At 61.1% G+C, this 57,671-nt stretch carries 49 protein-coding genes (2 of these 49 only partly in view); 24 read left to right on the forward strand and 25 right to left on the reverse strand.

The genetic code is table 11. The features are described 5' to 3' along the window. The 3 genes from ACBR42_RS07420 to ACBR42_RS07430 all read left to right on the forward strand — a co-directional run. Positions 1-176 carry the final stretch of a creatininase family protein gene (locus ACBR42_RS07420; protein WP_371207664.1) on the forward strand. It extends 613 nt beyond the left edge of the window, so 176 of the gene's 789 nt are visible here — the last part of the coding sequence; the start codon falls outside the window, past its left edge; the stop codon is at positions 174-176. A gap of 52 nt (positions 177-228) precedes the next feature. Beyond that, positions 229-1,383 carry a YncE family protein gene (locus tag ACBR42_RS07425; protein ID WP_102323743.1) on the forward strand — a complete coding sequence of 385 codons (1,155 nt, stop codon included), beginning with the start codon at positions 229-231 and terminating at the stop codon, positions 1,381-1,383. A 67-nt stretch (positions 1,384-1,450) separates the two neighbouring features. Further along, a complete protein-coding gene (locus ACBR42_RS07430; RefSeq protein ID WP_371207625.1) occupies positions 1,451-2,008 on the forward strand; it encodes a methylated-DNA--[protein]-cysteine S-methyltransferase in 558 nt (185 codons plus the stop codon). A gap of 22 nt (positions 2,009-2,030) precedes the next feature. Here the strand turns inward: ACBR42_RS07430 and ACBR42_RS07435 are convergent, their stop codons facing one another. The 3 genes from ACBR42_RS07435 to ACBR42_RS07445 all read right to left on the reverse strand — a co-directional run bounded on the left by ACBR42_RS07435 (position 2,031) and on the right by ACBR42_RS07445 (position 4,897). Further along, positions 2,031-2,651, reverse strand: coding sequence for an acetate uptake transporter (locus ACBR42_RS07435; RefSeq protein WP_118963314.1), 621 nt, complete (start codon positions 2,649-2,651; stop codon positions 2,031-2,033). Then, the gene (locus ACBR42_RS07440) at positions 2,641-3,252 is read right to left on the reverse strand and encodes a transposase (RefSeq protein WP_371207665.1); all 612 of its coding nucleotides are present in this window, start codon (positions 3,250-3,252) and stop codon (positions 2,641-2,643) included. Before ACBR42_RS07440 ends, ACBR42_RS07435 begins: the two co-directional genes overlap by 11 nt. A gap of 1,186 nt (positions 3,253-4,438) precedes the next feature. Next, entirely contained in the window at positions 4,439-4,897 is a 459-nt protein-coding gene (locus ACBR42_RS07445) for a cytochrome c (protein WP_102323737.1), read from the reverse strand. Between the two features lie 344 nt (positions 4,898-5,241). Between ACBR42_RS07445 and ACBR42_RS07450 the strand changes: the two genes are divergently transcribed. Further along, positions 5,242-5,517, forward strand: coding sequence for a hypothetical protein (locus ACBR42_RS07450; RefSeq protein WP_371207626.1), 276 nt, complete (start codon positions 5,242-5,244; stop codon positions 5,515-5,517). Positions 5,518-5,854: 337 nt separating this feature from the next. Here the strand turns inward: ACBR42_RS07450 and ACBR42_RS07455 are convergent, their stop codons facing one another. The 4 genes from ACBR42_RS07455 to ACBR42_RS07470 form a co-directional block, all read right to left on the reverse strand. Next, positions 5,855-6,130, reverse strand: coding sequence for a hypothetical protein (locus ACBR42_RS07455; RefSeq protein WP_102323736.1), 276 nt, complete (start codon positions 6,128-6,130; stop codon positions 5,855-5,857). A 116-nt stretch (positions 6,131-6,246) separates the two neighbouring features. Beyond that, a complete protein-coding gene (locus tag ACBR42_RS07460; RefSeq protein WP_102323735.1) occupies positions 6,247-6,612 on the reverse strand; it encodes a hypothetical protein in 366 nt (121 codons plus the stop codon). 108 nt (positions 6,613-6,720) lie between these two features. Beyond that, positions 6,721-8,274: a carbohydrate porin gene (locus ACBR42_RS07465; RefSeq protein WP_371207666.1), complete on the reverse strand. Its 1,554-nt coding sequence runs from the start codon at positions 8,272-8,274 to the stop codon at positions 6,721-6,723. Positions 8,275-8,517: 243 nt separating this feature from the next. Further along, positions 8,518-9,036, reverse strand: a complete 519-nt coding sequence (locus ACBR42_RS07470) for a hypothetical protein (protein ID WP_102323734.1) — start codon at positions 9,034-9,036, stop codon at positions 8,518-8,520. Positions 9,037-9,200: 164 nt separating this feature from the next. Between ACBR42_RS07470 and ACBR42_RS07475 the strand changes: the two genes are divergently transcribed. From ACBR42_RS07475 to ACBR42_RS07495, 5 genes are all read left to right on the forward strand, one after another. Continuing rightward, a complete protein-coding gene (locus ACBR42_RS07475; RefSeq protein ID WP_102323733.1) occupies positions 9,201-9,743 on the forward strand; it encodes an iron transporter in 543 nt (180 codons plus the stop codon). 17 nt (positions 9,744-9,760) lie between these two features. Continuing rightward, entirely contained in the window at positions 9,761-10,897 is a 1,137-nt protein-coding gene (locus ACBR42_RS07480; protein ID WP_371207627.1) for an ABC transporter substrate-binding protein, read from the forward strand. Beyond that, entirely contained in the window at positions 10,884-11,990 is a 1,107-nt protein-coding gene (locus ACBR42_RS07485; RefSeq protein ID WP_110547590.1) for an iron ABC transporter permease, read from the forward strand. The genes ACBR42_RS07480 and ACBR42_RS07485 overlap by 14 nt, the downstream gene beginning before the upstream one ends. Continuing rightward, positions 11,987-12,769 (forward strand): ABC transporter ATP-binding protein, encoded by a 783-nt coding sequence (locus ACBR42_RS07490; RefSeq protein WP_132303966.1) that lies wholly within the window; start codon positions 11,987-11,989, stop codon positions 12,767-12,769. The genes ACBR42_RS07485 and ACBR42_RS07490 overlap by 4 nt, the downstream gene beginning before the upstream one ends. 1,312 nt (positions 12,770-14,081) lie before the next feature. After that, a complete protein-coding gene (locus tag ACBR42_RS07495; RefSeq protein ID WP_102323729.1) occupies positions 14,082-14,582 on the forward strand; it encodes a MucR family transcriptional regulator in 501 nt (166 codons plus the stop codon). A 178-nt stretch (positions 14,583-14,760) separates the two neighbouring features. Here ACBR42_RS07495 and ACBR42_RS07500 read toward each other — a convergent pair whose 3' ends face one another. The 5 genes from ACBR42_RS07500 to ACBR42_RS07520 form a co-directional block, all read right to left on the reverse strand. Beyond that, positions 14,761-14,988: a hypothetical protein gene (locus ACBR42_RS07500; protein WP_371207628.1), complete on the reverse strand. Its 228-nt coding sequence runs from the start codon at positions 14,986-14,988 to the stop codon at positions 14,761-14,763. 945 nt (positions 14,989-15,933) lie between these two features. Beyond that, positions 15,934-17,931 carry a M1 family metallopeptidase gene (locus tag ACBR42_RS07505; protein WP_371207629.1) on the reverse strand — a complete coding sequence of 666 codons (1,998 nt, stop codon included), beginning with the start codon at positions 17,929-17,931 and terminating at the stop codon, positions 15,934-15,936. A gap of 75 nt (positions 17,932-18,006) precedes the next feature. Next, positions 18,007-18,792, reverse strand: a complete 786-nt coding sequence (locus tag ACBR42_RS07510; protein WP_243705269.1) for a sulfite exporter TauE/SafE family protein — start codon at positions 18,790-18,792, stop codon at positions 18,007-18,009. Between the two features lie 251 nt (positions 18,793-19,043). Further along, a complete protein-coding gene (locus tag ACBR42_RS07515; RefSeq protein ID WP_132303973.1) occupies positions 19,044-19,286 on the reverse strand; it encodes a hypothetical protein in 243 nt (80 codons plus the stop codon). Positions 19,287-19,363: 77 nt separating this feature from the next. After that, entirely contained in the window at positions 19,364-20,020 is a 657-nt protein-coding gene (locus ACBR42_RS07520; RefSeq protein WP_371207630.1) for a pyridoxamine 5'-phosphate oxidase family protein, read from the reverse strand. An 86-nt stretch (positions 20,021-20,106) separates the two neighbouring features. Here ACBR42_RS07520 and ACBR42_RS07525 point away from each other — a divergent pair, with 86 nt between their 5' ends. Then, entirely contained in the window at positions 20,107-21,525 is a 1,419-nt protein-coding gene (locus tag ACBR42_RS07525) for a PLP-dependent aminotransferase family protein (protein ID WP_371207631.1), read from the forward strand. A gap of 104 nt (positions 21,526-21,629) precedes the next feature. Here the strand turns inward: ACBR42_RS07525 and ACBR42_RS07530 are convergent, their stop codons facing one another. Continuing rightward, positions 21,630-21,782, reverse strand: a complete 153-nt coding sequence (locus ACBR42_RS07530) for a hypothetical protein (protein ID WP_282759753.1) — start codon at positions 21,780-21,782, stop codon at positions 21,630-21,632. Between the two features lie 80 nt (positions 21,783-21,862). Between ACBR42_RS07530 and ACBR42_RS07535 the strand changes: the two genes are divergently transcribed. Both ACBR42_RS07535 and ACBR42_RS07540 read left to right on the forward strand, forming a co-directional pair. Then, positions 21,863-22,618, forward strand: a complete 756-nt coding sequence (locus tag ACBR42_RS07535; protein ID WP_102323722.1) for a CDP-diacylglycerol diphosphatase — start codon at positions 21,863-21,865, stop codon at positions 22,616-22,618. 190 nt (positions 22,619-22,808) lie between these two features. Further along, complete coding sequence (locus ACBR42_RS07540; protein WP_371207632.1) at positions 22,809-23,609, forward strand: SDR family NAD(P)-dependent oxidoreductase; 801 nt, start codon at positions 22,809-22,811, stop codon at positions 23,607-23,609. A 16-nt stretch (positions 23,610-23,625) separates the two neighbouring features. Here the strand turns inward: ACBR42_RS07540 and ACBR42_RS07545 are convergent, their stop codons facing one another. Together ACBR42_RS07545 and ACBR42_RS07550 are read right to left on the reverse strand one after the other, a co-directional pair. Further along, positions 23,626-24,099, reverse strand: a complete 474-nt coding sequence (locus ACBR42_RS07545; RefSeq protein ID WP_371207633.1) for a DUF3574 domain-containing protein — start codon at positions 24,097-24,099, stop codon at positions 23,626-23,628. A gap of 47 nt (positions 24,100-24,146) precedes the next feature. Continuing rightward, positions 24,147-24,530, reverse strand: coding sequence for a VOC family protein (locus ACBR42_RS07550; protein ID WP_102323719.1), 384 nt, complete (start codon positions 24,528-24,530; stop codon positions 24,147-24,149). 194 nt (positions 24,531-24,724) lie between these two features. Between ACBR42_RS07550 and ACBR42_RS07555 the strand changes: the two genes are divergently transcribed. From ACBR42_RS07555 to treY, 8 genes are all read left to right on the forward strand, one after another. Next, a complete protein-coding gene (locus ACBR42_RS07555; RefSeq protein WP_102323718.1) occupies positions 24,725-25,420 on the forward strand; it encodes a YfdX family protein in 696 nt (231 codons plus the stop codon). Between the two features lie 360 nt (positions 25,421-25,780). Further along, positions 25,781-28,294 (forward strand): alpha-glucan family phosphorylase, encoded by a 2,514-nt coding sequence (gene glgP, locus ACBR42_RS07560; RefSeq protein ID WP_371207634.1) that lies wholly within the window; start codon positions 25,781-25,783, stop codon positions 28,292-28,294. Between the two features lie 225 nt (positions 28,295-28,519). After that, positions 28,520-30,160: a glycogen synthase GlgA gene (gene glgA / locus ACBR42_RS07565; RefSeq protein ID WP_371207635.1), complete on the forward strand. Its 1,641-nt coding sequence runs from the start codon at positions 28,520-28,522 to the stop codon at positions 30,158-30,160. Positions 30,161-30,217: 57 nt separating this feature from the next. Beyond that, on the forward strand, positions 30,218-32,437 hold the full coding sequence (glgB, locus tag ACBR42_RS07570) for a 1,4-alpha-glucan branching protein GlgB (RefSeq protein ID WP_371207636.1): 2,220 nt from the start codon (positions 30,218-30,220) through the stop codon (positions 32,435-32,437). After that, positions 32,434-34,563 carry a glycogen debranching protein GlgX gene (glgX, locus tag ACBR42_RS07575; protein WP_371207637.1) on the forward strand — a complete coding sequence of 710 codons (2,130 nt, stop codon included), beginning with the start codon at positions 32,434-32,436 and terminating at the stop codon, positions 34,561-34,563. The genes glgB and glgX overlap by 4 nt, the downstream gene beginning before the upstream one ends. Further along, positions 34,560-36,344 (forward strand): malto-oligosyltrehalose trehalohydrolase, encoded by a 1,785-nt coding sequence (gene treZ / locus ACBR42_RS07580; RefSeq protein WP_371207638.1) that lies wholly within the window; start codon positions 34,560-34,562, stop codon positions 36,342-36,344. Before glgX ends, treZ begins: the two co-directional genes overlap by 4 nt. Continuing rightward, positions 36,337-38,406 carry a 4-alpha-glucanotransferase gene (gene malQ, locus ACBR42_RS07585; RefSeq protein WP_371207639.1) on the forward strand — a complete coding sequence of 690 codons (2,070 nt, stop codon included), beginning with the start codon at positions 36,337-36,339 and terminating at the stop codon, positions 38,404-38,406. Before treZ ends, malQ begins: the two co-directional genes overlap by 8 nt. Continuing rightward, positions 38,399-41,158, forward strand: a complete 2,760-nt coding sequence (treY, locus tag ACBR42_RS07590) for a malto-oligosyltrehalose synthase (RefSeq protein ID WP_371207640.1) — start codon at positions 38,399-38,401, stop codon at positions 41,156-41,158. Before malQ ends, treY begins: the two co-directional genes overlap by 8 nt. A 61-nt stretch (positions 41,159-41,219) precedes the next feature. On the opposite strand, the gene ACBR42_RS07595 is transcribed toward treY, so the two are convergent. From ACBR42_RS07595 to ACBR42_RS07605, 3 genes are all read right to left on the reverse strand, one after another. After that, a complete protein-coding gene (locus ACBR42_RS07595) occupies positions 41,220-41,552 on the reverse strand; it encodes a hypothetical protein (RefSeq protein WP_371207641.1) in 333 nt (110 codons plus the stop codon). Between the two features lie 132 nt (positions 41,553-41,684). Beyond that, positions 41,685-41,915, reverse strand: a complete 231-nt coding sequence (locus ACBR42_RS07600; protein WP_371207642.1) for a hypothetical protein — start codon at positions 41,913-41,915, stop codon at positions 41,685-41,687. Next, complete coding sequence (locus tag ACBR42_RS07605) at positions 41,916-42,398, reverse strand: hypothetical protein (protein WP_371207643.1); 483 nt, start codon at positions 42,396-42,398, stop codon at positions 41,916-41,918. Between the two features lie 269 nt (positions 42,399-42,667). Between ACBR42_RS07605 and ACBR42_RS07610 the strand changes: the two genes are divergently transcribed. The 3 genes from ACBR42_RS07610 to ACBR42_RS07620 all read left to right on the forward strand — a co-directional run bounded on the left by ACBR42_RS07610 (position 42,668) and on the right by ACBR42_RS07620 (position 46,588). Beyond that, positions 42,668-42,898 carry a hypothetical protein gene (locus tag ACBR42_RS07610; RefSeq protein ID WP_243705270.1) on the forward strand — a complete coding sequence of 77 codons (231 nt, stop codon included), beginning with the start codon at positions 42,668-42,670 and terminating at the stop codon, positions 42,896-42,898. Between the two features lie 429 nt (positions 42,899-43,327). Next, positions 43,328-43,816, forward strand: coding sequence for a hypothetical protein (locus ACBR42_RS07615; protein WP_102323708.1), 489 nt, complete (start codon positions 43,328-43,330; stop codon positions 43,814-43,816). 366 nt (positions 43,817-44,182) lie between these two features. Beyond that, a complete protein-coding gene (locus ACBR42_RS07620) occupies positions 44,183-46,588 on the forward strand; it encodes a mechanosensitive ion channel family protein (RefSeq protein WP_371207667.1) in 2,406 nt (801 codons plus the stop codon). A gap of 354 nt (positions 46,589-46,942) precedes the next feature. On the opposite strand, the gene ACBR42_RS07625 is transcribed toward ACBR42_RS07620, so the two are convergent. From ACBR42_RS07625 to ACBR42_RS07650, 6 genes are all read right to left on the reverse strand, one after another. After that, positions 46,943-48,307 (reverse strand): Nramp family divalent metal transporter, encoded by a 1,365-nt coding sequence (locus ACBR42_RS07625; protein WP_371207644.1) that lies wholly within the window; start codon positions 48,305-48,307, stop codon positions 46,943-46,945. A gap of 541 nt (positions 48,308-48,848) precedes the next feature. Continuing rightward, complete coding sequence (locus ACBR42_RS07630; protein ID WP_110547602.1) at positions 48,849-49,289, reverse strand: RcnB family protein; 441 nt, start codon at positions 49,287-49,289, stop codon at positions 48,849-48,851. Between the two features lie 288 nt (positions 49,290-49,577). Next, a complete protein-coding gene (locus tag ACBR42_RS07635; RefSeq protein WP_371207646.1) occupies positions 49,578-50,261 on the reverse strand; it encodes a Fe2+-dependent dioxygenase in 684 nt (227 codons plus the stop codon). A 31-nt stretch (positions 50,262-50,292) separates the two neighbouring features. Further along, entirely contained in the window at positions 50,293-50,808 is a 516-nt protein-coding gene (locus ACBR42_RS07640) for a hypothetical protein (RefSeq protein WP_371207647.1), read from the reverse strand. Positions 50,809-50,832: 24 nt separating this feature from the next. Then, on the reverse strand, positions 50,833-51,543 hold the full coding sequence (locus tag ACBR42_RS07645; protein WP_371207648.1) for a tetratricopeptide repeat protein: 711 nt from the start codon (positions 51,541-51,543) through the stop codon (positions 50,833-50,835). Between the two features lie 75 nt (positions 51,544-51,618). After that, complete coding sequence (locus ACBR42_RS07650) at positions 51,619-53,919, reverse strand: TonB-dependent receptor (RefSeq protein ID WP_371207649.1); 2,301 nt, start codon at positions 53,917-53,919, stop codon at positions 51,619-51,621. Positions 53,920-54,741: 822 nt separating this feature from the next. On the opposite strand from ACBR42_RS07650, the gene ACBR42_RS07655 reads away from it, so the two are divergent. Then, the gene (locus tag ACBR42_RS07655) at positions 54,742-56,295 is read left to right on the forward strand and encodes a glucoamylase family protein (RefSeq protein WP_371207650.1); all 1,554 of its coding nucleotides are present in this window, start codon (positions 54,742-54,744) and stop codon (positions 56,293-56,295) included. Positions 56,296-56,341: 46 nt separating this feature from the next. On the opposite strand, the gene ahpF is transcribed toward ACBR42_RS07655, so the two are convergent. Continuing rightward, on the reverse strand, positions 56,342-57,671 hold the 3' portion of the coding sequence (gene ahpF / locus ACBR42_RS07660) for an alkyl hydroperoxide reductase subunit F (protein ID WP_371207651.1). 251 nt of this gene lie beyond the right edge of the window; only the last 1,330 of its 1,581 coding nucleotides appear in the window; its start codon lies off the right edge, out of view; the stop codon is at positions 56,342-56,344.

Genomic DNA, 57,671 nt, shown 5'->3' on the forward strand with positions numbered 1-57,671 from the left:
CCATGGTGCGCACGCAGGCGCTGCGTACCGCCCCCCTGCCAACGGCGGCGCAGGGCGTGTATGGCGGCGATCCCCGCCGGGCCGATGCGGCATTGGGGGAAGTGGGCGCGGACATGCAGGTCAACGCCGCAGTGGCCGCCATGCAACACGACCTAACAGGACAGAAAGCGAACTGATTGCGCCGGGTTCACGGCGTGCTATAGGGGCCGCGAGGAACAGGATCACACTATGACACAAAAGAAAAAACTGCCGATTCTGGGGCTGGCCGCGTCGCTGCTGATGGGTGGCACGGCACTGGCCCAGACCGTGGACACCATCCCCGGAATGCCGCCGGTCGTGGACCCGCACAACATCTATTCAGAGACGACGGCAGGCCACCTGAACCCGGAAGTGGCCAGGGACCCGGCGCGCGTTTACGTGCCCAACCTGCGTTCGAACAACGTGTACGTAATCGACCCGCAGACATACAAGGTCGTCTCGCGCTTCAAGGTGGGCAAAAGCCCGCAGCACGTCGTCCCGGCATGGGACCTGCGCACGCTGTGGGTAACCAACAATGCCGAGGGCACGACGGCGGGCACGCTGACCCCCATCGACCCGCGCACCACGCAGCCGCTGGCCGATGTGCCGGTGGATGATCCGTACAACATGTATTTCACGCCCGATGGCAAGTCAGCCATAACCGTGGCTGAAGCACGCGAACGGCTGGATTTCCGCGATCCGCACACCATGGAACTGCAGGGTTCGGTGTCCGTGCCGCAGTGCAAGGGCGTGAACCATGCCGATTTCTCGATCGACGGGCGTTACGCCATCTTCACATGTGAATTCGGTGGCTATCTGGCCAAGGTGGATACCGTCAACCGCAAGGTGATGGGCTACCTGAAACTGTCTGGTGGCGGCATGCCGCAGGATATCCTGATCGCGCCGGACGGGCACAAATTCTATGTGGCCGACATGCATGCCGATGGCGTGTTCATCATTGACGGCGACACCTTCCGCGAGACCGGGTTCATCCCCACCGGCATCGGCACGCACGGCCTGTATCCCAGCCGCGACGGGACGAAAATGTACGTGGCCAACCGCGGTTCGCACAAGATCCACGGCCCGCCCCACAGCAAGGCCGGCGGCGTGAGCGTGATCGACTTCGCCACGGACAGGGTCGTGAACCAGTGGCTTATTCCCGGCGGCGGCAGCCCCGACATGGGCAATGTCAGCGATGACGGCAAGACATTGTGGCTGTCCGGCCGGTTTGATGACGTGGTTTACGCCATCGACACGACCACGGGCGCCACGCGCAAGATCCCCGTGGGGCAGGAACCGCATGGCCTGACCGTCTGGCCGCAGCCGGGTCGGTATTCCATTGGGCATACCGGCATCCTGCGCTAGGATCACCACACCCCGCGCATTGTAGACCATGCGCGGGGATTGGGTTCTTGCATAAGGATAGCAGGCCATGAACGCGTCACAGGTGCGATCACGCGACAGTCAGGGTGATATCCGTCTCGGCATGGGGCAATCCACACTGGGCGCAGTGCTGGTGGCGATGCGTGGCGACCGGATTGCAGCCGTCATGCTGGATGATGATGCGGACAGCCTGCGCCGTGCCGCCCATGAACGCTTTCCCGCCGCCCCCATTGTGGAAGGGGACAGCACGATGGACGGGGCGATCGCCACTGTTACGGCCTGCATTGACGCGCCAGGCACGCAGGCGGACCTGCCGCTTGAGTTAAACGGCACGGCGTTTCAGCAACAGGTATGGCAGACGCTGCGTGCCATACCCTGCGGCACGACCCTGACCTATGCCGAACTGGCCGCGCGCATCGGTAGGCCGGGCGCGGTGCGGGCCGTGGCGGGTGCATGCGCCGCGAACGAGATGGCGATCATCATACCATGCCACCGGGTCATCCGCAGCGATGGCAGCCTGTCAGGCTATCGGTGGGGGCCTGCGCGCAAGGCACAGCTACTGGCCCGGGAACGGGCATGGGTGGCCCATGGCGGCACGCCCGTCTGAACGCGCCGCCTGTCATCCACATTCAGGAAAGATGGACCACCAGATCCTCGTGCTGCTGCGCAATGGACCGCCCGGCACCGGGCAGGCCGATGGGCAGGACAGGGTGGCCGAACTGGATTTCCAGAATCTCGGCCGCGGCCAGATAGATCGCGCTGAAACCGCAGAACAGTCCTTCATATCCCGCCACGACGCCAAGGCCGGGACGGTCGAAAACTTCAGCACTGCCCAGTAGGAAAAACAGTACCAGCAGGCTGAAAAACACGACCTGATGCGCACGCGATGCAGCCAGTGACCCCAGCGCCATGATGGCGGTGAACAGCCCCCACATCCACAGGTAACTTCCCATAAGGGTAGGGGAAGACGCCGCCACCAGCCCCCATTGCGGCAGGAACAGCAGGACCACCAGCGAAATCCAGAACGCCCCGTATGCCATGAAGGCGGTCATGCCGAATGTATTGCCGTTGCCATATTCCAGCATTCCGGCGACAAACTGCGCAGCCCCGCCAAAAACCAGCCCCATGGCCAGTATCGCCGCCCCCATCGGCACGATATGGGCGTTATGCAGGTTAAGCAGCACTGTCGTCATGCCAAACCCCATAAGGCCCAGAGGCGCGGGGTTGGCTTTGGCATAGTCATGGGGCATAGGCGATTCCATTCCGTAACAGGTGAATTATGACAAAACATGTCACCTTATCGGGGCCGGACGTATTAAAATATTGCTTAGGCTCAGGACACATTCTTTGAGATGGAAGCCGAAGGTTGCCGCGATCTGGATGGCAGACATGAGTGCATGAGCGCACCGGGCGTATCTGGTCGTAATACGTCGCCAGTCTTTGAGTTCTCCGAACATATTTTCGATCATGCAGCGCTTTTATACTGGTGCCCGTTGTAAAACGGCTTTGATTTCCCGTTCTTGCCCGGCCCGAAATACAGGCTGTGATATTCTGCCCTGCAAGAGACTGTCTGACCCTGCTGCTGTTATATCTCCGGTCTGTGGTGACTTCCCCGGTCTTATCGGAAAGGTCTGCCAGCAAAACATCGCCCGCTTTGAAGTTACTGACCCGTCCAGCAGTCAGATAAAGCCGGACAGACCGACCCTCGTCGTCACATACGGCATGAAGCCTTGAGTTCAGTCCGCCCTTTGTGCGCCCGATATGGCGGGGAAAAGCTCCCTTTTCGGGCAGGGAGACATAGAAGGTCAGGTTGGGAACATGTTGGCGGCTCCGTGGGTTACGCCCTGACAGTCAACGCAGTAAATGCTATCTATATTTTACATTGTTTTCATTATATCCGATGGCGACCTGATTATATCGGGTTTTATTGATGTTGCGTCAGCAGGACCATTTCGGACCGGAGATGCTGCTGTTATTCAGCCTGTCAAAAGACATACAGATGGACATATCATATGTTCGATATGATATTTGGATATCAGATTTCAAGCAGGGAACCATATAGTCTGGACTGGCATATCGTAATGAAAAACCACGCTATAAAATGTACAGGCATCCAGAATAGATTAAAAATATTAAGCTTCTGCATTCTCATCTTTTTCAATTCCGGACACATGCCCAGAGCATAACGCCCGAGCAGGAAGTGCTGGGTTTTTATAAAAATATATGATTGCATGCGATCAATTTATTAATAAACCTAAACAAGAGGACATGGATGATTTATTTTGTGGTGTAGACATTACAAAATCATTGTTTGAAAAAATAGTTCGCTCCCATAAATCTGAACCAGAGGGTAGATCTTCTACCACCATGGAGCCCCAATTATTTGGGAGATTCAGATTATTTCCTCCACATTCAGGATTTTGATGCCCAGTGGGCATCTTCCATGTCGACCAGGATTATACATAAAAATAAAAACATGTCCGTTGTCCGTCTTTTTATGGATTTCCCAAAAGATTCCGGCGAATCACTCGCGATATGTGTCCGGCTACAACGTGACAAGGTAGGCTGAAAAATTTACCAGGTAGATCTACCTACAGATAACAACCTTCCAGACTGCAAGGGCGGATAATTTCTTTATTATTAATAAATATTGTTATTAAATAATATTGAATGTCTTTTTATTTATATGATCGATATTTTTATAATACATAACCCCTGCGAGCAACCTTACTGACAACATCCTTGATGCGGATAGGCATGTTTCTGGACTTCTGCGAGGTCTTCAGGATTATCGCAGTATCAAGACCTGTTAGTTTGTTGAATTAAGCTGTGTTCCATGATTCACAGTCATTCGGAGAAGGTTATACTGTATTTTCCTTTGACGTCTGGCATGCCGCGCGTGGATGATCGCCGCGTCCTGAACGGGTGCATGAAAAATATTCAGGCAGTGCCTTTTTTCAGGAAAGCGGCACAGTCTGAATCTTTTTGAAAAAAGCTTCACCAAAAACTTTCTTACGTTTTTTCAGAATTTCCGGGGTCAGGGCAGGGGATGAATGACATCCAGAATTTTGCGTTTTTCCGCCACCGCCGGGGGTGACAGGCGCTCCGTCCGGGCTGTAGCAATATCGGAGGGGGTAAAGAGCACCGTTTCCTCCCCGCCCGGCAGGCTGGCGACATGGTTCAGGATGGCGGCAATATCCTCATCGGGCAGCATCTTGAACGAAGGCATGAACCCGGTATAGATGTCGCCCCCCACTGTAATCCGGCCCATGATGCCATTCAACGCGACGGCAGCCATGTATTGCCGCCCTTCCGCCGTGGCGGAAATCTGCGCCGCACGCCCGACCAGCGGCGGAAACTGCCCCGGACGGCCCTGCGCGCCCGCTTCATGGCAGATACTGCAATTGGTCTGGTACAGCACCGCACCGTCCTCCGCGAACGCAACATTTCCCAGCGGCAGCAGGCCAAGCATGACGGTGGACAGTCGTTTCATCATCCCTACGTTCCCGGCAGATCCCGCACCCGTAACAGGTGCCATGGGGACCTGTTTATCGTTTCAACATCGAATTCAGTATACGTCACGAACCGGTGAAAGCATGCCACAATACCATGGCTTACATCATATTTTTCAGTATAGTGTCGTTAACGCCACAGGATATGACCCCTATCATACAATAAATATTTGAAATGATTGGTAACAATATGAATCATTTCCTGAAAATCTACATATTATGACTTACAATGCTCCCCTATGCTGATTTTATATATCGAGAGATGATACCTATGTTGTTGATATAAGGGCATTTTTTGAAATTCGATATGACAGGTGTCAGAGCACTGATGCGTAAACAGGCATCTGGATACGGACGCAGGGGCCACAAGACGAAACACGATCCTTCTGGCCCGACGAATGAGGAATGGGATCTGATCGCGCCTGCAAACCGGCGCGAGCGGAGACAGACAAGCAGCATTCCTGAAATGATCAGGGCGCAGCACTATACCGCCCGCTCAGGCTACGGCTACGGCTACGGCTACGGCTACGGCTATGTGATGGCCCCCGGCTCAGTCTGGCTCAAGGTTCGCTGGTGCAGCCCGTTCCTCTGGGGTCGTTTGTAAAAGACTACGAACAGCGGATGAATGCGGCAGGAACCACAGGTAGCCTCATGCTACACCGAAACACCCATCCCTGATTTTCCCGAATGGTCCTTGACCCCATTGCCGTCTGAATACCGCAAAGCGCGCCCCAATGGACGGGCCGCCGTCACACACGATGCACCATGCGCGTTTTCCCTGCGCACGAAAAAAAAGCGCCCCGCCGAAGCGGGACGCCGAGTTTAGGGATTGGGAGACGTTGTGGTGTCACGATATCCACATCCCTTTAACTACATTGGTGGATAATAGTTTTATCGAATTCGATTAAATGACAAAAAATACATCTACCGGGACATGCACATCACACGCCATGAATCATGACGTAATGCCGCGCGAACGGCAGCATGACCACAATGCCCAGCAGGCCAAACACCACCGTCATGCCTGCGAAGGTCACCATGTGGTGTGGATAATCTTCAGTGTAAAGCAGGCCGCAGACCCAGAATATCACGGCTTCCAGCGCCAGCGCGCCACCTAGCACCGGTCGGTGAAAGAACGGCCCCGACAGCCACCATACAAGGGCGGCCAGTATCACCACCATCGCGCTGCTGCGCGACAGGAAACGGATCGCACGCATGTCTTTCCTGAACCTTGGGGAAGGGGAGCAGGACTCACGCCTTCGTGATCATGCGTGCAGTATGCCTTTATTCATCCCCGCGGGCAACGGCGCGACCCGTGCCCGCGGGGCATGGCTCACATTTTCTGCGCGCCGTCCGCAGGTGCCTGCGTAGCAGGGGCGGGGGCGGCATCGGGGTTCATCTTGCCCGGCGTTGTCGAATGTTCGACATCATACGCCGTGGCCTTTTCCTGATACGTGCCCTTGGAACCGGGATGTTCCTTGTCATACAACGCCGCCTTGGCCCTGGCTTCCTTGCGGTATTCATGACGCTTGTACATGCCGGTCGCACACCCGGCGGCGGCCCCCAGCACGCCATGGCCCGCCACATGGCCACCCACCGCGCCGACGGCGCCGTATTTCAGGCAGCCACCGGGTTCGGCATGGGCCGTGGTTGCGCAAGTAATGGCGGCAAGCGCCGCCAGCGTGGCTATTCTGCGCATGGATTATATCCTTTTCGCGTGTATCGGTGTCACGCGCCCAGACATATCCGATGGGTCATATTTTGTCACGTTTTCCCCAATCCCGGCCGGTAGGCCGCAGGGCGGGAATCAGAAGGTCAGGCTGCTGTGCAGGCCGAAAACGGCCTCGTTGCCCACGCGGCGGTTTCCGGTCCAGTCCGCCACCCCGCCAGAGGGGTTCCAGACGTACTGGAAGTCAGGCTGCATAACCATCCACGGCGTGACCTGCGCCTGATAGGTCAGTTCCAGATGGTTTTCATTGCCCTGCACGATTGATCCGCTGTCGCGGTCGAACTGGCGCTGGCCTGAACTGGCCCGGCCGATGCCCCAGCCCAGCCCGATCGTGTCGTTGTCACGCCCCCTGAACGGCGCCTTCAGGTTCACGCCCGCATCGATGGCGAAGCTGATCAGGTTGCGGTCGCCACCATTGCCGGTCGCACGCAGGAACACGCCCACCGACCGTGCGGATTGCAGCGAAGGCCGCCAGATCATCTGGTCGATGATGCCATACACCATCCAGTTGCCCCGGTCCCAGCGCGGGGTCAGGTCGGACTCCGTGCTGTTCACGTTCAGCGTCGCCGCCCCCAGCGAACCACCGTTGCGGTTATACCGGTAATCGGCGAATTTCGCCGTGTCGTAATACCCGCCCAGCTTGTAGATGCCCGGCAGGCCGGGGTCTTTCGTCACATGGGACATGTCGGCGGGCTGCGGGTTCAGCGCGTATTGCAGTTCGGTTATCAGCAGCGCGCCGGTGCCCATGTTGAAGTTGGTGCCATTGGCGCCGTCATAGGTCTGGCTGGTGGGATCGGAATTGTAACCGCTGATGGACCCGGTAGCCTGCTGGATGGGAAGCGAGTTGTAGCGGTTGCCCGGCGGGTTGTCGTCGGCGGCGGCGAACATGAAGGTGAACTTCTCGCTGGGGCGGTAGCGGATGCGGATGGCGGGCGAGGACAGCGGCCATGACGGGCCGCCACCATACAGGTTGACCGACGGGGCCATGGGCCAGCCGAAATTGGCGTTGAGGTAAAGCGATGCGTAATCGCTGATGAGGAATTCGGTATCGAGATCCTGCTGCCCGATCTTCACGTCCAGCTTTCCGTTAAGGAAGGTCTGCTGGTACCACAGTTCGAACAGGCGGGTGGAGCGGTCGGCCTCGAACCCGCTGACGGGGTTGAAGTTGGCCAGGTGATCCTGCGAGATCGAACGCCCGCGCGTCTGCAGCGCGCTGACCTGGAACAGGCCGCCCTTCAGGCCAAACAGCTTTTCGGTATCGACGGTCAGCGTCGGCATGGTCACGCCATCATAGGACGGGCCGGTGCCCGAACCGGCTGCCCCGTCATTGCCCGAGGCCGAACCGCCGGTGCCGTTGCCCCAGAGTTCATCGACTTCCTGAATGTCGAAGGTGATGCCGTGTTTGTACAGCCATGGCCGCGCACCCCACATATTGCCCAGCAGGTTGCCGCTGGTATCGAGCCTGTCACCATCGCCCGCGGCCTTTTCCTCCGCATCGGCCTGCGCGCGTTCTGAATCGCGCACCGTCGCAGGGTCGATCTGCTGGACCAGCGGGGTGGAATTGCCAAGGCGGGCGCGGTCTTCCTCAATCTGTGTCTGGGCGAAAGCAGGGGCGGGCAGGGCCAGTCCCATGCACAGCAGCGATGATCCCGCCCGTAGCCCGTAACGCCATGCCCTGCGGCGTGGGGCAACGCCACCATGCAGGAAACGTCGGCTAGCGGGAAGGGAGTGCGCTGCGGGGGAAAGAGCCATTGGCCAACCTCAATTGAGAATCAATGTCAGTAATAATAATTCTCAATTACATTCCCGTAATGCGCCGTCAACCATATTTTGTTACATATCGCCCCCGCGCCAGCAGGGGGTGCCCCCGGCCCTTTATCGCAGGAAGACCTTGGGCACGCCTTCACTGTTAAGGCAGGACATGACCATCACACCGGTCCACAGCGCCAGCGAAAGACACGCGCCAACCCGCCCGCGCATCGTTGCCACCGGCCTGCCACACAGGACAGGCATATAGACTGTACGGTGGCACCACATGGCGTTCAGCATGGCCAGCGTGATCAGCAGCAGCTTGGGCGACAGGTAGGCCCGGCTGCCGATGCGCACGGGATCGTAAAAGAACAGTACGACACCGCTCAGCATGGCGATGGTGAAGGTAACATGCAGTGGACGGACCATAAGCTGTGCGACAGGCGCAAGTCTGTTACCCACCCGGCGGTTGAGAATACCGAGGTCAAACAGCATATCCATCCCGAAGAACATCGCCATGCTTATGATATGCACAATACGGATCAGGTAATGTTCGGGCTGTAGCCAGAAATGCAGTGTGCGGCTGTCCATGGCGACAAGCAGATCATAGGGCAGCCGCATAAAGGCTAGGGGGTGGCTGATCATGGCAGGCGGTCTCCGTTACATGAAAGGGGGCATACCACCTGTTGACAGTGATAACAATTATCATTACCAGAACTGAAGAATCAGCCGGATGGGATGCCGCAAACCACCAGGTATTGCCGCAGGAAAATCAATAATAATGTGATGCATTACCTTCCTGAAATTTGATGGAAACAGTCGTCATGAATAGAAGAAATACGGTTCTGGCCCTTATTGTCGCGGCATTTCCCGTGGGGACCACAGTTGCGCATGCACGCGAATATCCGATCGGTGGCCCCGTTCAGGCCCATGATATGGAAATTGCATCCAGCTACCTGACCGGCATCATGGTCGAACCCATGCCCGCAGGCATGGCCGACAACATGAAGGCGGATACCATCCACCTTGAAACCGATGTCCACGCCACGGCGGACAACGTGTGGGGCTACCCCGATGGCGCATGGGTGCCCTACCTGTCGATCGGCTATGTCCTGACGAAGGATGGCACGTCATGGAAGGCGTCGGGCACCATGCATTTCATGACCGCCAAGGACGGCCCGCATTACGCCGATAACGTGCAGATGGACGGTCCCGGCCGCTACACCGTGGAACTGACCTATTCCTCGCCCGAACAGAACGGCTTCCTGCATCATGTGGACAAGGAAACCGGCACGCCGGGCTTCTGGAAGCCGTTTACCGAGAAGTTCAACTTCGCCTATCCGCAGAAATAAGCGGGCGGGACAGGAACATGGGACGGATACTGGACAGGGTACGGCAACTGGCATGCGGCGCGGTTGTGACCATGGGTCTTGCACTGGCGGCTACGGGCGCCAGCGCGGAAACCGTGACCGACCTTGCAGGCAGGACAGTGGAAATACCCGCCAGTGTCCATCGCATCATACTGGGGGAAGGGCGGCTGGTTTACGCCCTCGCGCCGCTGGAAAAACAGCACCTGTTCGACCACATCGTGGGCTGGCAGGGTGAATTCCGCGGCGCGGATACCCAGAGTTACGATCAGTACGTCGCAACCTTTCCGCAGGCAGCGGGTATCGCGCTGATCGGCAAGACCACGGCGGATACAGTCAGCCCCGAACGCGTGCTGGACCTTCATCCCGATCTTGCCATCCTGACGGTATCGGGCCACGGGCCGGGCAAGTCGAGCGAACTGGTCACACAGCTTGAAAGCGCGCATATCCCGGTTGTCTTTGTCGATTTCCGCGCCGATCCGCTGCACGATACCGTAGCGTCCATGCAGATCCTTGGCCGCGTGCTGCATCGTGAGACCGAAGCGGCGGATTACCTGTCTTTCTATCAGTCGCATCTCAAGCGCATTACGGACCGCATCGCCACCGTGCCGCAGGCGCAGCGGCCACGGGTGTTCATTGAAATGCTCGCCGCCATGCGTGAAAGCTGCTGCCATACGGCGGGCAAGGGCAATATGGGGGCCTTCATCGAAGCCGCCGGTGGCCAGAATATCGCAGCCCCCCTGCTGCCCGGCTATATTGGTGACATCGATCTGGAAAAAGTGATCGCTTCCGACCCGGATTTCTATATCGCCGATGGCACCAAGGGACCAAAGGCCAGCGGTCCGGGCCTGCGCATGGGGGCGGAAGTCACGCCGGACATCGCACGCGCATCGCTGCTGAAGGTGATGGAGCGCCCCGGCATTTCCAGCCTGCGCGCCGTGACGGATGGCCATGCCTTTGGCATCTGGCATTCGTTTTATGACTCGCCTTACAACATCCTTGCCGTAGAGGTCATGGCGAAGCACTTCCACCCGGACCTGTTTGCCGATGTGGACCCCGAGGCGACGCAGAAGGAACTTTACAGCCGCTTTCTTCCCGTCAGGCAGGAAGGGACCTTCTGGATCGATGCGCGTCCCTGACCAATCCCGGCCCGCCGCATCGTCTTCTTCTCCCGTTCCAGATCTTTCGGATTATGCAAGGCAGGTGCGCCAGACCTACCGGGCGCTGCTGCGGCGGCGTATCGGCATCCTTGGCGTCATGGGTGCGCTGATAGCTGGCTCGGTCCTGCTTGATTTCTGTCTGGGGCCATCGGGCCTGTCACCTTCGGCACTGGTGCGCACGCTGCTGCACCCGCATGATGTTTCAGCCGGACAGAGCGTGATCGTATGGCAGATCCGGCTGCCTTACGCGCTGATGGCCGTATGCGTAGGTGCCGCGCTGGGTCTGGCCGGTGCGGAAATGCAGACGGTTTTGGCCAATCCGCTGGCCAGTCCCTTTACCCTTGGCGTATCCGCTGCGGCAGCGTTTGGCGCGTCACTTGCCATCATCATGGGCTGGGGCATTCCCGGCGTGTCGGATGCGTGGGTGGTCTCCGCCGATGCTTTCGTTTTCGCCATCGGTTCGGTCCTGATGCTGGACATGGTTTCGCGCAGGCGCGGGGCGGGCACCGGCACGGTGGTACTGTTCGGCATCGCGCTGGTGTTCGCGTTCCATGCACTGGTCTCGCTGCTGCAGTTTGTGGCGAATGAGGACGCATTGCAGGATCTGGTATTCTGGACAATGGGTAGCCTGACGCGCGCGACATGGCCCAAGCTGGACCTGCTGGCCGCCGCCTGCGTGGTGGTCGCCCCGCTTTCGTTCCGCGCCGCGTGGAAACTGACCGTATTGCGCATGGGGGAGGAACGGGCGGCAAGCCTTGGCGTGGATGTGCCCCGCGTGCGGCGTGGCGCGCTGCTGCGGGTCAGCATCCTGTCCGCGCTTGCCGTATCCTTTGTGGGCACGATCGGCTTTGTCGGGCTGGTTGCCCCGCATATCGCCCGCCGCCTGCTGGGCGAGGACCACCGTTTCTATCTGCCCGGCAGCATGCTGGTGGGTGCGCTGGTCATGTCGCTATCCTCGGTCGCGGCGCGTAACCTTCTGCCCGGTGTGGTCATTCCCACCGGGATCGTGACCGCGCTGGTGGGGATACCGTTCTTTCTGGCCATCGTGCTGCGCAGGCGGGGCCTGTCGTGAAAACGGGACTGCTGGCTGAACACATCTGCGTGCATTACGGCAGGCGCGTGGTTCTGGATGACCTGAATGTAGGTCCGTTCCCGGTGGGGCACGTATCCGCGCTGCTGGGGCCAAATGGCAGCGGCAAATCCACGCTCCTGCGCGCGATGGCGGGACTGGGGGAAAGCAGGGGCGCGGTCACGCTGGATGGGCAGGACCTGTCACGCCTGTCCTTTGCGCAGCGCACGCGACGGTGCATCTACCTGCCGCAGACATTGCCCGCCACCGTACATATACAGGTACTGGAATCCCTTCTGGCCGCACAGCATGCAACCGGATGGACGCCCGCGCAGCCCGAAGGCGACGCGGTGGACGGCGCGCTGCGCATGCTGGACGTGTTTGGCATTGCTGACCTGGCCATGCGGTATATGGATGAACTGTCTGGCGGGCAGCGTCAGCTTGTCGGGCTTGCGCAGGCGCTGGGCCGCCAGCCGGATGCGCTGTTGCTGGACGAACCCCTCAGCGCGCTGGACCTGCATCATCAGTTCGCCGTGATGGAAGTCCTGCGCCGTGAAACCGCGCGGCGCGGGATCGTGACGGTCATGGTACTGCATGACCTGAACATTGCGGTACGCATGACCGATTATGACGTGATCCTGCGTGATGGGCGGATCATCGCCGCAGGGCCGCCCCGCGATGTCATAACACCCGATACGCTACGCGCGACCTATGACATCACCGCCCGCGTGGAAACATGCAGCCGGGGCCTGCCACACGTTATGGTTGACGGGCTGAGCTGAAAACGCGCTGCAGGCGCGTGAACACCCACCATGACAGTCATGCAGTGGAAAGCAGGAAACGGTCATACATCCGTCCTGTCCTGCTGGAGTGATCGGGATGGACCGGATGTATGACAGGCAAACGCCATGGCCTGTGCATGGTCAGGCCACCGCTGATCTTCATTACTGTATTGCAGCCTGCCGCACTCGCCGGTCAGACGTAAAGCCTCACGATGGCTACTGCCTGCGGGGTAGGGATGATACCGGTTCCTTTTACTTTCCCTTTACCCATCTGCCGAAGCATAGTCAGCCCGGATGGATATGACGGTATTGACACCTGTGTCAGGCCCATATGGCATCGCCCATGTAGCATATAAGAATATCTTTCCCTTTTCCGTGGCTGCAACGTGCATCCTGCAAATACAGACATGCGTGAGTGGCATTATGCCATGGTTCACGGCTGGTCGGCGTTATGGTATGCCGGGACAGTAATCAGATCGCGGTTATGGAGCCAGTGTGCAGGGTAAGATCTACCTGCGCTGCCCGGTTCCGCCGCATCCGGTAAAGTATTGGTAATGAAATAACGTCGCAGGCCGCCCCGCGAAACAGGAGACCCCCATGGCGCGGCATGGCCATGGATACGACAGACAATAAGGACGCTGCCGTTATTTATCCCGTAACCGCCATAAAGTAGCCGCGCAGCCACCTGTTCGCCCATTACTGGTCTGTTTCATAAGCCGGTTAATTTACCTCACACCCTTTTTATGTGTTCCCTGTCCGCAGGATGATCACTACAGCCATAGGTTGAGAAGTGTAAAAAAGTATTCATCCTACCCTGCATCCAGCAGGAGGCAATATTGCGGTCATGTCATAACAGAACAAAATAAACCGCCTGTTCCATATATACGATACAGTCCATCCGCCCCATTGCCATCACAGGGCAGATCAACATGCCGATACTGTCAGCTAGGGGGGGCAAAACAGCGCTGTTCGTCTATGCGTCGTATCTATATAATAATGAAACATTATTAATAATGTATGGAAAAGTCGAAAGCTGCTTCCGGATTATTCATTTTTTGTAAACCAAAAATTGCATCTATTGGAAACATGGGATATTAGCCGGTGTTGATTGGCGTATACCCATGCCTGCTGCAAAAACCGGCCAGAGCGATATGTTACCCCGTGCTGTTGAAAGGTACGTCCCTGTCTGCAATGAAAATGGCATGAAATACCGATCAAAGTGATTTATTGTGGTTGCATAATAGACATATGATTATTACTGATAGGGTGAGATATGTCTCCTGACGGCAGTCTACCAAGGAAAGAAGCGACATTGGACAATAAAGATATTCCGCATACCGAACTGGTATCGATGACGACAGAAATCGTGGCCGCGCACACGAACCACAATACGGTTGCCATTGACCAGATCCCGGCCCTGATCGAGACAGTCTATGCTGGTCTCAAGGGACTTGGTGCTGAAAAGGCGGTCGAACCGACGCCGCTGCAGCCGGCCGTGCCCATCAAGAAGTCAGTATTCCCTGACTACGTGATCTGTCTGGAAGACGGCAAGAAGCTGAAAATGCTCAAGCGCCACCTCCAGACCGCCTATGGCATGACGCCGGAGCAGTATCGTGAAAAGTGGGGCCTTCCCCCCAACTATCCGATGACGGCGCCGAACTATGCGGCTCACCGTTCCTCCCTGGCGCAGAAAATCGGCCTTGGCCGCAAGGTCGTTGCCGAGCCGGTTGTCGAGGCACCCGCCGAAGCACCGGAAAAGGCGCCCCGCAAGACCCGCGCCCGCCGTACCAAGAAAGCCGACACAGCCGCGTAATAATACGCCCGCTGTTGCACGATACCCGGCCCGGAAACGGGCCGGGTATATGTGCGCGTAAAGGTCGTGATCTGCCGGTCATGAACCCAGTTGCTGGTCAGGCCGGTTAATAATCCTCGCTCCGGGGCAGGGCACACATATGCAGCGCCCGTTCTGGCAGTATGTTCAGGCGGTAGCGTTACGGGCGTAATGACATAACATCCAATACAGGCCGTTCGGGGTAGTGATGTACGACCGGATCGCCTACTACAACGGCTACTTGGGCCAGTTCGCCGGTACCTACCAGAACGTCTCGTCCTGACAGTAAGCAATCCGTAAATCCTGATACCGGCATGATAACCGGACTGGTGGCGATGCCGCGCATCTGCATTGTGCGTGAAGCTGACAGGACGGCAATACGGATCATTCATGTAACCTGTATTGCTTTGTGCATGTGCTGACGGTCAACCGTTCGGCCATTCTCAGCCACTGACCGGAACAGTGCTGTACGTTTTACTGACGTAGGCAGCATTGCCTTGATATGCGATCGCAGCAGACACAGTAGAATATGTGTTTTCATACATAGTAATAAGTGACGTATTGCGCGCAGTGCGCTTTACGGTCATTGGCAGGATGGAACCGATCCAGACATGGACGCCACCTGCAAAACAGTCCCATTGCTGTTGGCCAGTAGATCAACGACCAACTGTTTAAAGAAATTACTGTGACAATTTGTAAACAATTTTCCGGACCAATATTACCCGGACAAACGGATGCTGTTCCACCCGATCCTTATTCGTTATTACAAAACAGTATACGAAGCGTGGTCTGCACAGTAACGGTTGGCTTCCAGTTCACGCGGTCAGGCGGTCCGTAAAGAAAAGGACGGGAACCGCGCAGGTCGTATCGCACCCCCCATGCGACAGCACCTCCATTTTGGATGTCGAAGCGATACTGATCGTGGACCACTCCGGTCAGTCGCAACGGACCAATGACCGCACAGGTAAACCGTTCGGACACACGGCCACGGTCGATTACATCTACATAATGAAGCTGCTTCATCGATGCAGGTCTGATCGGTTGCTGGCAGGCAGTGTCGTCTTGATGAGGGGTTAGACTGCATCCCCGAAACTGTCTGAAAGCGTAATCCGAATGTTTCTACAGTTTCTGACTGATGGGTCAGCCGCGATACATGCGTGGCGACTTTAGCAGGGCAGGCGGTATGAAAGGCTGTCTGAAGCAGTCACCCAGAAATCATCAAGAAGTTTTTGGTGAAGCTTTTTTCAAAATCTTCGAAATACGTCGCCTTTCTGAAAAAGGCGGCAGACAGAACCGTGGGACAGCACACAGGCTGTCCCACAGAAGCATTGATTCAGCGCATCTTCCGGCTGTTGTCCGAACGGTCGGGGTCAGGCAGCACATGATCGGGGTCCAGCGTGGCGCGGACAACGCTGCGTCCACCCGGCAGGCCGATCGTGATGCGGTCGCCCATATGCCAGCTTTCTGTCGGGATGACCTGATCGGCATGGGTACCATCGGCATAGTCCAGCCGTAACGTGACGGGCAGCATCAGCCTGCCCTTGCTGCGCAGGCCGACCTGCACGCCCTGTCGTGCATCGTTATGGACATAGGACAGGCTGGTGATGGCGTAATCGGGCCACCAGTTTTCAAAATACCATCCGCGCCAGAACCAGCCCAGATCCTCCCCGGTTTCGCTTTCCATGAAGCGGAAGAAATCGGACGGGGCAGGGTGGCGGTACGCCCATGCCTGAATATAACGCCGGAAGGCGGGATCGAAACGGTCGGGGCCAAGGATCTGCTCACGCAGCAGGACCAGCCCATAAGCACTTTTGAAATAACTGACCGGGTGACGGTACTTTTCCGAAACCAGTTCCGACGGCGTCATAAGGGGCGGCGCCTGAGGATCGGTCAGCAGGGGAATGATGTCGTCAGCGGGCCGCCCGGTTTTCGGCGCGAATTCGGAATCCCGCTTGGGCGCGTATTCCCCATGATTGAAATGCTGCGATGCGTAGGCATCGATAAAGGTATTGAACCCTTCATCCATGAAGGCATTACGCCGCTCGTTCGATCCGACAATCATCGGGAACCAGTCATGGCCCAGTTCATGCGTGGTGATCCAGAACAGCTTGTCGTCACGGTCCTGCCAGCCATCAAACACGATGCCCGGATATTCCATGCCCGCGCCATGCCCACCGACATTGATGGCGTTTGGCCAGGGATAGGTGAACCACTGCTGCGAGAAGTATTCGATCGCGTGCTTTACATATTCGGTGGACCGATCCCATGCCTGCGCACCCGCCCCTTCACGCGGGTAGACCGACATGGCAAGCCGGGGCTCAGGCGCCATGCCCGGCGCGGGGCTGATCGCAGGCAGGTTGATCCGCGCGGCGTCCCACACGAATACCGGCGATGCGACAAAGGATACATCGCGCGTGTTTTCCATGCGGAAATGCCACGTCTTTTCGCCATCATGGGCCAGATGGCTGGCGGGGTTGGCGACATCATCGGCAGTGCGGATCTGGACGGTACTGTCGCTGCGCGCCGCCTGCGCCAGACGTGCGCGTTCGGTCGGGGTCAGCACGTCCGCCGGATTAAGCAGCGCGCCCGACCCGACCACCGTGAAGTTCCACGGCACCGTTACCGTGTAATCGAAATCCCCGTAATCAAGATAGAACTCCTGCCCCAGATACGGCAGCGTATCCCATCCCCGGCGGAAGTCGTACACACTCATGCGCGGATACCATTGGGCGATTTCGTAAATATCGCCATCACGCACCGGGGTTACGGATGTCCGCCCGCCCCATGGGCCAGGCACGGTATGGTGCCAGCGGATGCGCAGGCGTATTTTCTCCCCATGGCGCAGCAGCGTTCCATCGGGCAGGGCAAGCTGCATGCGGGTGTCGGAAATACGGGGCTGGATCGTAATATCCCGCCCGTCGCGCACCACACTGACAGATTCGATGACCGCGCCGTCCGTCGTATTGGCATGCCGCGAAGGATTGACGAAATCAGCCCGCGCGCCGGAGCGGTAGATGTTCTGGTCAAGCTGCACCCACAGTTCATCAAGACTGTCGGGGCTGTTGTTGGTGTAGGTCAGGATTTCCTCGCCACTCAACACATGCGTAGCGGTGTCGATGCGGGCATGGATGGTGTAGTCCGCGCGGTTCTGCCAGTAGTCGGGGCCGGGCACCCCGGAACCCGAGGCATAGCGTCCCGGCGCGTCGGGCAGCGTCAGCGCATTGAACGCCGCACGCATGGCCAGTGCGCCGGACGGGTCGGACGCGGGCGCGGCACGGGCTGTAGCGCACCCCGCGACACAAAGGATAAGGGCAATTTTTCCATAGGACATCAATGCGCTACCTGCCTGCTGCGTTATCGTTACGCAACTGTAGCAAGGTGGCAGGCCGCACGCAAAAGGCCGAGGTCAGATGACCTTAATGCCGACGGTCAGCAGGATTGCGGCCAGTATGATCCGCTGTACCCGGTCCGGTATCAGCCCGATGCACAGGCTGCCCAGCACGATACCGGGTATCGACCCGCACAGCAGCGAGAACAGCAGCCCCATGTCGATATCCCCGATCCACCAGTGGCCCATGCCCGCGATGGCGGTCAGCGGCACCGCATGGGCGATGTCGGAACCGACCAGCGTACGGACCTCCAGCCCCGGATACAGGAAAATCAGCGCCGCCATCCCGATCGCTCCCGCCCCCACGGATGACAGCGTCACCATCACCCCCAGCACGATGCCCAGCAATGTGGTCAGCCGGCCCGTCATGGCGGGGGAGATGCTGCCCGCCTTGGCGCGGGACAGCGCCTGCAGGCGCTGGCGGAACAGTACGCTGGGGGCGGTAATCAGCAGCGCGATGCCCAGCGCCACGGAAATGACATGCGTTACCTGTGGCGACGGGCTGCCCACCCAATGCAGGACGGCAATGGTCAGCAGCGTGGCCGGTATGCTGCCCGCCGCCAGACGGCCCACCACCGACCATGCCACCGACTGCCTGCGTCCGTGGACCAGCGTGCCCACCGTCTTGGTCAGGGCCGCATAGAGCAGGTCGGTCCCGACGGCGGATTGCGGATGGATGCCGAACAGCAGGATCAGCAGCGGCGTCATGAGCGACCCGCCGCCCACGCCGGTCATACCCACCAGAAACCCAACACCAAGGCCGGACAGGACATAAAGCAGGTTGATCGATTCAGTCAGGTGCATGGTGTAGGGACTCATGGCTCGACGGGCGGGGGCCGGTGCTGCATTCCATCGGGCGTGGTGCTGAATTTCCACGTCCGTACAGTCCCGACCGGGTCTAAATAACACAAAATATATGTGTTTTTCCGGTTGTGGGAACATCTCCTTATGTGGAATTACGGGCCAGCACAAGCCCGACCGTTAATACCGCGCCGCCATCGTCCGCATGGCTGGCGTGGAAAAAAGAAAACCCGGCGCGATGGCCGGGTCCCGGTTCAGTATGGATAGGGATAGACGGGTGGCGGCGGTGGTGGTGGCCGCATCCCCCACACGGGCGGCGGTGGCGGCGGACGGCCATAGCGCCACCTGCCTTCATGCCAGTATGGACGCCGCCCGTAGGGTCCGCGCCCGCCATGCGGGTACGGGTGGGCCCAGCCGGGATCGTAGGGCCGGGCCTGCGCCAGTGGCGGAACCGACAGCACAAGGACGGCAAAAACAGCCAGACAGAGTCTTTTCATGATGTCCTCCTCCTGTGCCAGCATGAAACCACCAGATTGCGGCACGATTGCGATAATGGTGCCAACGCGGCAGCGGCCTAAAGGAAGCGGTGCCGCGCCGCATCAAGTGATGGGGGGCAGGGGGTGCCTTCCACTACACGATTATCATCAACCGGACGACCCAACGCGGTCACGACCGGGATCACCCCGGCCCATATTGGCAGGTCATAATCCGCCGCATCATCAACCGGGCCGCCCGTACGGGTCTTGGCGGCGGCGGTGTCAATCCGCATGGCCAGCACACCCGTCGCCTTGCGTTCCTTCGCCAGCATGGGACGCACTTCAGCCCATCGTCCGGGCAGCAGGTGTTCGGTTATCACCTTCAGCGCATGGTCGTGCCCATCGGGGTCGGTGACGTGATGCGCCTGCCCATGCACCACCACGCTGCGGTAATTGACGGAATGGTGGAAGGCCGAACGCGCGGCCACGATCCCGTCCACCATGCTGACGGTCAGGCACAGGGGAAAGCCTTCCGCCACGTCGCGGATGATACGCGTTGTGCTCGCGCCGTGGATGTACAGCATATCGCCATCGCGGCCATAGGCCATGGGGATCACCATGGGCCGTCCGTCCATGATGAAGCCGACATGCGCCACCAGCCCGGCATCCAGAATGGCATGCACGGCGGGCGCGTCGTACCGGGCGCGTTTTGCCTGCCTTACGCGGGCATAGGGGGGCAGGTCGGTTGTCGTCATATCCTTGGCTCCTTCAGGTATGGGCCCATGGTGCGCGCGCCAGTGGCCGTGCTAAAGGTCAGGTTTTCATAATTACGGAGGGCCAGTTGCTGGCCGAACGCATAACCCTTGTGCTGCAGGGCCGCGTACCGCTGGCGGAACAGATCTACCGCCAGATCCGCGACCTTGCCCGCCACGGCAGGCTGCCATCTGGCATGGCGCTGCCGTCGTCGCGTGCGCTGGCGGGCCAGCTTGGGGTGTCGCGCAATACGGTTTCGGCGGCCTATGACCTGCTGCGCGCGGAAGACCTTGTCATCACGCGCCCCGGTGCCGTTGCGGTGCTGAACATTCCCGCCACCTTCGCCCTGACGGACCGCAGGGTGCAGACAGTCGGGCGGCCCGTCAGCCTTGCCCCGGCAGGTCATGCGCTGTCCGCCCCGCTACCCGCCACGGTGGAGGGTGCGCGCCTGCGCCCCGGCAGGCCCGACCCGCGCCTTTTCCCGCGTGACGCATGGGCGCGGGCGCTGCGCCGGGCAGGGCGGACCCTGTCGGGTGATGCGCTGCTATATGGTGATTCGCACGGGCTGGCGGCCCTGCGGCGGGTTCTGGCCCGCACGCTGGCTGAAACGCGCGGGCTGCATGTCGATCCCGAACACCTGCTGATCCTGCCCACGGTCCGCGCGGGGCTGGGGCTGCTGGCGCGCTGCCTGTGCGCGGATGGCGACAGCGTATGGCTGGAAGAACCGGGCTATCCCGGCGCGATGCAGGCTTTTGGCACGCTGCGCCGGGTTGCGCTGCCGGTGGACGGAAACGGGGCAGATGTTTCGGCCATGCCGCAGGGCGCCCCACGGCTGATATACGTCACACCTTCCCACCAGTATCCCACCGGCACGCGGATGAGCCTGTCGCGGCGGCTTGCCCTTGTGGCGCGGGCGCGCGAATGCGGCGCGCTGGTGGTTGAAGATGATTATGACAGCGAGTTCCTGTGGAGTGGACGCCCCATCCCCGCGCTTGGCGCACTGGCGGAAGCGGGAGAGGTCGCAACACTGGGCACCGTCGCCAAATCCCTGCTGCCGGGCCTGCGTCTGGCATGGCTGGCCGCCCCGCCGCATCTTGCACCCGCGCTGATCCGTGCGCAGACCAGCCTTGGGCTTATGGCCAATGTCCATGCGCAGGCGGCGCTGGCGGATTTCATGGATGGCGGGCAGTACCGCCGCCATCTGGAACGGATCAGCCGCATATACCGCAACCGGGGTGAAACCCTGCGCGGGGCACTTCTGGCCCATTGTGGCAACCATGTCGCCATACCGCCGCTGATTGGCGGGCTGCACATGGCCGTCCGCTTCGCGCCGGGGATGGATGATGTGGCCGTGTCCACAGCACTGGGACAGGCCGGGTTCGGGGTGCCCCCACTTTCACAGTTCTATCAGGGCAGGGGATCACCGGGGCTGGTTGTGGCCTTCGCGCAGGCGGATGAGGCAACCACGCGCGAATTCGCAACCCGTCTGGCGCGACTGCTGGCATGAGCCATACCAGTCCTGCGCAACAGGAGAATTGCCCCCGGACCGTCATTGCACTGGCGGTTTACAGTCCTGTCCATAAAACACGCTGTAGCGTGCGGACATTTTCTTCAATGGCCCGGATGGAGCCTGCCTGCCATGGCCATCATGGTCGTGCCGGTCTGTAAGCTGTCATGGTTCGCGCGCGCAACCTGTGCCACGATTGCACATGCGGCGCTGTGGGCCGCCGGATGGACGAAGCCATGAATGACGGCCCCGTCCATGCTGGCAGGCGGGTTCGGGCACCAGTATGGCGCGGGAAAGATGCCGGGGAGGTCATGCAGTACGCCATGGAATACAGGGCATGAAGGGACGTGTCCTGATCGCGGTCGCGCTTGCCGTAGCGGCATGCGGTACCTATGCCGTCCGTGCCGCCGTCAACCCCGATGCGTTATGGCAGATCGTGCATGAACGCTGCACCCCGGGCGCAGCCACGCCCGGACAGGCCATTCCCTGCGCGGAGGTCGATACCCGCGCAGGCTATGCCGTGCTGAAGGATCGGGTGGGGGTGGGACAGTACCTGCTTATTCCCACACAGCGGATAACCGGCATGGAAGACCCCGCCCTGCTGCGCGATGACCTGCCGGATTATTTCGATTACGCATGGCGGCAGACACGGCGGCTGAATGGCAGGCTGGCCCGTCCGCTGCCTGCGGATGACATGATGCTGGCCATCAATTCAGCCTACGGGCGCAGCCAGAACCAGTTGCATATCCATGTGGACTGCATGCGCACGGACGTAAAAGTGGCGCTGCACTGGGCCGTGCCCCATCTGGGGCCGGACTGGACGCCACTGCCGCTGCATGGCCATGCCTACCGCGCACGCCTGATCCGGGTGGCCAGCCTGTCGGGCGTGCGGCCCTTCAGCCTGCTGGCGCATGATCTGGCGGACCCCGGCCGGGAAATGGGCCAGCACACGCTGGTCGTGGCCGGCGTGGTGCAGCCCGATGGCCAGCCGGGTTTCGTGGTGCTGGACGATCATGTCGATCCCCGCACCGGCGACCGTGCAGCAGGGGAAGAACTTCAGGACCATGCCTGCCAGTTGCAGCACATGCCATAACCCGCGCCACAGGCTGGAAGCAGCCATGCAGGCATGTCCGCTGCACCCGCGCGGATACCGTGCCACCTTATGCGCACCGAACCGTGCGGACCGATACCCGTTGGGTAGCATGTCGGGGCCGTTGCCGTGTTCACCGGGGCGCGTCCCGATCCCGTATTTCAGCCGGGTGTTTTTTAACCGGGAGACAGATATGTCATCTACCGCACAACCGTTTTCACACAGGGTCGCACTTGTTACCGGGGCGGCAGGCAATATCGGCCTTGCCTGCGCCGAAAGGCTGGCCGCCATGGGGGCGGATCTGGCGCTGCTCGACCTCAATGGCGAAAAACTGGAACAGGCCCGCGCCAGCCTGAGCCAGCATGACGTACGCATCACCACCCATACCTGCGACGTATCGGACAGCGAACAGGTCAGCAGCGTGGTGGATGGGGTGGCCGCTGAAATGGGCCAGATCGATTTTCTGTTCAACAATGCGGGTTATCAGGGCGCTTTCGCCCCCGTACAGGATTATCCGGCGGATGACTTCGCCCGCGTCATGAACATCAATGTATGCGGCATGTTCAACGTGCTTCAGCACGTATCGCGGCACATGATCGCACGCCGGTTCGGGCGGATCGTGAATACCGCCAGCATGGCGGGCGTGCAGGGGCCGCCCAACATGGCGGCTTACGGCGCGTCCAAATTCGCGGTGATCGGATTGACGCAGGTGGCGGCAAAGGACCTTGCGCCATACAACATCCGCGTCAACGCCATAAGCCCTGCCTTCATGGGGCCGGGGATGATGTGGGACCGTCAGGTCACCCTTCAGGCCGAAACAGGCAGCCAGTATTTCTCCCGCGATCCGAAGGAGGTCGCACGCCAGATGATCGACAGCGTCCCCATGCGCCGTTATGGCAGCATTGAGGAAATACCCGGCGTGGTCGCTTTCCTGCTGGGCGACGATTCAAGCTACATGACCGGCGTCAACCTGCCCATTTCCGGCGGCATCTGAACCGGGGGCCGAGGCGTCAGAACGCATCGCACCCGGCGCCTGCCACCACGCCCACGGATTGCTGGCCAAAGCGGCGGCGGTATTCATCACGGATGGTGCCGATCCGCCCGGCAAGGTCGGGCAGGGCAGGGGTGACGATCCATACGACCCGTGCCGGTTCGTGCCCCACCTGACCGCTCTGCCGGTCACGCCACTGGCCATCACCATGCACAACGGTCAGGCCGTCGGGAAACTGCGGCGTGACCACATCGCGCAGGAAAATCCGCCACTGCCGCCGTGTAACCCGTGTCCCATCCGGGCGGCGCAGGCCGAACAGCAGGGTAATGTTCAGGTCCGCCCGCGCCTGCAACGCCGCGCAGGCGGCATCAGGCCCGCCGGGTGACGCAGTATTATCCCGTGCCAGCGCGGGCGCGCAGGGCAGGAGCGTCCACGCCACCAGCGATACAGCCAACCCGCCCCGATAGCAGCGGTGCGGGTGCAGTGCCGCCATCCCGTCACGGCCCGTCCGGTCAGAGCCGGTCGGGCACCGGGATGGGTTTACGCCGGAACGCGGTACAGCGCGCACAGCTTGTGCCCGGTGGGATCGCGCAGATAGGCAAGGTACAGATCGCCCGAAGCAAGATGGCGGATACCCGGCGGATTTTCACAGGTCACACCGCCATTGGCCACGCCTGCATCGTGCCATGCCCTGGCCGCTTCCGCCGAAGGGGCGACAAAGCCGAGGGTCTCGCCATTGCCCGCCGTGGCCGGTTCGCCATTGATCGGCTTTGTTATCATGAGCCGCCCGGTGGCAGTGGCGTAATTCAGCCGTCCCTTCGCATCGACGCTGGCTGGCGCAATGCCGAGGGCTGCAAACGTGCTGTCGTAAAATTTCTTCGATGCTTCAATATCGTTCGTGCCGATGGTGATGTGACTGAACATGAATCTGTCCTTTGCAAATGTGCGGCGCGATCATGACATGGGGGAAACGAATACGGCAACCGCCCCCGGATCGGGCGCAGCCGCATAACGGCGTAACAGACATGGACCTGCGAGCAATTTTTTGTAACACTCCCGAACGGGATCGGCGCGCAGGCTGATCGTGATTTTATTATATTGATATATAAAGGAAAAACATGCGTTTTATCGCTTCACTTGCCGTTGTGGCAGGTCTGGTTTCGGCACCGCTGGGCGCCCACGCGGCATCGCTGCACACCGATTGGGAAAAGTTCAAGGCCACGCGCGCCTTCAACCACCTGTCGGCTGACGGGCAGCGCGCGATTGTCGATATCCTGAATGCAAAGCAGATTCTGGACTCCGGCAAGACCGACGCCGCCATCCCGCCCCTGTATGACGCCACCCGCCGCCTGACCGCCGCAGGCAAGGCGAACAACCAGTTCGTTGCCGCCGAAAACGCGCTGCACCCCGCACCGCAGCACCCCGCCGCCCCGTCCCACGTGGCGGGCACGACCCCGGTTACGTGGGTTCCTGTTGGTGGGGAGGTGATCGGCACCGAAACACTGGCCCCGGAAAAGAAGACGGCCATCGCCACCGCCAACTCGCAGCTCAAGGCTGGCAATACCCAGCAGGCCGCGCAGACATTGCAGGTAGTGGGCGAGGACGCGGATTTCATCCTGGCCCTTGCACCGCTGGACCAGACGCAGGGCGCGATCAACCGCGCCACCGTGTTTACCGAAGCCCGCAACCCCACGGAAGCATCCGCCGCATTGCAGCAGGCGCTTGATGGCATCGTGTTCGTGTCCGAGGATTTTACGGAAACGGCCACGCCTGACCAGACCGGCAAGCACGCCCCGGCAAAAACCGGCAAGTAATCCGGCCCGGCCCGCCGTGAACCCGGCATAACCGCAGGGTTCACGGCCAGCGCGTGCCCCACCGGGCGCCGCATGCAAATTCTACGCCGCGCCATATGCTGGTCGCCCGCGTACACCAGAAAATCAGCCAGTTGATCCCCGCGCGACACCCGTTGCGTCCGTGCGTCCCTACGCATGCGGGGAGACAGTCTTCTGCACGCCAGACAGTGCCTGCAACACCATGAGCGGAGAAACTTCCGGTCATGGCGCAACCGCATGCGGGGCATGGGCGTATTGCCCGTGGGCGGGATACATACCCGCTGCCGCGCACTGATCGCGCGGCTCACTGCCGCCACGGCATAATGAAAAGACCCTGAAACGATGGTCGATCCCGCAGGTCCAGACGCGACGGCAGATGAACAGGCCCTTATGGATCTTGCGCTGGACCTGCACTGGACATGGAACCATGCGACTGACGCCCTGTGGCGTCAGCTTGCACCCGATATCTGGGACCATACGCGCAATGCATGGACGGTATTGCAGAACACGCCGCGCCACCGCATGCGCGAACTGCTGGAAACCCCGGCCTTTCACGACCTGCTGACCAGCCTGACGCAGGCCCATGCCGACAGCCAGAAGCGCCCCGCATGGTTTGAAACCGCCTGCACCATGTCCCCGGCGCCCTGCATCGCCTATTTCAGCATGGAATTCATGCTTGATGAGGCCCTGCCCATCTATTCCGGGGGACTGGGCAACGTGGCGGGGGACCAGTTGAAGGCGGCAAGTGACCTCGGCGTACCGGTCGTTGCGGTCGGGCTGCTTTATGCGCAGGGCTATTTCCGTCAGGAACTGACTCCGGACGGGCGGCAGGAAGCCCTGTATCCCATAAACGATCCCGCCCTGCTGCCCATCCGCCCGGTTCTGGACGGCGGTGGCGACCGGCTGCGCCTGCCATTCCAGATCTCGACGGGGCGGATATGGCTGCGGGCATGGCAGGTGACGGTGGGGCAGACGACGCTGTACCTGCTGGATACGAACGACCCCTATAACCCGCCGCATATACGCTGCATCACCACCCAGCTTTACGGTGGCGATGCAGAACTGCGGCTGCGGCAGGAACTGGTGCTGGGCATTGGGGGATGGCGGCTGCTGCGCGCGCTGGGGCTGCGCCCGGATGTCTGCCACCTTAATGAAGGGCATGCCGCGTTCGCCGCACTCGAACGCGCACGCGGGCTGATGGAGGATATGGGCATTCCCTTCATGCAGGCGCTGACCATCGCACGCGCGGGCACCATCTTCACCACCCATACCGCCGTGCCCGCCGGGTTCGACCGTTTTGCGCCGCTGCTGGTCATGAGCCATCTGGCCTTTTACGCCAGCAATGACCTCCATATCGACGTTGAGGACCTTCTGGCGCTGGGCCGTGGCGGGGCACCGGCGGATGATATGAATACACCCTTCAACATGGCCTATCTGGCCATGCGGGTCAGCGGCGCGGTCAATGCGGTCAGCCGCCTGCATGGACAGGTCAGCCGCGCGCTGTTCAACCCGCTTTTCCCCCGCTGGCCCCGCGTGCAGGTACCCATTGGCCATGTGACCAACGGCGTGCATGTGCCGACATGGGATTCAGCGGCGGCAGATGCGTTATGGACCCGTGCGGCGGGCAAGGAGCGCTGGCGCGGCGCGCTGGAAAGCGTGGAGCCATCGGTCCATGCCCTGCCAGCGCAGGAACTGTGGCACTGCCGCTGTCTTTCCCGCGCGGCACTGGTTGCGTTCATTGCAACCGATCACAGCGCGCGGGCCTGTTTTCATAGCGGGGAGCGCGCGCAGTGCCTGCCGCCGCCGGTTTTCGATCCCGCCGTCATGACCATCGGCTTCGCCCGCCGGTTCGCCACCTACAAACGGCCTGATCTGCTCCTGCACGACCCTGACCGGCTGGCCCGTATCCTGACCAGCGCCGAACGGCCCGTACAACTGGTGATCGCGGGCAAGGCGCATCCGCAGGATACGGCGGGGCAGGCGCTGATTGCGCAGTGGATCGGGTTCCTGCAGCGGCCCGACGTGCATGGTCGTGTCGCTTTCCTTGTCGATTATGACATGTCGATCGCACGCCAGATGGTCGAAGGCATGGACCTGTGGATCAATACCCCCCTGCGGCCGTGGGAAGCCTGCGGCACGTCGGGCATGAAGGTGCTGGTCAATGGGGGGCTGAACGTGTCGGAACGCGATGGCTGGTGGGCCGAAGCCTGGGCGCCCGATGTAGGCTGGGCCATTGGCGATGGCATGGATGAAGGGCATGACCCCCGGCGTGACGCCCATGATGCCGACAGCCTGTATACCCTGCTGGAACGCGAAATCGTGCCCCTGTTCTACCAGCGCGACGCCGATGGCATTCCCCAGCAATGGGTGGCCATGATGCGCGAAAGCATGACCCGGCTGACCGGGCGCTTTTCGGCAAACCGGACGGTACGGGACTATACCCGCGATTTCTACCTGCCTGCGGCGGCGGCATACCGTACGCGACTGGCCGATAACGGGGCGAAGGCTGCGGCCATCATGCACTGGCGCGAAAGCCTTGACCGGCTGTGGCATGCCATAAGCCTTGGCCCGGTGCAGGCGACGGCGGCGGGCGACAGGTGGCATGTCACCGTCGCCGTAACCCTTGGTCCCGTCACGCCGGACATGGTGCAGGTCCAGCTTTACGCCGACCAGCCGGAGGGAGCGCCCATCATAGTACCCATGACGGCACAGGCGGGACAGGCGAGCGGTCCCGTATCCTACAGCGCGGAGGTCAGCGCCACGCGCCCGCCCTCGGACTACACGCCCCGGGTCATTCCCCATCACCCCGATGTGGCCATCCCGCTGGAGGCTGCGCATATCATATGGCAGAAATAGCCATCACATTGCGAACAAGTAATGAATGATGGTCGCAGTTCCGTAATATCTAAATGGTTACCTGTTTTACTTTACGGTACTGTTTGCCAAGAAACGTTGTGAAGTAATGCGCCCCCACCATGCGATCACATAACCGTGTGGTTGAGACCATGCGTGCAATGGCCCGTTAATCGCAGCAGACCTGGAAAATATGACCGGTTTTTCCCATGCCAAGGAAACAGGCGGATGGCCACTGCGCTCAGCCCCTTTGTCTCACCGATCCGGCTGCTTTCGGTTACGTCGGAAATGTTTCCCTTCGTCAAGACGGGGGGGCTGGGCGATGTGGCTGGCTCCCTGCCCATGGCTCTGGCCCGCTACGGGGTGAATGTCACCACCCTTCTGCCCGGTTACCGCCCCGTGATGGCAGCGATGGAAGACCGCCGCGCGGTCGCACACCTGCCTGACCTGCTGGGCCACGCGGCAACGCTGTGGGCGGCGCGGGCGGGGGATGTGGACCTGCTGGTACTGGACACGCCCACGCTGTTCGACCGCCCCGGAAACCCCTACATGTGCCCCGATGGGCAGGACTGGCCCGATAATGGCGTGCGCTTTGCCGCGCTGTCCCGCATGGCGGCCAATATCGCGCAGGGCCAGCTTGCGTGCTACCGGCCCGACCTTGTTCACGCGCATGACTGGCAGGCGGGGCTTACGGCGGCCTATCTGCATTATGACCGCATGGCGGCGGGGGACGACGCGGCCGCCATACCCCGCATCCCGGTCGTGCAGACCATCCACAACCTTGCCTTTCAGGGGCGCTTTCCAGCGTCCAGCATGGCCGAATTCGGGCTGCCGCCAGAAGCCTTTTCGGTGGAAGGGTGCGAATGCTATGGCGCGATCAGCTTCCTCAAGGCCGGGCTGTATTTCGCGGATCGCATCACCACGGTCTCGCCCACCTACGCCCATGAAATCCAGACCCCCGAAGGCGGCATGGGCCTTGACGGGCTGCTGCGCCAGCGCCGCGACCGGCTGGAAGGCATACTGAACGGCATCAGCACCGATATATGGAACCCGGCCAGCGACCCGGCGGTGCATTTTCCCTACATGCCGGGCGACACGCTGGGGCGCGCGCCCAACAAACGCGCCCTTCAGGCGGAATTCGGGCTGGCCGCCGATCCCGATGCCTTCGTCATCGGCATTGTCAGCCGCCTGACCGAACAGAAGGGCATCGACCTGCTGCCACAGGTGACGGGCAACCTGCTGGCGGGCAATACGCAGATTATCGTGGTGGGGGAAGGCGATCGGGAGATCGAACGCAGCCTGGTGGCATTACAGCAGCGTTTCGCGGGGCGCTTTGCCTGCCGCATCGGCTATAGCGAGCGACTGGGCCACCGCGTGCCATCCGCCGTCGATGCGCTGCTGATCCCCTCGCGTTTCGAACCGTGCGGCCTGACCCAGCTCAGCGCGCTGCGCTACGGGGCGGTGCCGGTGGCGTCGCGCGTAGGGGGGCTGGCCGATACGATCGTCGATGCCAACCCCGCCGCCATGGCGCATGGGGTGGCGACGGGTTTCCTGTTTTCCCCGGTGGATGCGTCAACGCTAGTCACCGCCGTCAGCCGGGCGCGGATGCTCTACCGGCGCAATCGGCGGGCATGGCGGCAGTTACAGGTGAACGGTGCGGCGTGCGACGTATCGTGGAACGAGCATGCCGTCCATTACGTCATGCTGTTTGCCGATGTTCTGGGGCTGGACCCTTATGCGGCTGCCACATCCAACGTGATCTGCCTGCCATCGGGCCAGCAGCCACGCCGCATGCAGCGCGAAGCCCGCAGGCGGCGGATCGCGCGCAGGCCACCCCGGCTGTCATGGCCGCTGGCCGCGCCCCACTGACCACACGGCACGCACGCCATCGCGTCAGCACGTAACAAGCAATAAAGGCCGAGGTGTATGAGGATCAGACAGGATGAAGCCCATTATGCCCTTCCCGAAGGTGTCGATGACCTCATACATGGCCGCTGCGCCGACCCGTTTTCCATCCTTGGCCGCCATAACATGGGCAAGGTCGATGTCATCCGCGTGCTGTATCATGATGCGGCACGGGTGCGTCTGGTGGTTGAACGCCCGCGCGGCTCCGCGGTCGAACGCCCGATGCGGCGCATGGGCGATACCGGCCTGCATATCGGCACCATCCCCGCGGGCGCGCGCTATCACCTGAAGATTTTCTGGGCCGACGCGGCGGAGGAAACCGCCGATCCCTATTCCTTCGGCCTGCTGCTGGGCGATATGGACCTCTACCTGTTCGCCGAAGGCAGGCACCACCAGCTTGACCGCGTAATGGGCGCGCAGCCCATGACGATCGACGGGACGGCGGGCGTGCGCTTTGCCGTATGGGCGCCCAATGCGCGGCGGGTGTCGGTTATTGGCGATTTCAATTTCTGGGATGGCAAGCGCCACCCGATGCGCCTGCGCCATGCGGCGGGAATATGGGAACTGTTCATTCCGGGACTGGGGGTGGGCGAGCGGTACAAGTTCGAGATCATGACGCGTGACGGGCACATCCTGCCACAGCGCGCCGACCCGTTCGCCCGTTTTGCCGAACGTCCGCCCGCCACGGCATCCGTGGTGGCGTCGGCCGATGCGTTTACATGGCATGACGGGGAATGGATGGGCAGCCGCGCGGGATGGCAGGTGCCCGAGGCCCCGATCTCGATATACGAACTGCATGTCCCGTCATGGCGGCGACCGGGCGGCGATCCCGACCGTGATATTTCATGGCGCGAACTGGCGCAGGAACTGATCCCCTATATCCACGCCGCAGGCTTCACGCATGTCGAACTCATGCCGGTGATGGAATATCCTTTTGGCGGCTCATGGGGTTACCAGCCGCTCGGGCTGTTTGCCCCCTCCGCCCGGCATGGAACACCGGCGGATTTCGCGGGGTTTGTGGATGCGTGTCATCAGGCCCGCATCGGGGTGATACTGGACTGGGTGCCCGCCCATTTCCCCAACGACGTGCATGGGCTGATAAGTTTTGACGGCTGCGCGCTGTATGAACACCAGGACCCGCGTGAGGGCGTACACCGCGACTGGAACACCCATATCTACAATTTCGGCCGCCATGAGGTGCGCGGCTTCCTGATTGCAAGCGCGCTCATGTGGCTGGAACGGTTTCATATCGACGGCCTGCGTGTCGATGCCGTGGCGTCCATGCTGTACCGCGACTACAGCCGCAGGGAAGGGGAATGGATACCCAACATCCATGGCGGCCGCGAAAATCTGGAAGCCGTGGCCTTCCTGCGCCAGCTTAACGAAACCATCCACGCCACCATCCCCGACGCCATGACGATTGCCGAAGAATCAACCGCGTGGCCCGGCGTCACCCATCCGGTCGCGCAGGGGGGGCTTGGCTTTTCTTACAAATGGAACATGGGCTGGATGCATGACAGCCTGCATTTCATCGCGCGCGATCCGCTGTGGCGTGGCTACCACCTGTCGGAAATCCTGTTCGGGTTGTACTACGCTTTCAGCGAACGTTTCATCCTGTGCCTGTCGCATGATGAAGTCACGCACGGCAAGGGTTCGCTGCTCGCGCGCATGCCCGGCGATCAATGGCAGCGCCATGCCAGCCTGCGCGTCTATTATGCCTTCATGTGGGCGCATCCGGGCAAGAAGCTCCTGTTCATGGGCAGCGAGTTCGCGCAGGAAGGCGAATGGTCCCATGCGGGCGAACCGGAATGGCATACCCTTGAAAACCCGCTCAAGGCCGGGATGCTGGGGCTGGTTTCCGATCTGAACCGTCTTTACGCAACACTGCCCGCATTGCATGCGCGCGACTGCGAACCCTCAGGCTTCGCATGGGTTGTGGGTGATGACACGACCAATACGGTGCTGGCATGGCTGCGCCTTGCCCCCGGTCATGCGCCGGTTCTGGTGGTGCTCAACCTCACCCCCGTCATCCGCCATGATTACCGCGTGGGCGTGCCGGTGGGCGGACAGTGGCGCGAATGTCTCAATTCCGACGCCACCGCCTATGGCGGCAGCGGGGTGGGCAATGGCGGTCACGCCATGGCGACGGATCAGGCGGCCCATGGCCACCCCTATTCATGCGTGCTGACGCTGCCACCGCTGGCAGCGCTTTACCTGCAACCGGTGGGGGAAGGGGCATGATGCGCTTTCCGCCTTCGCTCTCACCGGGCAGCCCCACGCCGCTTGGTGCCCACTGGGACGGGATGGGCGTCAACTTCGCCGTGTTTTCCGCCCATGCGCAGCAGATGGATGTCTGTATATTCGACCCGCGTGACCGGCGCGAGATCGTGCGTTTCCGCCTGCCTGAATATACGGACGAGGTCTGGCACGGCTACCTGCCCGATGCCGAACCCGGCCTATTGTACGGCCTGCGTGCCTTTGGTCCGTACGACCCGGCCAATGGCCACCGTTTCAACCCGCACAAGCTGCTGATCGACCCCTATGCCCGTTGCCTGAGCGGGGCGCTGGTTCCGTCCGATACCCAGTTTGGCTACCGCCTGCATTCACCCCGCGCCGACCTGTCATTCGACCGACGCGACAGCGGCCCCACCATGCCGCGATGCGTGGTGGTGAACGATGCCTATGAATGGGGCGATGACAGCCGCCCGTGCATCCCGTGGGATGAGACGGTCATCATGGAAGCCCATGTCCGTGGCCTGACCCGGCGACGCGCGATGGCGGGACAGTGGCAGCCGGGCACCATTCAGGCCCTTGGCGCGCCAGAGATGATCGACCACCTGCGCCGCACCGGCATCACCACGCTCGAACTCATGCCGTTGCAGTATTTCATGCCCGAACGCAGCCTGCTGGAAAATGGCCTGACCAATTACTGGGGCTACAACACGCTGGCGTTTTTCGTGCCGCATGATGGCTATCTGGTCAACGGGTCCGCCCATGAACTGCGCACCGCCATCCGGCGGCTGCACCGGGCGGGGATCGAGGTGGTGATGGACGTGGTCTACAACCACACCTGCGAAGGCAGCGAGCAGGGGCCGACCCTGTGCTATCGCGGGCTGGACAACGCATCGTATTACCATCTGGTGCCGGGCAACGAACGCCACCTGATCAACGATACCGGCTGCGGCAACACCCTCAACCTGTCCCATCCGCGCGTGTTGCAGATGGTGCTGGACAGCCTGCGCTACTGGGCGGAATCCTTCCATGTGGACGGCTTCCGCTTCGACCTTGCCCCCGTGCTGGGGCGCGAACCGTACGGGTTCGATCAGGGGGCCGGGTTTTTCGATGCGATCGTCCAGGACCCGGTCCTGTCGGACCGCAAGCTGATCGCCGAACCGTGGGACCCGGGCCCTGGCGGCTACCAGCTTGGCAATTTCCCGCCCGGTTTTGCCGAATGGAACGACCGTTTCCGTGATACCACGCGCCGCTTCTGGCGCGGCGATCCGATGCAGCAGGGCGACATGGCCGCACGCATCGCGGGATCGGGCGACCTGCTGGACCGGCGCGGGCGCAGGCCGTGGAGTTCAATCAACCTCGTCACCGCGCATGACGGTTTCACGCTGGAAGATACCGTCAGCTACGCCGAACGCCATAACGGGGCGAACAGGGAAAACGGGCAGGACGGGCACGCGGAGAACTACAGCGCCAACTGGGGCGTGGAAGGTCCGACCGATGATCCCGCCATCCTTGAACTGCGCGGGCGGGTCCAGCGCGCGATGATGGCGACGCTGCTGCTGTCGCACGGCACGCCAATGCTGCTGGCGGGCGATGAGTTCGGCCAGACGCAGAATGGCAACAACAACGCCTACTGTCAGGACAACGCCACAAGCTGGCTGGACTGGAACCGCGCCCGCAGCCCGACGGGGGAAGCCATGACAACGTTTGTCAGCCGCCTTTCGGCCCTGCGCGTGGTCCATCCCTCCCTGCGCTCGGCACGCTACATGCACGGCCGCCACAGGCCGCTGCCCGACATTCCGGACATAAGCTGGTTCAGCCATGACGGGAACCTCATGGGCGTGGACCAGTGGAATGACGGCGCGTTCCATTTCCTTGGCGTGCGCCGGGCGGTCAATATCACCGATGGCATATTCGATATTACCTATACGCTGCTCAATGCCGGGGGGGAGGACATCACGGCCCGCCTGCCCACGCCCGCGGGAAAATGGACGCTGCTGCTGGACACCACCCGCCCCGAAGCGCCGGAAAGAACGCTGGCGGACGATGCGCAGGACATTGTGGTGCCCGCGCATGGGGTGCTGCTGCTGTCGGTCATGCCCGACGCATCCGCAATCGAAGGGCACACGCCATGAACACGCATTTCCACTACGAAAGGCGGGCTGGGGCGACGCTGCTGGATGCGGGGCATACGCGCTTTCGCCTGTGGGCGCCGTCATCCGCCGGCGTGGTGCTGGAAGCCGAGGGGCATCCCCCCCTCCCCATGGCGCGAAAGGGCGGGAAGGGGTGGTTTGAATGCGTGCTGGCCTGCGGGGCGGGCACGCGCTACCGCTACCGCGTAACATCCGACCTTGCGGTGCCGGACCCCGTTTCATGCTACCAGCCCGATGACGTGCATGGGCCGAGTGCCGTCGTCGATCCCGCATCCTATGACTGGCGGCATGGGGCATGGCGGGGCCGCCCGTGGCACGAGACGGTCATTTACGAAGTGCATGTGGGCGTCATGGGCGGTTATGCGGGGGTTGCGCGCGACCTGCCGCGCATCCGCGCCCTTGGCGTCACGGCCATCGAACTCATGCCGCTGTCGGAAATACCGGGGGGCCGTAACTGGGGCTATGACGGCGTGCTGCCCTATGCGCCGGAATCCGCCCATGGGTCGCCCGATGCGCTCAAGGCGCTGATCGATCAGGCGCATGGACTTGGCCTCATGGTGTTTCTTGATGTGGTGTACAATCACTTCGGCCCGGACGGGAACTACCTGCCGGTCTATGCGGCACCCTTCTTCCGCAACGACCTGCATACGCCGTGGGGGGCGGCCATCGATTTCCGGATTACGGCGGTGCAGGACTATTTCCTCGATAACGCACTGTACTGGCTTATGGAATTCCGCTTCGACGGGCTGCGGCTTGATGCGGTGCAGGCCATTACGGAACGAAGCTGGCTGGAACAGTTGCCCGCACGCATCCGCGCCCGGACCGAGCGCGGGCGGCATGTTCACCTGATACTGGAAAATGAAAATAACGACGCCGGCCTGCTCCGCGCAGGGTATCGCGCGCAGTGGAATGATGACGCCCATAACGCGCTGCATGTGCTGCTGACCCATGAGCATGAAGGCTATTACGGCAATTTCGTATCAAACCCGGCGGGGGCGCTGGCCCGCGTGCTGGGGGAAGGCTTTGCTTTTCAGGGTGATATCTCCCCCGTAACCCATAAGCCACGCGGTAGCCCCAGCATCGATCTGCCGCCCGAACGCTTCATCATCTTCCTGCAGAACCATGACCAGATCGGTAACCGGGCGCTGGGCGAACGTCTTGTTGCGCTGGCCCCGCCACAGGCGCTGCGCGCGGCGTACGGGCTGCTGCTGCTGTGTCCGCAGATACCGCTCCTGTTCATGGGGGAGGACTGGGGTTCGCGCCAGCCGTTCCTGTTTTTCACCAGTCATGCACCGGAACTGGGCCGCATCGTGCGCGAGGGACGGCGGAAGGAATTCGCCGGTTTTTCCCATTTCGCGTCGGAGGAGGCACAGCACACCATACCCGACCCCAACGCCCCGGAAACCTTTGCCGCATCCTGCCCCCCGGCGGCGGAACGCGACATGCCCGAACATAGGGCATGGAATGTGCTGATCCACGAACTGCTGACGATACGCCATGACGAAATCGTGCCCCGCCTGTCCGGCGCGCGGGCCATCGGGGCGGATGCAGTGGGGGCAGGGGCCGTATGCGCGCGGTGGCGGATGGGCGATGGCGCAGTACTGACCATAGCGCTCAACCTTGCGGACAGCCCGGTAATCCTGCCGCATGCGCCACAGGGACGGTGCCTGCATGCGCAGTTCCCCCCCGGCGCGGATCTGTCTTCCACCACCCTGCCGCCCCATGCCGTTCTGGCCTGCCTGACCGAGGCGCAAAATGACTGACCGCACCCTTATCGAGCGCGCCCGCAGGGCCGGTCTGAGCGTACGCTGGCGCGATACCGCCGGGCGGGTCCAGCAGGTGCCCGGCGAGAATCTCAGCCGCCTTCTGAATGTTGTTGAAAGCATGGGCGGCCGCGCGACCGGCACCGGCCTGCCCGCCATGATCGTGGCCATAGCCGGGCGGCCCACACCGCTCCCCCTGCCGGAAGGCATGCAGTCCAGCCCGTTCCGCATCACGCTGGAAAATGGTGAGCGGCTGGAGGGCAGCCTGCGGCAGATACGCGGCAAGCCCGCGCTGCCCGCCCTGACGGTTCACGGCTATCACCAGCTTGAAATCGGTCCTCATGCCACCCGGCTGGCGGTGGCTCCCGCGTCATGCCCCACCATAAACACCATTACGGGAACGGAGAACGCACGCATATGGGGCGTGGGGGCCCAGACATACGGGTTGCGCATGCCCGGTGATGGCGGCATTGGCCATTTTGGCGCCGTCGCAACCCTTGCACGTCTGGCGGGCGCACGCGGCGCGGATGCGCTGGCCATAAGTCCCGCCCATGCCATGTTCGCGGCACGGCCGGGACAATACAGTCCATATTCGCCTTCCACCCGGCTGTTCCTCAATGCCCTGCTGGCCGATCCGCATGCCGTGTTCGACACTGCCACCGTGCAGGCCGCAATGCAGAAAGGGGGCAGGGCCTATGTCGATGCCCTGAAAAATCTGGAAACCACCCCCCTGATCGACTGGGCGGCGGCATCCGGTTACCGTTATCAGCTTCTGCGCCGCCTGTATGAAGACCGGGTCGCATCCCAGCCGCCTGCCGAACTGGCCGCCTTCCGGGCGGCGGGCGGCACGGCGCTGGAACGCCACGCCATATTTGAAACCCTGCATGCCCATTTCGCCACCTATGGCGCGCGCGGGGGCGACTGGCGGCGGTGGCCCGTGGCCATGCGCCAGCCCGCCAGTCCGGAGGTTGCCCGTTTCGCCGCCGAATTCGCCCATGATGTGGGCTTCCACGTCTTCGTGCAGTGGCTGGCCGCACGCAGTCTGGCGCAGGCGTGCCATACCGCGCGGGCATCGGGCATGCGGGTGGGCATCATCGCGGACATGGCGGTGGGCATCGATCCCACGGGCAGCGAATGCTGGGCACGGCAGGAGGAGTTCCTGACCGGCGCATCCATCGGGGCACCGCCAGACGCCCTCAGCCCGCTGGGGCAGGACTGGGGACTGACCACGTTTTCCCCCGCCGGATTGCGCGCCACGGGCTATCGCGCCTTTATCGAAACACTACGCGCCGGTTTCGCACATGGCGGCGGGCTGCGTATCGACCATGTGATGGGGCTGGAACGGTTATGGGTCATACCGCAGGGCGGTTCGTCAGCGGAGGGGGCTTACCTGTCCTTTCCCCTGTCCGACCTGCTGCCCCTTGTCGCCCTTGAGGCCGAGCGCGCGCGCGCCGTGGTGATCGGGGAGGATCTGGGCACTGTCACCGCCAGCTTCCGCAAGGCCGCGCAGCAACGCGGCGTGATGGGCATGAACGTGCTGTTTTTTGAACGCACATCCCACGGCGCGTTCAGGCCGCCCGTTGCATGGTCCCCCGGTTCCGCCGCCTTCACCACCACGCATGACCTGCCGACCGTGGCCGGATGGTGGCAGGGGGTCGATATAGACTGGCGCGCGCAACTGAACCAGTTCGCCCCCGGCACCACCGCCGACGCCCAGCGCGCGGAGCGGGAAAACGACCGTACGGCGCTGTGGTCCGCCCTGTCCGCCGCGCGCGGCACGGCTGGTGGAAAGCGGGTGGCCGAAAAGCCCCCGGCCACCGTTGCGGGCGCACGGCAGGTGGTGGATGACGCCATCGGCTTCGTGGCCGCCACACCGTGCCCGCTGGGTATCATTGCGCTGGAAGACCTGCTGGGCCTTGCCGAACAGCCCAACCTGCCGGGCACGACCACGGGCCACCCCAACTGGCGCCGGCGGTACGCGGGCATGACCGCGACCCTGCTGAGCGGCGCCGATGCCCGCAGGCGCGTCAACCGGCTGCGGGCGGAGCGTGGTCATGCCTGAACCTGTTGTCCCGTCCCTGATCCGCACCACCGCCCGCCTGCAGTTTCGTGGGCGCATGACGCTGGATGACGCAACCGCCCTTGTGCCGCAGTTTGCCCGCCTTGGCATAAGCCACCTGTACGCATCCCCGCTGCTGGTGGCCTGTCCCGGTTCCACGCATGGTTACGATACGGTAGCCTATGACCGCATCGATCCCGCTCTGGGCGGGGAGATCGCCCTTATGAACCTGAGCAGCCGGCTGCACGCGCACGGCATGGGCCTGCTGCTTGATATTGTGCCCAACCACATGGCGACCGATGACCACAATCCATGGTGGATGGATGTGCTGACATGGGGGCGGGCGTCGCCCCATGCTGACTGGTTTGATATTGACTGGACTGTGCCCGATCCCGACCTGCGGGGACGGGTGCTGCTGCCCTTTCTGGATCGTCCCTTGGCCGAGGCGCTGGCGGCGGGCGCGCTTGCCATGCAGTATGACGTGCCCAGCGGACTGTTTTTCATCCACCACCACAGCCATCGCTTTCCCCTGTGCCCCACGGGATATGGCGGCCTTCTGGCTGCGGTCAGGGCACCGGGGCGGGTACTGGCCAATTTTACCACGCTGGCCATGCGCGGCGGGCCGGGGGCGGAAGCGCAGGCGGCCCTGAGTGCCCTGCGCCAGTGGGCGGCAACGGCTGAAGGGCGTAGCGCCATTGCCCGCGTCACCAGCCTGCATAACGCGACAGGTAACGCGGCACGCACACGTCTTGCCGCCGTGCTGGAACACCAGCCATGGCGGCTGGCATGGTGGCGCACGGCGGCCACACGGATCAACTGGCGGCGGTTTTTCGACATTACCGACCTTGTCAGCCTGAGCGTCGAACGTGAAAGCGTGTTTGACGCGGTGCATGCCTATGTCTTTTCGCTGTACCGGCGCGGGCTGATCGATGGGGTGCGGGTCGATCACATAGACGGGCTGAGCGCGCCTGCCGCCTACTGCCAGCGCCTGCGCGAGCGCCTTGGCCGCCTGTCGCGCCTGCGACCGGACAGCGCACTGCCGGGCGCCGTGATTTACGTTGAAAAGATCCTGTTGCCGGACGAGCAACTGCCCGCCGCCTGGCCGGTCGACGGAACGACAGGCTATGATTTCATGGATCAGGTGGCTGCCGTGCTGCATGACCCGGCGGGTGCGGATGCGCTGGAGCGGCTGTGGGCGGCATGCGACGGGGATGCGCAGGCTCTTGAACCGATGGTCAGGACTGCCCGGGCGCATCTGCTTGACCACAGTTTCGCCGCCGAATTTAACCGCCTTGTCAGCCTGCTGGACGCGGCCCTGCGCCACCGGGGCGACATCTGCAAAACGGATGACATGCAGGCCGCGCTGAAAACCCTGCTGATGCACTTCCGGCCCTACCGCACCTATTTCGGGGATGAGGCGGTGCAGGACCATACCGCCGACGTGACAGCCCTGAACGCCGCCCGGGCGGCGGCCGTGCCGTGTCTGGACCAGGATCAGGGTCGGGCGCTGGAAAACATGATGCGCGTACTGAGCGCCCGCCCCGAACATGCGCCCCCGGTATGCGTGCGCAGGGCACAGCAGGCGTTCGAGCACCTGACAGCGCCGCTGGCCGCCAAATCACTGGAAGATACGGCGTTCTACCGTTATGGCCGCCTGCTTTCGCGTAACGAGGTGGGGGCCGACCCCGGCACGCTGTCCATGCCGGTCGCAGGCTTTCATGCCCACTGTGCCGACCGCCTGCGCCATTATCCCGACGCATTGCTGGCCACGGCGACGCATGACCACAAACGGGGGGAAGATGCGCGCGCGCGCCTCATGGTCCTGAGCGAAATGGCGGGGGAGTGGGAAACCACGGTGCAGGGCTGGTTCGTCCGTAATGGCGCGACTGACACCGCCGGGCCGGACCGCGTGGATGAGATCATGCTGTACCAGACACTGGTCGGCGCATGGCCGCTGGAACCCTTTGCCAACGGGACGGCCCGACAGCATTTTCGTGACCGTATCCTTGGGTGGCAGACCAAGGCCCTGCGTGAAGCCAAGCGCCATACAGGCTGGATCGACCCGGACGTGGCGTATGAAGACGCCTGCGCAGCCTTTGCCACGCGGCTGCTGGACCCCGCCATATCCGGGGATTTCCTGCACCAGATGGAATCCCTTGTCGCCCGCATCGCCCCCGCCGGTGCCCTGAACGGGCTGTCACAGACCCTGCTGCGGCTGACCACGCCGGGGGTGCCGGACCTGTATCAGGGATGCGACCTGTGGGATTTCAGTCTGGTTGATCCCGATAACCGCACACCGCCCGATTTCCTCCACCGCGCCGCCCTGCTGGAACAGTCCACCCGTTTCAGCGCCGCTGCCGCCACATGGCGCACGGGCCGCGTCAAGCAGGACCTGATCCGCCGCATCCTGTCATTCCGCCAGCAATATCCCGACCTGTTCGCACGCGGCACGTATGAACCCGTCACCCTCAACGGACCGGACCGGGACCATGCCATCGCCTTCATCCGGCGGCATGGCCCGCTGCGCCTTCTTGTCGTGGCCCCCCGGCTGCCGCTGGCGATGCGGCCCGGTGCCGACACGCTGGCGCTGGGGCGGGAGATGGGGCTTTCGCTTGCCATGTCGGGAGAGGGGGCGCAGTGGCACAGTCTGCTGGGCGACGTGCCGCAGCGGATCACCCGCCCGTTCGAGCGTGGAAACGTGCCGCTTGTCTGCCTCGTCCACGATGCGGATGCATCAGGACGTCTGAAGATCTAACAGGATGGAAAGACGTTGGGGCGGGTAACGCCTTTCTGACCACCCGGCAAAGGCTATGGACCTATTGCCACGCGCCGTTACGAAGCATGCAGTCGCGGAAGTAGTTGCGATGGGAGACACGGCTGATGCCGATGGTGGTGCTGCTCATATACGTCCCCGTACCGGACAGTGCTTCGCATTTGGCTTCGATCCCGGCATAGGCCCCACTGTCCTTCGACTGGGCGATATGATGGCCTGATATGGTCCCGTATGGGGAACTGATATGCTGCTGGTTCTGCATGTGGTGCGAACCGACCAGCAGATTGATGCGATGCGTGTGCGCCTGTGCCACAAGTGGGGTACACAGGGCGGCAAGCAGCATGATGGCCCCTAAAAAAGCGGGCTTCGCGGGCATAGGGTCTTCTCCATGGGGGATACGGCACCCTTTATACGCTGCGCATGTGTCGCAACTGTGTCTGGATACAACATTTATGTATTATCCGGATTATATATTGTTCATGTTACATGATCCCCGTCCGGCAGCGGATCAATGGTGGATCAGGCCCATGCCCGCCTGCATCGCGGTATGCAGCACGTCGGACCAGATGCCCTGACCACCACCCCTGCCGCCGCCGTGCTGGCCATCGCCGGGTGGTGGCCCGTTATCCGCTTCGTCCATGGCCAGGTCATCATCGGGCTGGGACCGATGGGCCGCGCAGCCGCACAGAAGGAACAGGCAGCTCCCAACCATCAGCAGCCTGCGCATGCCGCCCGTCATCTAATCGGAATTGCCGATACGGATTTTTGAGACATCGACACTCTCATGATGGTCCACCGTGGCACTGCCCGGACCATCATGATCCGGCCCATGCCCGCGCGACGGACCCGGTGGCGGGCACCGGCTGACCATGCGTTCATGCTCCGGCGGGGCGCCCCGGCGCATATCCATGCCATCGGGCGGCCCGTACTCACCCGCCATGCCATTATCCATCATGCCCCGATTGAACAGGCCATTCCCGGCCATGCCGCCACCGGGCATCATACCCCCGCCCATCATGCCGGGACCACCACCCACGCCGAAGCCGGAAGTAACACTGCCATGTATCCCATGGTCCACATCGGCGGCTGCGGCGTCATGGGGCAGGGGGACACGACGGCACACCTCCCCACCGGGGCGGTTATGACAGGCGGCAAGCGCCATGGGCAGAACGAAACTGAACAGGGTCGCGGCACGGATATGCCCACGGGGTACGAAAATCATCTGGTGGCCTGCGCATGAAAAATACTGGCGGCACTGTAATGGGGAGAGGGTTCGATAATCCTGTCACGAAATGTTATTTTTCATTCCAGAAGTGCAGGAGGCCGCCTTCAGCATTTTTTTGTACGGTGACGGGCCATGAAAACCATCCGGTCGACCGCAACTTATGTTAGACTGCGACGTTCGATGCAGGGGCCATGCCACCACAATATCCAGATACATAACTCGTGACCGTTCCAACACCCCAATCGCGGATGCACAGGGAGATGGACATGACACCGTCAGATCATGAAGTGAACAATCAGGAACTGGAAACCCGGGCGATCAGCCTGTGGAAAAAACAGCACCCCGACCGCCCCTGGCGGCGTGTGGGCAGCATGCACCGTTACCATAAGACCGCGCACGCGCTGGAAGGCATCCCGGCCTTCCCCGAGGAGCAGGCGCAGTTCCGGTTCCTTGCGGCGCATGCACTGACAGTTTCCCACGGTCGGGAGTGCATGTAGCACTGGCAGCCTTCACCGGATCGGCGGATGCACCGATGCCCTGCGCGGGCAACGGGTCCGCGCATACTCCATCCGGTAGTGGGGGCAGGGGTCATTACCGCTTCACGCACAGAGTGTGGAGCTGATCGACGCGCATCGAAACAACCGGCCTTTTTTATACCCACGCCCCCTGCCAGATCCGGCAGGGGGCGTTTCTGTTCTGGCGTCACCGGATGGAACCGAACTATCCGATTCTTTCCATCAGTCGGGGGAGCCGTGTCGGGATTATTGCCGTGTGGAAGGGATGCCGGACCCGAATATCCGTTTCATGTCCTGTAGTCTGTAATTACATTAAGACTGCTTGTGCATAACCGTATTCCCGATCCGGCAGGTTGTCTGCACTGCATTGCCAGCCCACCATAGCCACCTGATCAGGATGGAGGAGCTGACGTGATTGATCGTGACCTGCAGGACGCGATGCTTCGCCGCATGGCCGAAAACGGGGGGGCGGCCAATCTGGCCCCGCCCGCTGGCACGGATGCGACGCAATGCGCCCGCAACCTGCTCGACCTTGAATTGCAGGGACTGTGCAAGGGCGGGGTCAGCATTTCAGGCAGCAGCTTCCAGATCACGGGCGACACCACCCTGACCGATGCGGGTCGTGCCTATCTGGAACGCAAGGATGAAATGCACCTTACACTGAACGCGCCCGATGCGATCGACAGGCTGCGCCAGCGCGTCGCCACCGATACCGGACTGAGCGATACGGAACGTCACGACCTGACAGCCACGGTGGACACGCTGCATCCACTTGCCCTGCGGGCGCTGGGGCGAGAACTGCTGGAACGTGCGCTGGAAAACAGCCCCGACGCCATACCGCTGCTGAAGAAACATGCGAACACCCCGACATCTTCGTCGGGACCATCCCGCCCTTCATGACACCAGCGGTCTCCGACTGGTGTTCTCCCGATCATTTATTCATAAAATAATGAAATAAGCATATATATAATTTATACATATATCTTATTTCAACCACCCAATACATACCAGTAAAATACAGATATTTAAAGCATATCAGAAAACGGTAGAGCATTTTATTGCATATCAGATCGGCTTCCCGCGATCTGCGCTTTTGCGGCCCTGTCTGCGATAAACTGGATGCCCCGTATGGAATGGCATGTCGGTATGCCGGATTTACATTGCATGGGGCAGATTTCAGCAGTCGGGACGGAATATCAAGGAATGCGCCATTTTACGAATACCTGCCAGACGGGGGCAGGCCGGTTGACCAGCCCGATGGTCATGATGCGCATCGCCATTTTCGGATTACTGCTGTTCTGTACCGCAACCCTGTCGGGCCACGCCATGGCGGCGGATACGCAACCGGCGCAGGGCATGACCCAAGAACAGGCCCGACAGGTGCTGGACGTCATCAATGACCCGGCAAAACGCGCGGAATTCCAGAATACCCTTGCTGCCATCGCCACACAGTTGCCGACCAACGCCCCGGTCGCGGCACCCACACCGCACGCCACGGCCCCGGCAAAGGCGGATGAAGTATCAGTCCAGCCAGACAGCCTTGGCAGCGATCTGGTGCAGGACGTGACATCGCTGCGGTCCAGACTGTTGGTGCAGGCACAGCATTTTGTGGCCCTGTTTGGCGATCTGGTGTTCGTGGCGCACTGGACCCATACGATTTTTGCCGACCCGCAGTCGCGTTCGATCCTGCTGGATGCCGTGGGGCGGGCCACGCTGATCCTGTTACTGGCGCTGGCGGCGGAACGTGGTTTTTCCATGCTGCTGCGCAGGCCGCTGCTGAAAGTGACGGAACGGGCGGTTGCGACCGAACGCCGCCTGAACCTGCCCGATGCGTCCACCCCGGCGCAGCCTGACGCACCACCGCCTGCAACCGGCCCGACGCAGGCAAGCGACGAACAGCTTGCCCAGCAGGCCCAGCAGCACGACATGCAGGCACAGCACGCGACATTGCGCCTGCTGGCCCGCATTCCCTTTTCACTGCTGCACCTGCTGATCAAACTGCTGCCCGTCGGCCTGTTCTTCGCACTGGGGTCCAGTTTCGCCTATCTGCTGACCACCACCCATCAGGCGGAAATGGTCACGATCACCCTGACCAACGCCTATGTCGTCGCGCGCGTTGTCTATCTGTTGATGGAAACGCTGTTCGTTCCCCATTCGCCCGCCATCCGGCTTTGCAGCGCAAGTAACCAGACCGCGTTCATGGTCACGCGCTGGCTGAACTTTCTGGTGGCCGCGCCATCGGTTGTGGTGTGCCTTTCCACGCTGGGCGGGGTGTTCGACATGCCCGCGCGCGGGACGGAGGCGATCATCCGCAGCGTGGTGCTGGTTGAACATGTGCTGGTGGCCCTGTTTACATGGCGTGTGCGCGCCCATGTCGCGCTAAGCCTGCAACCACCCGCACGCCTGCGCAAGCAGCCGTTCTGGATGTTTATGGGCCGGATGGTCTACCTGTGGTGGATTCCGGCAATGTTCTTCAACTTCGCGTTGTGGTTGATCTGGGCGACCCATATTCAGGGGGGGTATGCGTGGATCATCCGCACGGTCATCCTGACTACCGCCGTGGTGATCCTGTCGCGCGTGGTATCCGTCGTGCTGTATAACCTGCAGAACCGGCTGTTCCACATCTCGCCCGCGCTGGAAGCCCGCTATCCGGGGTTACAGGCGCGGGTTGACTACTATTACCCGGCATCGCGCAAACTACTGTCTTTCCTTCTGTTTTTCACGACCACGATCCTGTTTTTCCAGGCGCTTGGCCTCCCTGCCATCCATTTCTTTTTCTATGGACGGCTGGGACCGAAAATCATTGGCGCGATTCTGTCCATGATTGTCGCCTATACGGTCGCCATCCTGATATGGGAGGTCGCGAACGCCGCCCTTGAACGGCAGATCACACACTTTGAAAACTCGTCACAGGAAGGACGCGCCAGCCGCCTGCGCACGGTGCTGCCCATTATCAAGACCGTGCTGCTGGCCGTCATCATCATTATCGTGGCGGTCACGACGCTGTCCCAGATCGGCATCAATGTCGCACCACTGCTGACCGGCGCGGGGATCATGGGCGCGGCGATCGCCTTTGGCGCGCAGAGTCTGGTCAAGGACTTCATCACCGGCTTCTTCATGCTGGTGGAAAATGCGATCCAGGTGGGCGACTGGGTTACTGCCGGGGGCATATCGGGCACGGTGGAACATCTGTCCATCCGCACGCTGCGGCTGCGTTCGATCAACGGGGACCTGCATATCATCCCGTTTTCGGAGGTATCATCCATCGCCAATACCTCCCGCGATTATAATCTGGTCGTTGTCGATCTCATGATCGATCTGACGCAGGATACGAAGCAGCTTACCGACATATTTCATGAAGAGCTGGAAAAGATGCGCCAGACCCCGCGCTTTGGCCATCTTATCATGTCCGGGTTTTCATTTCTGGGCATAGAGCAGGCGGACGGCAATGGCGCGCGCTTCCTTGGCTCCGTCCGCACGGCACCGGGATCAAAATGGACCGTCTACCGGGAATATTATGCCCGCGTTGCGGTACGCATGAATGAGGAAGGCATCAGGTTCCCGGTACCCAGTTTCCTCAACCTGCTGGGGAACGGCCCCGGCGACGATGGATTGCACGTCAACATAACCCCCACGCGGCCAGACAGCGCAACACCACAGGCAAAGGCGTAGAAAGGGCGTTACCTACCTTCGTCTTTGCAGTCTTATGGCACGTATGGCTGTTCGCTCATCCCATAACGGGCGAGCAGCCAGAAGGCGCGGTCCGTACCCGCTGGTTACCCAGCAGCCACCTTGCGGCAAGGCATAGTGTGGTGGGCTGTGCTTCGCTGACAGGGAAGGGCAGGCATCGCTCACCAAAAGCTCTTTGATAACTTGCAGGTACACATGCCCGTTTCCGGTCAGCCCGTTCGGAAGGGCCAAAAGCAATCCACGATTGCGAGGCGGCAGCATCACAACCCAAAGCCATGCCAGACGCTGAATGGATTATCTTATTATACCCTGAAGAGACGCAGCATTCCCGCAGCTTCAGGCAATCGCATCAAACAGCAGTTTGCCATTCAGCAGCAGAATGATGATCGCCACCGCCCATGCCAGCACGGTCATGCGGCGGGAGATCACGAATTCCCCCATCTTGCTCCGGTCGGTCACGAACATAAGCAGCGGAATAACCGCGAATGGCAGTTGCATGGACAGGACCACCTGACTGAGCAGAAGCAGTTCCCCCACGCCCCGGTTGCCATACAGCGCCGTAACGGCCACCACCGGAATGATCGCCAGCCCGCGCGTAAGCAGTCGCCGTGCCCAGTGCGGAATGGTCAGACGCAGGAAACCTTCCATAATGATCTGACCCGCCAGCGTGCCGGTCACGGTGGAATTGGTGCCTGCCGCCAGCAGGGCGACGGCAAACAGGGTAGACGCCACGCCAAGGCCCAGAAGGGGGGAAAGCAGGCGATACGCATCCTCGATTTCCGCTATGTCCTGATGACCCGATGTATGAAAGGCGGCGGCGGCCACAATCAGGATTGCGGCATTGATGAACAGCGCCAGCATAAGGGCGATGGTGCTGTCCCATGTGGCCCAGCGGATCGCCTCCGTGCGGCCAGACGACGTACGTTCGAACGCGCGCGTCTGGACGATGGATGAATGAAGATAGAGGTTATGGGGCATGACCGTCGCCCCGATGATGCCGATTGCAATATAGAGCATCTGGCTGTTGGTCATGATTTCGGTGGAGGGAAGAAAACCCTTCAGTATGGCCGCCACCGGGGGCTGTGCCGCCACGACCTCCACCGCGAAGCATAGGGCAACAGTCGCAAGCAGGCCGATGACGAACGTTTCCAGATAACGGAAGCCCCGGTTCATGAGATATAACGCCAGAAAGGCATCCAGCGCGGAAATGATGGCCCCCGCCAGCAGCGGTATGTCAAACAGAAGGTGCAGGGCGACCGCCGTGCCGATCACTTCCGCCAGGTCGCAGGCAATAATGGCCAGTTCGCAGGCCAGCCACAGCACGATATTGACGGCAGGCGGGAAATGGTCCCGACATGCCTGTGCCAGATCGCGCCCCGTTGCAATGCCCAGACGGGCGGCAAGCGACTGCAGGATGATCGCCATGAAGTTCGACAGCAGAATGACGGTAAGCAGCGTGTAGCCAAACTGCGCCCCACCCTGCAGATCCGTCGCCCAGTTACCGGGGTCCATATACCCCACGGAAACCATGTAACCCGGCCCCACAAAGGCAAGGAACCGCCGCAGCCACGATGCACCGGCACCGGGAACCTGCACGCTGGCGAATGCGCCGGGCAGGCTGTTGGTGTCGGCCTGCGCATCACTGGCGAAACGCCATGCGGATTTTGGGGTAGGGGACAGGGCGGGTTCAGGGCGTGACATAAGGTTACTCAATCCCATCCCCCACAAATATGCAATATGCTATATTGAATGGTGTAAGGAAATTTTATCAGCCTGTTGAAAGTCGGACGTGACGGGAAGCCCAGAGGAATATTATCGAAAGCAACAGACCGCACTGTAATTTTTGATATTATGAATATTTATTGTGTATTTTATAATAATTTACTACATATGTACAGTTATGATATTATATATAAAAATACAGCACTATTATTTACATTTATAAATTCCTAGAAAGGCACATACACAACGGGCATGTGAAGTCATGTAGAAAAATTGGCTTCAGTGCACCTTTCCAAAAGGGCACACACAAAACCGGTCCGTTGGGCATCATCCATGTCCTGCAGGAATGCCCCGGTTCAGTAAGGGGGTATGAAATACCTGCCCATCCCGGAAAACAGGCCGAACGCCGGGGGATGCTGCCGTTTCACGTTCGCCCCCCAGCGCCCATTTCATTCACGATATGACCGGCAAAGCCGATGGTGTCACAGCGTATCGAAAACGTAAAAGGATGATGCTTTTGTCACCGCATCATCGGGGACGCGATCGTGGCGCTGACAACACCGGCAATCACGCCGGTCGCCACGGCCGTAAGCAGGTACTGGTTACCATAACGCATCCACTGATAACCCGGCGGCGGGGCGGAAAGACCGCGATAGGACTGCCAGTTATTGACAACCCAGCGACTGTTGCGCGGGCCATCGTAACGGTCGCCCCGATGCCATACCCGGTTCATGTCAACATTGTCGTAACCGCCACGGGATGGGGGCGCATTACGCATGGGACGGCCATGTCCACCACCACCACGCGGTCCCTGTTGCGGCCCATGCTGCTGGCCCTGCGGTCCGCCGCCACCGGGACCACCGGGGCCGCCAGGTCCATTCGGCCCCTGCTGGGCGTAGGAAGGTGATGCCATACCCAGCAGGCAGGCTGTCCCCATAGCGATGAGGGATGTGGTTTTCATGTATCGTTCCAGTCCGAATTTAATATGCGGCTTCATTGGGAAAGGCATCTACAATCCTGAAAAAACAATGATCTTACCATGCCCGGAAATAACGGCTTTTTTATGCGTGGGTCCGCGCATTACGTAACGTCGCTTCCGGTGCAGGTTATTACGTAGCAATGGAAATCCGGTATATTCCCCTGTCTGCTGGATTGCCGGACCATACGCCTGCATTGCGCGGGCGGCAGGCACGGTCCTTCTGCGCGGTAACGCACTGGCACACTTCCCGGTTGCAGGGGGTATTACGCCTTACAGCTCCGCCCACCGGCGGATCAGGTTGTGGTACGTGGCTGTCAGACCCAGTACGGCCGGATGGTCGTCGGGCAGGGACTGGCGCGTTTCGATAATCGAGCGATCAAACTGATACAGCAGCGTGCGTTGCGTATCGTCGCGCACCATGGACTGCGACCAGAAAAAGGATGCCCAGCGACTGCCCCGTGTAACCGTGCTCACGCTATGCAGGCTGCTTGCGGGATAAAGCACCATGTCCCCCGCCGGGCAGCGTATTTTCTGGGTGCCATACGTGTCCTGAATAATCAGTTCACCGCCGTCATATTCATCAAGTTCGCTCAGGAACACGGTGGATGATACATCGGTGCGGAACCGGAACCCCGTGCCGGGCAGAGGACGGATGGCATTGTCCACATGGGTATTGAAACACATGCCCGCATCATAACGGTTGAACAGCGGTGGAAAGACACGCAGCGGCAGGGCAGCGCTGTTGAACAGCGCGTTCCGTCCCAATGCCTGCAGGACCAGATCGGCCAGCTCGCGTCCCTCCGCACTGTCCTGCGGGATCTGGAGGTTGAATTTGGCCTTGGCGGACTGGTCGCCCGCCGTAACCCTGCCATCGACCCACTGCGATTTTTCCAGCAGGGCGCGACAGTAAGCCACTTCCGCCGCACTCAGCACCCCGGCAATATGGATCAGCATGATATGTTCCGCGTCTTTGGGTAAAACAGCATTATCGGTGCCTTCCACCACCACCGCCATACTGCGGCAGGATCTTCAGCAGGACATCGTTGGATTTCTGTCCGGCGGCGGAAGCGATTTCATCCAGTGTTTCGTCAGTGGAGCGCACGGCATATCCCGTATGGGTCAACCGCGCGGCCAGTTCATCCGGCGTGGCATGCAGCAGGGGCGCCAGATCGGTCAGCGGGGCATGCGTCAGGATGGGAAACAGACGCTGCGCCGGATTGCCGCCACGATGCCCGGTCGTGACCATGAAAGCCACAGCCGCCAGCACCGAAATCCCGCAGGCCACCAGCATGGTCCGGCTGCGGAAATATCCAAGGAACTGCGGCCAGTTACGCCACATATGCAGCACGAACGGCACAAGCAGCACCATGCTCAGCCAGGCATGCATGGAATGGAACAGGCCGGGCTGCCAGTGAAAGAACAGGGCCGTGCCGGAAACGGCGGAAATGACAAAGAAACCCGTAACAAACGGGGTCGCGTATTTTTTTACGAAGCGGTTCATATGTAATGCTGTCCTGTTATCGCTTTATGCTGCTGGTCTGGAATGCGTGCCGTCACATCGCCGCCTGCGCGCATCCTGTGCCACACGACGCAGCCGCGGGTCGCCAGACCCGGCCAGAAGGGTTTCGACCGCACGGAATACGTCCGTAAAACCCAGTTCAAGCGCCTTTTCCAGCCATGTCAGTGCTGCGGGCACGTCCCGCGCTGCAAGATGGACACGCCCCAGATTGAGACACCCCCAGCAGTCACCGGCCATGGCGGCGGCATGAAAAAATGTGGCGGCCGCATCCACCTGCGCATCGGGCATCACGCCGTCTTCCACCATGATGCCCAGCATGTTGAATGCTTTGGTCACCCCGTTACGCGCCGCCGCCACATACAGCGCGCAGGCCCGGTGCGGATCAGCGGCCACACCGTCGCCCGCCAGATACAGATCGGCAAGGTTGAACATGGCCCAGCCATCGCCGCACCGTGCCGCCTGTGCAAAATACATGGCGGCGGTGGCCGGGTTGCGCGATACGCTCCAGCCACGTTCAAACGCGCGGCCCAGCATGTTCAGGGCGCGCGGATCACCGCTGCGGGCCGCGACCTCGAACATGCTGAAGGCATCCGCCATGTTGCCGTTGTTCAGATGGACCTGACCCAGCATGAGCTGAACATCCACCAGCGCCACCGGCTCACACGGCGCATTGCCGGTGGTGTCGTGTGTTGTGCTGTTTTTATTTGCACGTTTCATGTCTTCGGTCATGAGGGCACGGTTGTTGTCAGGACAATGAAGGGCAGGGGACAATAAATCAAAACTTTATGGGTTTCAGAATGTTACGCCAATATTACCCATGAAGTAGCGACCGGGTGAAGGAACCGCACGCGACCCGGAGAAGGAGGAGGCGTAATTAAGACGGTTGGTAATGTTATTGGCGTTGAACGATACGCGGTAATGACGGTAATCCCACGAAACCATGCCATTGAGGTTGAAAGTATAGGGCATGCGTGCCGTATTGGTCGTATCCGGCCCGGCCCAGTAGCCCGATGAATACTGTGCGCCACCACCAACCTTCAGACTGCCCCAGTCGGGACGCAGCAGCAGGTGGGACAGGTCATACGAACTCCATACCGACATGTTGTTATGCGGCACCTGGGGGGCGACCTTGCCGTTGTCGCCGGTGTTGCTGTGCGTCACCCGGCCATCCATGTAGGAATAGGAAGCAAATACCTGCCAGTCGCGCGTGATCTTGCCATTGGCACTCAGTTCCACGCCACGAATGCGGCGGCCACTGCCGGAATCCGCAAAGCCGGTTTCCAGATCGCCATTGACATCATAATACTGCGAATTGTTTTCGCTGATCTGGAAGAACGCAACCGTGGTGCCAAGACGTTTGTGGAAGAAGTCCGTCTTGTTGCCCACTTCAAACAGGTCGCTGCGCTGTGGTGACAGGTTGACACCCTTCTGCGCCACATCGCCCGCCTGCGGCTTGATTGTGACAAGGGAGGACACATCGGTGCCAACGGGTTTGTACGACCGCGCGAAGGTGAAGTAGAAGGACGTTGTTTTCAGCGGCGAATACATGATGCTGCCCGACGGGCTCCAGCGATCAGATTTCTGTTCCGCGCGCCCCTGGCTTGCGGTCGAGCGGCTGTAATACGAACTGCTGAATGAATCCCACCGTGCGGTACCGAACAGGGAAAGCTGCCGGGTCAACTGGATGCGATCGGCCAGGAACAGCCCCAGATCACGCGCATTGGCATTACCGTAACCACTGTCGGGAAAGGTGAGGGAGGTGGACGGATAGGAATATTGCGGGTTGCGGATGGTCTGGTTGTTGGTGCGGTTGGTAAAGCTGCCCGGCCAGCGTGAATCACTGGCGTAATTGATATCCACCCCGGCCTTCAGGTCATGATGGACAAAGCCGGTACTGAACCGCGCACGTCCCATGATGACGTTCTGCACGCCCCAGCCCTGCTGCCGGTACGCGGCCCCACCACCCGCGCCGTAGGGCAGGGCGTAATTGCCACCACCCAGGATGGCCGCGGCGCACGCGCCCGAGCATGCGGCGGGCGTGGTGGCGGTATAGTCGCGCTCGTACAGGCTCAGCCGCGTATCGTTGGTCAGCGTGAACCATCGCGTGATGTCGGATTTCAGCGCGGAGGTCAGCGTATGAATGTTGGAGCGGTCAAAATCGAAGCTGCGCGTATAGCTTGTATTACGCGCCACACCGTATTCGGTAATGGGGCGGTAGATGCCATTGACCTGAATCATGCTGACACCGTAATCGGGCTTGCTGTCGCTGTTCAGCCACTGCCATGTCAGATGCCATGAGGTCCGGCTGCGCAGGCCCACGCCAAAATCCACCGCCGCACCGTAGCGGTTGGAGGACACGTTGTTGCGGTCAACCACGTCCTGCTTGTTGTACATGCCATTGACGCGAATGGCCATGTCATCATTGATCTGGTAATTGATATCCCCCGCACCCCGGTATAACGGGCCGCTGCCAAAGGTCTGGTCATAGCTGTAGCTGTTGCCCGCATGGGCGTGTTTCTGGCTCTGGTTGATGACGCCACCAACGTTACCCGCGCCAAAATATTCGCCCGACGGCCCCTTGATGACCTCGACACTGTCCGTATTGAACGTATCGCGTGTATAGGTGCCGAAATCCCTTAATCCATCAGTATAGATGTCCTGTCGCGCCTGCAGGCCGCGAATACGGAACTGGTCGCCATTCAGGCCGCCAGCCCCTTCACCGGTGGACAGGGTAATACCCGGCACATTCGCCAGCGCCTGATCCAGCGTAAAGGCGCGCTGCTGCTTTATCAGTTCCTGCGGCACGACGGTAATGGTCTGCGGCGTGTCACGCACGCTGTCCGGCATGCGCGATATATGCAGGATCTCGCTATTGGTATTGCCGGATTCATTGCCCTCATCCCCGGCTTCCACATGGCCGCCCACGCGCACGGCGGACAGTTTTATGCTGCTGTCGGGTGCTGCGGGCTGGGCAGCATCATCGGCATTCGCATCTTCCGCGCCCACACCAAGGCCAACGGACATGCCAAGGGCTACCGCCAGCCGCAACCCGCGGCCTGGCGGGGCTGATGGGGACAGTTCTGTCTCACTCATTCACCACTCTCCTGACGCGGCATGTGCTGTCGCGTCGTTTATTGCTAACAGGGGACGGCTGTTTGATATTCATTCTCAACTGCATTAGCAAATGATAATCATTCGCTATAACATGAGAAAAGGGCGAGTGTGGCATTACTGACACAGATAGACCGACCCAAGAAAAACTAGGTCAAAAATCAGAAATGATATGTAATGAAATGCCCGTTTTATATGTTTTTGTTATTATAAACAGCCGCAGGACCATGCGCTGGTCTACGCCTTCCGCAAAATGGGGAAGGGCTAAAGAACACATCCACAACCGATTATGGCATGGCGCAAAAAAGGGGTTCTCTGCTTACCGTTACGGCAGAATATTAAAAGCCATTCCCGACGCATGGAGCGTAGCCCCGCAACCGGACAGCCATCATCCCATCAAGCCGTTTGGCCCTGACCAGAATCGTTCCGGTATCCTGTCCGATGCGGAGGGGAAGCGGTGAGGGAGCAGAAAAAGTAAGAACAACGGCCCGAATGCCAGCCAGCGCACAGAAACTGGCGAATGATCGACCGATCCATCGAAAATACCGGTGCCTGCATGGCGAAGATACAGGCCGCACCGGACGGAAAATACTGATTTTATTACAAAACATCTTTTCCCGTCCGCGCCCGGCAATGATGGACAGGGGACAGGGCACCGGACCACATGATCCGGCTTTGTGGGCTGCACGGCGATCTCCGTCACAATTTGCAACGTTCATGTCGCTGCCCTGCGGGCGCGGGGATATTGCATTCTGCCCGGATCTCAAATCATAAAGGCCGGACAACCGGCAGGAGACGAAAGCTTTGTACCCTCGCAAAACGGGGAAACATGCGGCTGTATTCATTTCGGCATTGTTATATGGCGCGTCCCTTGCATCCGTCCCGGCCCACGCGGTTGACGCAAAAGCCACCACGAGCGCCAGCACCCCTTCCGCCGCACCGGCCGCCGCCAGCCGCGCCGATACCATCCTGATCGATGATCTCGAACGCCGGACCTTTCAATGGTTCTGGGATGCAGGTGATCCGAAAACGGGGCTGGTTCCCGACCGCTATCCTTCCGGCCAGACATTCAGCAGCGTCGCCTCCATCGGGTTTGGCCTGACCGCCTATGGCATAGGCGTGACCCGTGGCTACATCACCCGTGAACAGGCCATTGACCGCACGCTTGTCACCCTGCGCTATCTCATGCGCAGCCCGCAGAATGACAGCGAGGATGATGCAGCCGGATATAACGGCCTGTACTACCATTTCCTGAACCGGGAGACGGGTAAGCGCTTCAACCGCGACATCGAACTGTCCAGCATCGACACGGCGCTGCTGATGCAGGGCATCCTGTTTTCGCAGTCCTTCTATGACCACGATACCCCGCGCGAGCACGAGATACGCGATCTGGCCGACCAGTTGTACAGGCGCGTCAACTGGCAGTGGATCACCCGCCCCGATAACCGGCTGAGCATGGGCTGGTCGCCCGAACACCAGTTCATCCCCAGCTACTGGGAAGGGTACAGCGAAGGCATGATGGCCTATATCCTTGGCCTCGGCTCACCCACTCACCCGCTGGCCCCGGCATCATGGCAGGCATGGCTTGCCACCAATGACCGGCGATGGGGCGATTATTATGGCCAGACATTCCTGAACTTCGCACCCCTGTTCGGCCACCAGTACAGCCACGCATGGATTGATTTCCGGGGCGTGCAGGACGCATGGGCGCGCGCAAAGCGGATTGATTATTTTGAAAACAGCCGCCGTGCGGTCTATGCGCAGCAGGCTTACGCCATCGCCAATCCGGGTAAGTGGCACGATTACGGGCCGACCATGTGGGGGCTGACCGCCTGTGACGGCCCCGGTGACACCACGCAGCCGATTGATGGCCAGAGCCGGCGTTTCCTGTCCTATTCCGCCCGTGGCGCGGGCCGTGACTACACGCAGGATGATGGCACCGTGGCCCCCACCGCCGCGGCAGGCTCCATCGCCTTCGCCCCCGAAATCGTGCTGCCGACGCTACAGAACATGAAAGCCCGCTACGGCGAGCGCATTTATGGCCGTTATGGTTTTGTGGATGCTTTCAATCCCAGTTTCCGCACCGGCCAGTCCTTCTGGTCGGATAACGAATATCTGGGGATAGATCAGGGGCCCATCCTGCTTATGATCGAGAACTGGCGCAGCGGACTGGTCTGGAACGTGATGAAGCGCAACCCCTATATCCGCACCGGCATGGAACGTGCGGGATTTGAAGGCGGCTGGCTGCCCGCCACCACAACCGCAGCCAACGTCCCGAACCGTCCATCATCCACACAGGTTGCGCAGGACCACGCCAGCCCGGACCGCACGGCGGCAAGTCCGGCCGGACATTCGTAGCCGCCCGGTGGGGCAGGGGGCGACTGTCCCCCGGCCCCGTTTTGCATCAGGCGGGGACGCGCTTTTCTTCCGCCACCGGCACGCGGATCAGGTAATCGAATGCGGACAGGGCCGCCTTCGCGCCATCGCCAATGGCGATCACGATCTGCTTGTACGGCGTGGTGGTCGCATCACCCGCCGCAAAGACACCGGGCACCGATGTCGCGCCATGGTCATCCACAACGATTTCACCGAAATCGTTCAGCCTGACCGTGCCCTTCAGCCAGTCCGTATTGGGCAGCAGGCCGATCTGGACAAACACCCCTTCCAGATCGACATGGTGGTCCGCGCCGTCACCGCCGCGATAGGTCAGGCCAGTCACGTTCCGGCCGTTGCCTTCCACCCGCGTTGTCAGGGCCTCGGTCAGGACGGTGACATTGGGCAGGCTGTGCAGCTTGTCCTGCAACACCTTGTCCGCCTTCAGGTGTGATCCGCGCTGCAGCAGCGTGACATGGGCCACGATACCGGCAAGGTCGATCGCCGCTTCCACGCCGCTGTTGCCACCACCGGCCACGGCAACCCGCTTGCCCTTGTAGAACGGGCCATCGCAATGCGGGCAGTAGGCCACGCCCCTGTTACGGTATTCCTCCTCGCCCGGCACGCCGAGGTGACGCCAGTGCGCGCCGGTGGCAAGGATGACCGTGCGGGAATGCAGGATCGCCCCGCTTTCCAGCGCGACCCCATGCAGGCCACCGGGCTTTACCGCCGGAAACAGTTCCGCCGCGCGCTGGGCGGGTATGATCTCCACATCATACTGCCGCACATGTGCTTCCAGCGCAGCCGCCAGTTTTGGCCCTTCGGTTTCCTTGACCGAAATGAAATTCTCGATGCCTTCGGTATCCATGACCTGACCGCCGAAGCGCTCGCCCACCAGCCCCGTACGCAGCCCCTTGCGCGCCGCATAGATCGCGGCGGAAGCGCCCGCAGGGCCGCTGCCGATTATCAGCACGTCGAAGGGTGCGACATTCCTGAGCTGCTCCGCCGCGCGTTTGGGGGCATTGGCGTCCAGCCTGGCCAGAATCTGGGTAATATCCATCCGCCCGGTGTCGAACAGTTCCCCGTTGAGGTAGACCTGCGGCACGGACATGATGTTCTTTGCCGTGACCTCGTCCTGAAACAGCCCGCCGTCAATCGTGACGTTATGGATGTTGGGGTTGATGACGCTCATGGCATTGAGCGCCTGCACCACATCCGGGCAGTTCTGGCAGGACAGGGAGACATAGGTCTCGAAATTGTAATGCCCCGGCAGCGCGCGGATCTGGGCGATCTGGTCATCGGTAAATTTGGGGGGGTGGCCCCCGGCCTGCAACAGCGCCAGCACGAAGGACGTGAACTCA

The organism is Komagataeibacter sp. SM21 (assembly GCF_041402665.1).
Classification (GTDB): domain Bacteria; phylum Pseudomonadota; class Alphaproteobacteria; order Acetobacterales; family Acetobacteraceae; genus Komagataeibacter; species Komagataeibacter saccharivorans.

Excerpts from the sequence above, each read along its gene's own strand:
- ACBR42_RS07625 (WP_371207644.1), bottom strand. The coding sequence starts at position 48,307 with ATGTCACGCCCTGAACCCGCCCTGTCCCCTACCCCAAAATCCGCATGG.
- ACBR42_RS07630 (WP_110547602.1), bottom strand. The coding sequence starts at position 49,289 with ATGAAAACCACATCCCTCATCGCTATGGGGACAGCCTGCCTGCTGGGT.
- ACBR42_RS07550 (WP_102323719.1), bottom strand. The coding sequence starts at position 24,530 with ATGTTCAGTCACATCACCATCGGCACGAACGATATTGAAGCATCGAAG.
- ACBR42_RS07425 (WP_102323743.1), top strand. The coding sequence starts at position 229 with ATGACACAAAAGAAAAAACTGCCGATTCTGGGGCTGGCCGCGTCGCTG.
- glgX (WP_371207637.1), top strand. The coding sequence starts at position 32,434 with ATGATGCGCTTTCCGCCTTCGCTCTCACCGGGCAGCCCCACGCCGCTT.
- ACBR42_RS07610 (WP_243705270.1), top strand. The coding sequence starts at position 42,668 with ATGACACCGTCAGATCATGAAGTGAACAATCAGGAACTGGAAACCCGG.
- treZ (WP_371207638.1), top strand. The coding sequence starts at position 34,560 with ATGAACACGCATTTCCACTACGAAAGGCGGGCTGGGGCGACGCTGCTG.
- ACBR42_RS07555 (WP_102323718.1), top strand. The coding sequence starts at position 24,725 with ATGCGTTTTATCGCTTCACTTGCCGTTGTGGCAGGTCTGGTTTCGGCA.
- ACBR42_RS07435 (WP_118963314.1), bottom strand. The coding sequence starts at position 2,651 with ATGCCCCATGACTATGCCAAAGCCAACCCCGCGCCTCTGGGCCTTATG.
- malQ (WP_371207639.1), top strand. The coding sequence starts at position 36,337 with ATGACTGACCGCACCCTTATCGAGCGCGCCCGCAGGGCCGGTCTGAGC.
- ACBR42_RS07520 (WP_371207630.1), bottom strand. The coding sequence starts at position 20,020 with ATGACGACAACCGACCTGCCCCCCTATGCCCGCGTAAGGCAGGCAAAA.
- ACBR42_RS07600 (WP_371207642.1), bottom strand. The coding sequence starts at position 41,915 with ATGACGGGCGGCATGCGCAGGCTGCTGATGGTTGGGAGCTGCCTGTTC.
- glgA (WP_371207635.1), top strand. The coding sequence starts at position 28,520 with ATGGCCACTGCGCTCAGCCCCTTTGTCTCACCGATCCGGCTGCTTTCG.
- ACBR42_RS07545 (WP_371207633.1), bottom strand. The coding sequence starts at position 24,099 with ATGGCGGCACTGCACCCGCACCGCTGCTATCGGGGCGGGTTGGCTGTA.
- ACBR42_RS07500 (WP_371207628.1), bottom strand. The coding sequence starts at position 14,988 with ATGATCCGTATTGCCGTCCTGTCAGCTTCACGCACAATGCAGATGCGC.
- ACBR42_RS07650 (WP_371207649.1), bottom strand. The coding sequence starts at position 53,919 with ATGAGTGAGACAGAACTGTCCCCATCAGCCCCGCCAGGCCGCGGGTTG.
- ACBR42_RS07510 (WP_243705269.1), bottom strand. The coding sequence starts at position 18,792 with ATGCACCTGACTGAATCGATCAACCTGCTTTATGTCCTGTCCGGCCTT.
- ACBR42_RS07475 (WP_102323733.1), top strand. The coding sequence starts at position 9,201 with ATGGAAACAGTCGTCATGAATAGAAGAAATACGGTTCTGGCCCTTATT.
- glgP (WP_371207634.1), top strand. The coding sequence starts at position 25,781 with ATGGTCGATCCCGCAGGTCCAGACGCGACGGCAGATGAACAGGCCCTT.
- ACBR42_RS07470 (WP_102323734.1), bottom strand. The coding sequence starts at position 9,036 with ATGATCAGCCACCCCCTAGCCTTTATGCGGCTGCCCTATGATCTGCTT.
- ACBR42_RS07535 (WP_102323722.1), top strand. The coding sequence starts at position 21,863 with ATGAAGGGACGTGTCCTGATCGCGGTCGCGCTTGCCGTAGCGGCATGC.
- ACBR42_RS07480 (WP_371207627.1), top strand. The coding sequence starts at position 9,761 with ATGGGACGGATACTGGACAGGGTACGGCAACTGGCATGCGGCGCGGTT.
- glgB (WP_371207636.1), top strand. The coding sequence starts at position 30,218 with ATGAGGATCAGACAGGATGAAGCCCATTATGCCCTTCCCGAAGGTGTC.
- ACBR42_RS07595 (WP_371207641.1), bottom strand. The coding sequence starts at position 41,552 with ATGCCCGCGAAGCCCGCTTTTTTAGGGGCCATCATGCTGCTTGCCGCC.
- ACBR42_RS07645 (WP_371207648.1), bottom strand. The coding sequence starts at position 51,543 with ATGAAACGTGCAAATAAAAACAGCACAACACACGACACCACCGGCAAT.
- ACBR42_RS07445 (WP_102323737.1), bottom strand. The coding sequence starts at position 4,897 with ATGATGAAACGACTGTCCACCGTCATGCTTGGCCTGCTGCCGCTGGGA.
- ACBR42_RS07515 (WP_132303973.1), bottom strand. The coding sequence starts at position 19,286 with ATGAAAAGACTCTGTCTGGCTGTTTTTGCCGTCCTTGTGCTGTCGGTT.
- treY (WP_371207640.1), top strand. The coding sequence starts at position 38,399 with ATGCCTGAACCTGTTGTCCCGTCCCTGATCCGCACCACCGCCCGCCTG.
- ACBR42_RS07530 (WP_282759753.1), bottom strand. The coding sequence starts at position 21,782 with ATGGACGGGGCCGTCATTCATGGCTTCGTCCATCCGGCGGCCCACAGC.
- ACBR42_RS07450 (WP_371207626.1), top strand. The coding sequence starts at position 5,242 with ATGCGTAAACAGGCATCTGGATACGGACGCAGGGGCCACAAGACGAAA.
- ACBR42_RS07485 (WP_110547590.1), top strand. The coding sequence starts at position 10,884 with ATGCGCGTCCCTGACCAATCCCGGCCCGCCGCATCGTCTTCTTCTCCC.
- ACBR42_RS07430 (WP_371207625.1), top strand. The coding sequence starts at position 1,451 with ATGAACGCGTCACAGGTGCGATCACGCGACAGTCAGGGTGATATCCGT.
- ACBR42_RS07505 (WP_371207629.1), bottom strand. The coding sequence starts at position 17,931 with ATGTCCTATGGAAAAATTGCCCTTATCCTTTGTGTCGCGGGGTGCGCT.
- ACBR42_RS07605 (WP_371207643.1), bottom strand. The coding sequence starts at position 42,398 with ATGATTTTCGTACCCCGTGGGCATATCCGTGCCGCGACCCTGTTCAGT.
- ACBR42_RS07540 (WP_371207632.1), top strand. The coding sequence starts at position 22,809 with ATGTCATCTACCGCACAACCGTTTTCACACAGGGTCGCACTTGTTACC.
- ACBR42_RS07465 (WP_371207666.1), bottom strand. The coding sequence starts at position 8,274 with ATGGGACTGGCCCTGCCCGCCCCTGCTTTCGCCCAGACACAGATTGAG.
- ACBR42_RS07455 (WP_102323736.1), bottom strand. The coding sequence starts at position 6,130 with ATGCGTGCGATCCGTTTCCTGTCGCGCAGCAGCGCGATGGTGGTGATA.
- ACBR42_RS07620 (WP_371207667.1), top strand. The coding sequence starts at position 44,183 with ATGCGCATCGCCATTTTCGGATTACTGCTGTTCTGTACCGCAACCCTG.
- ACBR42_RS07460 (WP_102323735.1), bottom strand. The coding sequence starts at position 6,612 with ATGCGCAGAATAGCCACGCTGGCGGCGCTTGCCGCCATTACTTGCGCA.
- ACBR42_RS07640 (WP_371207647.1), bottom strand. The coding sequence starts at position 50,808 with ATGAACCGCTTCGTAAAAAAATACGCGACCCCGTTTGTTACGGGTTTC.
- ACBR42_RS07635 (WP_371207646.1), bottom strand. The coding sequence starts at position 50,261 with ATGCTGATCCATATTGCCGGGGTGCTGAGTGCGGCGGAAGTGGCTTAC.